Here is a 55,479-nt window from a genome sequence, read left to right as displayed (position 1 = left end):
GAAAGCGCGAAATACTGGTGCAGAACGGCAATGACGAAGACTTTTGATGTTAATATGTCAAAGGTTTGCCACACACGGTCACTAGCTAGGGCCTAAGCTTGGCGTCACGCTTCTCAATTTGAACGAACGGCGCTCGACCTCTTGTGATCGATCGACTTGTTCTGCGGCTGTACGCATCCATATGTAGGCAGACAGGTCCAACGGTTAGGACATTGCATAATGCTGAAACGCTTCGCACAACGCCTGGTCAAGCCTCTGACCCGCACGACGCTGGCAGCCGGACTGGCAGCGGCGCTGTCGCTGGCCGCCTTCACGTCCGCACATGCCCTCACGCAGCAGGAGCAGCAGACGCTCAAGGAACTGAACGGCTACTTCAATTCCGTGAAGACCATGCATGGCGACTTCATCCAGTTCGGCCCGGACGGGAGCCAGTCCGACGGCAAATTCTACATGGCCCGCCCCGGCAAGGTCCGTTTCTATTACAACAAGCCCTCCGTTCTGGACATCGTGGCTGACGGAAAGTCCGTCTCCGTACGCGACCGGAAGCTCAACACCCAGGACATCTGGCCGCTCGGCCAGACACCGCTGCGCTTCCTTCTGTCCGATACGATCAACCTGCAGAAAGACACCAACGTTACCAACGTCCTGGTCGAGGAGGATCTCGTCACGGTCACCATCGAGGACAAGACCAGGTTCAACTCCGGAACGCTGACGCTCATCTTCGACGCGGAGAACTATGCGCTGAAGCAATGGACGGTGACCGACCAGCAGGGCTATGATACATCCGTTGCCGTCTACAACGTCGTGTCCAATGGGCCGACCAATCCGGATCTCTTCGAGATCGACTATCTGGCGAACGCCCGACAGAACAAGCACTGACCGGGAGCATCCTGCATTCGCGGAAACGCGGATAAGATGCTCCGGCACTTTGAGCCGGTACGAGCAGGGTGCGACATGGCCGAAACGAAACAATCCGGTAACCGGTCGGTGGTGTTTCAGCTGCTTGAGCAGCATTGCGCAAGGACCGGTTACCGGCTTCATGTTGGCGATTCCCATGGCCATGCCGGGCTGGTGGAGAGCCCTGACGGCAGGCGCTGGTTCTTCAAGGGAACCCATTTCGACCTGAACACCCTGGGCGCTTCGGAAATAGCCGACGACAAGGCCTATGCAGCACACTTCCTGGAAGAGAGCGGCATTGCCGTTCCCGCGAGCCGGCTTGTCTTCAGCTCCGAACTCGGCAACCGCAACCACCCTCCCGCAAACGTGCTTGATTTTGCCGAGACCGGCGGCTTTCCGCTGTTCGTCAAGCCGAATGTCGGACAGGAGGGTGCGGACGTGATCCGCGTCGGTACCTATCCCGGCCTGACGCAGACGCTGCATATGCTCGCAAAGCGCCATGCGCAGCTGCTTGTCCAAGAGGAGATCAGGGGGCGCGAGCTTCGTGTCATCGTTCTGGACGGGGAGGTCCTTTGTGCCGTCGAACGGCACCCGCCGCATGTCACGGGGGACGGAAAGCTCACCCTCGCGGAGCTGATTGCGGCGCAGGACAGGGTGGACCCCTCCGACGGCCGCATCGAATGTGAACTGGCCCGGCAGACCATGAGCCTGGAAAGCGTTCCGGAACCGGGCACGAGGGTGAGGCTTTTGCCGGTCGCCAATCTCTCGTCCGGCGGATCGGCAAGCATCGTCATTGCCGAAGACCTTGCCCCGGAAACCGCCTCGATCGCCAGCCGGGCGGCTCGAACACTGGGACTGCGCTATGCCGGCGTCGACCTGATCCTGCCGGACATCGCCTCGCCCGGAGTTGATGCGGTCGTCCTCGAAGTCAATGCCGCACCCGGCCTCGGCAATCTCTACCGGCAGGGGCTGGCGGAAGCCGAGCTCGTCAAGGGCATCTATCAAAAGGTCTTTGCCGCGATGTTCGCGGAATAATGCCGCCACGCCACCACGCGCCCGGCGTCAGCCTCTCCGCGGCTTATGCCGACCGCGACAAGGTTGAACCGGCGCTGACGTAAATCGGCATTGTCCTGAATGCTGCTGCGGATCTGGACCTCCTGGTCCGCAAGCTTGGCTCCTGAAGCTTCCGGATCGGCCGCTTGCTCTTGAGTACGCCGCCCATGCTTCGAGACGGGCCTTCAGCCCTCCTCAGCATGAGGAGGTGGGGAGGTTGGCCGGCCCTGAGTTCGCCACCTGCAACAAGAACCTCATCCTGAGGAGCCGCGACAGCGGCGTCTCGAAGGACGGGCCGCTTGCTCTTGAGTATGCCGCCCATGCTTCGAGACGGACCTGACGGTCCTCCTCAGCATGAGGGAGTGGGAGGAGCAATCGCTGAACGAGGAGCCGCTGTGCTGGGAGTCCTTGCAAGCCTGTCTGGAGGCACACCCTCATGCTGAGGAAGCGCGAAGCGCTGTCTCGAAGGATGGGCCACTTGCCCGGAGATTGCAGCCCACCCGATGTGTTTGTGGACCGCCTCCAGAGCGATTGCGCCTGGACGCCCTAGTAATCACCAAGCTTGATATCGCGGGAATATTCGCCGTCGACTTCCTTGGTGACCGCCTGGCCGCAGATCGTGGCGCCGCGCGTGGCGTCATACGTCAGCGACGGCGAGCCTGAAAGCTCCCAACCCTTGTTCAGAGCCTGGGTGACCCGGTGGCAGAACTCACTGTCGTCGATGCCGGTGATGAACCGATAAAGCTTCATTGCTGACTCTCGTTCCAAGGTGATAACGCATCCCGACAAGCTCCTAGACCATGCCGCGCAATTGGGCAATCGGCGATCGTCAGTCGGGCGCGGGCCCGCCCCGAAACTTTTCCCGGCCTTCCTGATGCCTGCGCCAGGGATCGGCTGAACAGGACAAAAAACAGCCATCATTCACGGCTCTTCTAAGCGCCCGCGCAGAAGATCGGGACCACAACCAGAACGGGATGAATTTGGCCTTGGACCATTTGATCACGCAAGCCGGTCCGACCGCACTCATCGCGCTCCGAGGTCCCTTGAGGAGATAGACACACATGTCGAAAGTGCAACCGTTGATCGAAGACAGTTTTGAGCTGCACCGGCGGTATCCCGCCTTGTACTACCCCCAGGACGGATATGTTTTTGTTGTCGCCTTCGGCCGGTCCGGATCGACCCTTACGCAGCACCTTCTGAATTCGATGCCCGGTTATTTCATCCGGGGAGAGAACGCCAACGCCCTGGTCCATTTGTGCAGGTCCGTCAACGCGATTGCCAACGAGGGCAATTTCCTGCAGCGCCAGGAGCCGCGCCGGTCGCAGATCGTGGCCGAAAGGCCCTATTTCGGCAAGATGGTCGGAACGTCCATGGATCCCTGGTTCGGAATGGAGGAAGTCGACGTCGACGAATACGCACTGGCTCTGTTCGACACGTTCGTCTCCCAGGTCCTGCGCCCGAAGGGACGCGCCCGCGTCCTCGGCTTCAAGGAGATCCGCTACCACAACGATCCGAAATTCTTCCCGAAATTCATCGACACGATCCGCAAATACTTCCCCAACAGCCGCTTCATTTTCCAGAACCGGGAGTATGAGAACGTCGTCAAATCGTCGTTCTGGAAGACCATGACGGAAGATGACGTCCGCCGCCGCTGGGAAAATTTCGAGGAAATTACCAGCACCTATGCGCAAGACAAGGATTATTGCTTCCAGCTGCGGTACGAGGACTATCTCGGCGAAACCGAAAAGCTGAGGCCCCTGTACGACTTCCTCAAGGAGCCGTTCGACCCTGAGGCGACCGCCAAGGTCCTGGCGACCAAGCTGAAACACTAGAGCATTTTTTCCACGGGCCGGCGGAAGAACGGCAAGACGATCATTCTTGCCGTTCTTCCGCCGGTTCCATCAGCTTCTCGCTGCGATGGCCTCGGCAATGGCGATCACACGCCTGCCCATCTGCGCATGCAGCCGCTCGACCATCTTGCCTTCGACCTGGATCGCGCCCTTGTCGGCGTTTTCCGGCTGATCGAATGCTTCGTTGATCTTGCGGGCCCAGGCGATTTCCTCCGGGGTGGGGCTGAAGGCGGCGTGGCAGGTGTCGATCTGCTTCGGATGGATCAGCGTCTTGCCGTCCATGCCCATCTCCACTCCTTGCGCGCATTCGGCGGCAAAGCCTTCCTCGTCCTGAAAGGCATTGTAGACCCCGTCCAGGATGTCGACACCGCCCGCGCGGGCCGCGGCCACGCAGGTCATCAGCCACGGCATCATCGCCGCCCTGCCGGGCGTCAGGCGGGCACGGGTTTCCTTTGCCAGGTCATTCGTGCCCATGACGACGCAGGAGAGCCGCACCTGCGGATCCTTGCCGCAGGCCCCGATAGCGCCGGCATTGAGCAATGCCTCTGGCGTTTCCATCATCGCCCAGAGTTTCAGATCGCGGGACGCGCCGAGAACCGCGAGCTTGAGCGCGATACGCTGCAGATCGGCGGGAGAGTTCACCTTCGGCACCAGGATCGCATCCGGCCCCGCTTTCACCGCCGCGGCCAGATCGTCTTCGCCCCAGGGCGTGCCCAGGCCGTTGATCCGGACAACAACCTCGCGCTCTCCGTATCCGCCGCCGGCAACCGCCTCGCAGATCTGGGTGCGGGCAAGCTCCTTGGCATCCGGCACGACGGCATCTTCCAGATCCAGAATCAGGCAATCGACATCCAGCGTCTTCGCCTTCTCCAGCGCCCGGGCGTTGGAGCCGGGCATATAGAGAGCGGATCGACGGGGTCTGATACCAACCGTCATTGATTATGCCCCATCTGACCGAGTTTTCGGACCGTCCGGCGAGCAGCGCTTCGCAGGGCGATGCGGGGCATCGGCCAAGAAGCGCGACGACGTCCAGGCGTTTCGAAAACACGGCCTTCGGTGGACCATATCGGCCCGCCGGACGTCGTTGCATCGCTTGCCCGACCGGACGGTCGCGCTGCGCGACGCGCCTCGCCGACAAACCGATATGGTCCATCAGATGAGTCATAATCAATGACGGTTGGTATGAGATCTGTGGTCATCGGCGGTCCTGTGGCCTGGCGAAACGGAATTCCGGTTAACGTACCGGATCGCGGGCGTGAGTGAAATTGTCCGAAAGGGGAAAGGCGCGGTCATTCCGCCGGGCGCGGCTTGCCGCGCGCGCCAAGGATCATGTCCTTCGCCGCGACGACGGCCCCCAGCGTGATGGCAAGGCAGGCGAGCCCGACGGACAGGGTCAGCGCGCCAAATCCGAAAGCGATCAGCAAAAGCGTCGAAAGCAGCGGCGCGGAATAGGCCGCCGCGCCGAGAACCTGGATGTCGCCCCGCTTCACGCCGATGTCCCAGGTGAAGAACGCGAGCCCGACCGGAAACAGCGCAAGGGCGGCGATCGACGCCCATTCCGACGGCTGGGACGGCAGCACGGTTTCTTCCAGCGCCAGATGGCACAGGCCGGAGAGCAGCGCCGTCATCAGGCAGAAGCCCGCGACGGCCTCAGTCGGAACGGACCCGAGCCGGCGCGAGAGAACCGAATAGCTGGACCAGAACAGGGAGGAGGCGATCGCGGCCCCGTATCCGAGCGCCGATCCGCCCGAGAAGGCGATGCCGTCGCCGCCGGAAATCAGCAGGACAGCTCCGGCCAGTCCGAGCAAGGTTCCGATGATGTGGTGAAGCCGCAGCTTCTCGCCCGGCAGCAGCGCCGAGAACAGCACGATCAGCAACGGCCAGGTGTAGTTGATCAGGTTCGCCTCCACGGGCGGCGCGTTCCGGATGGCGGTGAAATAGAAGAAATGGAAGCCGAACAGCCCGAGCGTCCCGAAAGCCCAGACCCTCAAGGGCTGGCGCAGCAGGGCCAGTTTGCCCGAGACCGCGAGCCAGACGAGCGCCAGGCTGCCGGAAATCCCGAAACAAAGCGCATTCAGCAGAAAGGGCGGAACCTGGCCGGATCCCGCACCGAAAAGCCCGAGCGTTGCCCACATGAGGACAGCGCTCAGTCCGATCATCGTTGCCCTCAGCCGTCCCGCATCCGTCATCATCAGGTCCCGTTGCCCAAAAACCTTCCGCTCATGGCACAAAACCGCGGTCGCTGCATCCAAAAATCCGCATAACCGCTGGGAATGGTCGGCCCTGCCGGCAAAGGGCCTCGGGCAAATTTGATAGAGGTCCTTGATCCCCGCTCGGATTTAGGGACATTGTGTGGCTCACTTCAATGATTTGCCACTTCTGGGGAATTCATGACGAAAACGGAAATCAGGGTCCTGGGGCCGGATGATGCCCACAAGCTTGCGCCGCTCATTGCCGAAAATGCGCAGGCGCTGAAACGCGGCGCGCCGCGCCGTCCCGACGAGTATTACGCCACGCGGATCCTCGGCGACAAGACCGCCGAGGTCATCGGTGCCTTTCAGGACAAAAAGCTGGTCGGTTTTGCGGTCTATTTCGACCTGCCGGAACTGATCACCGGACTGCGCATCGGCCAGATGGACGACATTTACGTGCATCCGGACCATCGCAACCAGGGCATTGGCCGCAAGATGATCGAGTCCCTGGAGGTCGAGGGCAAGAAACGCGGCTGGCTCCACCTGCGCTGGCTCGTCCCGGGCAAGAACACGCCCGCCGTTGCCCTTTACGAAAAGATCGCCGAGCCCGATCATCGCAAGAGCTACCTGATCCCGATCGACCGGATTTCCGGAGACTGACGGGCCCAGCGCACATCCTTGCCGGCAAGTCAGGGGCGGCAATGCAGGGGCAGTCCTGCCCCGCACACTGCTCGGCGTGGGGCAAATGCCCTACGTCCCCGTCTGAAACAGGGGCGGGATCCGGCCGAGGGGCAGGAAGCCGACGCGGACGGATCCGTGATCGATTGTCATGGTCAGCGCGATCGACTGGACGCCGTCCATGTCGGTTGCCGTCGGCTTCAGGCTGTCGACGACGCCTTTCACCAGCGCGAACCTGTTGTCGTCCGGCGGGAAGAACGGCTTCAGCGACTGCAGCAACTGGTCCGCATTGCCGAGCGTAACGTCCAGCGCACCGGAGAGCGTTCCGTCGCCGTGAAGGACAAGATCGCCACTGGCGCCGATGCGGCTTTCGCCGAGCGAGGCTTCAAGCAGAACCAGTTCGACCGGCAATGCACCCTCGTTCATGCGGACCAGGCTTGCGGGATGGGCGCCTGCCAAAAGGGCCGTCCCATCCGTGATCCGCAAGTGACCGCGCAGGCTGACGGCTTCGTGAAGCTCGGGCAGGGATTTCAGCTGCAGGTCATTGATCGAGACGAAGCTGTCCAGCGCCTCCGGCCGGTCCGGCGCCTGCCTCAGGTGCACCTCGGCCTTGTCCGCGGCGAAGCGGCCCGTCGAAACTGCATTCTCAAAGGCCGCTTCCGGACCGCCGATGACCGCATCGAGCTCTCCCAGGCCGCTTTGCGTGAACTTGATGCTGGCCCGGGCCGTCTCCCAGGTGATATCGCCCGCAAGGCCCTGAAAGGGTATCTCCACGGCCGCAGGAGGCTTGGCTTCGAAGATCACGTGCCGGGGATTGTAGATCAGCGCGACCGCATTGAGCCCGCCGAGCGACGCGGCGGCGCCCGCGCGGTCCTGGGAGCGCATGTCCAGGCAGCTGACCTCATAGCGGAACGGATACCCGGCAATCGCCAGATCCCGGCAGGAAAGGTCCACGCCGTTCTGCGCCATCGTGTTCATCTGCCTGTCCAACTGGCCGGCCAGGACGGAGCGCCCGTAAAACCAGGCGCCGGACCAGCCTGCGGCGACGAGAACGATGAGGCCGATCAGCACCATATAGCGGCGTCTTGAGGATTTCGGCGGTGTCGGTGCGTCGTTTGTCACGTTTCAAATACTCTCTTCTGGACAGACTGCCTGTGACTCAGCATTGAATCGACCGGCCCGGATTGCTATCTCCGCACCTGCGAACGAGAAAACAGGTCGATATGAGCGATTTTTGGGTATTTGGCTACGGATCATTGATGTGGAACCCGGGATTTGATCACCTGCGCGCCGAACCGGCCCTGTTGCGGGGCGGTCATCGTGCGCTGTGCGTCTATTCCTGGGTACACCGCGGCACCGAGCAAAGGCCCGGCCTCGTGTTCGGACTGGACAATGGCGGCGCCTGCAGGGGCATGGCCTATCAGGTCCATACGGACACCTGGCCGCAAACGCTGGACTACCTGCGCGCCCGCGAGCAGACCACCATGGTCTATAAGGAGCACTGGCGCAACGTCGTGCTTGAAAGCGGCGACAGGGTGCGGGCGCTGGTCTACATGGTCGATCATCGTCATCCCCAGTATGCCGGTGCGCTGCCGCTGGAAAAGCAGCTCGACATCGTGATCGGCGCGGTCGGAAAGTCCGGCGCCAACCCGGAATATGTCATCAACACCGCGGCCCACCTGGAAGAAATGGGCATCGCCGACAGGGGCATTGCCTGGCTGGCGGACCAACTGAAGGGACTGGCGATCAGTTAGGCTCGGTGGCATAGGGGCAGGTGCCAGGCTGATGCATCTTCAATCGCTCCAGGGTCCGCACCCTGGACGCACGGACCCTGGAACTATCTGAATGCCACAGTCGGTTGACGTCACATCAAGGATTGTGAGGCTTCCTTGACGTTCCTTGTTGCTGCATCTATCTGCGCCGTGACCGAGGAAATCGACTGCATGTTTGTCGTGATCAGTTCGACGCCCTGAGCCGCGAATTGCATGTTGGCGGAGATATCGTTGGTAACGGCGGTCTGCTCTTCAACCGCAGATGCGATTCCCGCCGCAATATCCCCGACATTGTTGATCACAGCCATGATCGCTTCGATAGCCTTTACCGCCTGACCGGTCGTCTCTTGCATCGTGCCAATCTGGTTGGAGATCTCTTCCGTCGCCTTGCTGGTCTGTGATGCCAGGTTCTTCACTTCGGAGGCGACCACGGCAAAACCCTTGCCGGCTTCTCCTGCGCGTGCCGCTTCAATCGTAGCGTTCAAGGCCAGAAGATTGGTCTGATCGGCAATGCCATTGATCAGTTCGATGACCGAACCGATCGTCTTGGCATCTTCGGATAGGCCCGACATGATTTCGCTGGATCGTTCCGCTTCCTGGACCGCGTTCTGGGAAACGTCGAGTGCGGTTTGAACCTGACGGCTGATTTCCTGAATGGACGCCACCAGTTCCTCGGCTGCCGCAGCGACAGTCTGGACGCTTGAAGACGTTTGTTCCGAAGCGGAGGCCGAACTGGTTGCCTGCTCCTTCGCGCTAGAGATCGCCTTTGCAATCTCGGACAGATCCTCGTCAATACGCTGCTGCACGACAATGCGACGCTGGCGTTCCAACACCTGGGCGGTGATATCGCTGGCGAATTTCACGACCTTGTACGGGCGGCCGGCCGAATCGAAGATCGGGTTGTAGGTCGCCTGGATCCAGACCTCCTTGCCCGCCTTGCCGATACGCTTGTACTCATCCGCCTGGAATTTCCCTTCGGCCAGATCGCTCCAGAAGCGCCGATAGTCATCGCCTTTGCGCGCGCTCCCTTCAATGAACATGCTGTGGTGCTTGCCCTGTATCTCGTCGAGTGTATAGCCAAGGGCGTGCAGGAAGTTGTCGTTTGCCACCAGGACCGTACCGTCCATGTTGAATTCGATCACCGCCTGCGATCTGCCAAGAGCGTCCAGCTTGGCGTGATATTCCACGTTCTGAAGCCGTTCAGCGGCATCAGCCCACTCGACAACGGTGCCGATACGCTTGCCACCCTTGCGAATATGATTGGCAACCAGGTCGAAAGACCTCTTGCCGACCCTGATGGTTGCCCGGTGTGTGGACGTTAGACCGTCCAACACACCTCTTTGATTTGCCGGGTTCTTGTGAAAGATGTCGATGGACTTGCCAACAAGCTGATCCGCCCGAAAATCGGGAAACATTTCGCGGATGTCGTCTTCAGCTTCGGCAAGGAGATCGAGAACCGCCTTGTTCATATAGGTGATTTTGTAGTCAGGATCCGCAATCATTACATTTGCGGACAACTGCTCAATGGCCGAAGAGATTAGTCGTTTTACTGAATTCCCAAACATTTCTAACCTACTTGTTCGCAAGTAAATATGCATATTAACTATAAGATCAAGATCTTAATAAAATATAACGCAATGACGCATATGTTATAATCAAGAAACACTAGATTATTTAGTTGAAATTTATTGGTATTCACCCTTAGGTGATTGCGACATGGCAATATTGCCCATATCAAATGGCCATCGCATTGAAACGCTGCCCTTCAAAAAGGCGGCAACAGACTTTTCTGTCGTAACGCGCGGCAGCCGCCACCTGCCTCACCGGCCGTCTGCAAGATGATTTCGAATCACCTCCCGATCGGTTTGGGAAATTCGCTTTGTCGCCAGGCTTCAGGCTACGACACCCCACCAGCGCAGGGTCTGGTCGCAGTGATGCTTGAGCGCCGCGGTTGCGGCAGCCGCATCCCGCTTCTTCAGAGCGTCGATGACGGCCAGATGCTCTTCCATCGCGGAAACGATGCGGTCGTGAAGAAAGGGCCGCGCGTTCTGGATTATGGCGATGCGGATGCGGTTGGAATCATAGGCGGCTGCGAGCTGCGAATTACCGAGGCCTTCGGCAAGGTAGTCGTGCAGCGACAGATCCACCCGGATCGCCTTGGAAGGCAAATGGCCGGCCGAGTCTCCCGTTGCCTCCTCGAGCAGGGTTTCATGCCTTCGCTGCAGGTCGTCCAGCCCTTCCAGGTCACCGCCTGAAATGCGCCGCCGCGTGCCCTCCTGGTCCAGGACCATGCGTGTGTCGAGGCATTCGCGGATGATGTCAGGGCTCGCCTCCAGTACCTGCACGCCGCGTTTCGGCAAGGTCGACAGGAACCCCTGCGCGCTGCCCTGCTTCACCGCTTCGCGGACCGGGGCGATGGGATATTCGAGAAGATCGACAAGTTGCGACATCGACACGAATTGGCCGTTGCGAAGCGTGCCGGTCCGCAATGCGGACACGAGCGCCTGATACGCCTTGTCCGTCAGCAGCTCGCCTTTGATCGCTTCATTCATGGTCTCTCCCCGCATCGGCGGGTGCTCGATCCCTTCCGAACGAACGACCGAAAGCCGTTCGATTGCAAAGTGCCGGAGCACCTCGTCCCGAATTCATTTCGAACCCTGGATGCACCAGGGATTGTCAAGCAAACCGATGAAGTCCTGCTTGAAATTCATGGTAGTTTGTCAACTATAATGTCTCCTAAAATGTCAGATGCAAGTGGAAACTGTCGCGATGCCCAAAAACATCGCGCGGCCGCTTGGGAGGGCGGTCACAAGGAGGAGAACATGGCCAATCTACCTGGAAATTCAGAGCCGCGGGACGGCGGGCTCTACAACGAGGATCTGGCGCCGATTCCGGCAACGGAGCGCAAATGGGGCGCATTCGAGATCTTCAACGTCTGGAACAACGACATCCAGAGCCTCTTCGGCTACACCCTGGCCGCATCTCTCTTCATCACCTACGGCCTCAATGGCTGGGCGGTGTTCGCCGCGATCGTGCTGGCGGGTTTCATCGTCATGGTCCTTGTGAACCTGACCGGTCGTCCTTCGGTCAAGCATGGCGTGCCCTATCCCGTGATCGCGCGGGCATCGATGGGTGTCTACGGCGCGCGCTTTCCGGCGCTGGTCCGCGGCGTGGTCGCGATTTTCTGGTACGGTGTCCAGACCTATTTCGCCTCCACGGCCGTGGCACTGCTGCTCAATACCCTTCTCGGCCTTGAGGGTGGCACCGAATTCCTCGGCATGACGGCCGTCGGCTGGCTCTCCTACCTGATCGTCTGCGTGTTCCAGGTCGCCCTGTTCATGAAGGGCATCGACTGGGTCGGCAAGTTCCTGAACTGGGCCGGACCTTTCGTCTACCTGGTCATGATCGCGCTCTGCCTCGTGATCTGGTGGAAGGCGGGCAACGGCATCTTCGCGGCACTCGGCACCATTTTCGAGGGCAGCGAAGCCACCGATCCGCGCCATCCCGTCGCCGCTTTCGTCGCGGTCGTGGGCACCATGATCGCCTATTTCGCCGCGGTGGTGATCAATTTCGGCGACTTCTCCCGCTTCGTCTCGAACGAAACCGCAATGAGGCGCGGCAACTTCTGGGGCCTGCCGGTGTCGATGGCGTTCTTCTCGTTCATCGCGCTGTTCGTGACCGCCGGCACCGTCGTGCTGTTCGGTGAAAAGCTGGTGAACCCGGCCGATATCGTCGAGCGCGTCGACAATGTTCTGCTGACGCTTATCGCCGCCGTAACATTTTTCGCGGCAACTGTCGGGATCAACCTCGTGGCGAACTTCATTCCGCCCGCTTACGACATCGCCAATCTCAACCCGGAAAAGATCTCGGCGAAGACCGGAGGCATCATCACCGCGGTTATCGCCTTCTTTATCGGCGCGCTGTGGGTGAGCGTTATTTCCAACATCGGAGTTGCAGCCTTCGTCGACACGCTGGGTGCCTTCCTGGCGCCGCTCTACGGCATTCTCGTCGCGGACTATTACCTGGTGCGCAAGCAGGTCATCGATGTCGACGACCTGTTCTCGTCCGACCCGGCCGGCAGCTATTACTACAACAACGGCTGGAACATGAAGGCCATTCTCGCCTTTGCGGCAGCCGCGCTGTTCTCGGTTGCCACGGTATGGGTGCCGGCGCTCGCGGACCTGTCCGGCTATGGCTGGGTAATCGGTGCCGTTCTGGGCGGCGGCCTGCATGTCGGCCTCACCCGCCTTCAGGTGGCCCAGGCCAAGGCTGTCCACTGATCGACAACAAGGGTGCCCTGCGTTCAGCCGAATGCAGGGTGCTCCAAATCCCGCGGTATGGTCTCAGCGGGTTGATGCCGTATCAGCACCTCTGACTGATGCAGCAAACTTGACCGCTCCGAAGACGGAGCGGTCTTTTTTTGTCATCTGATCTCAAAGTGGTAAAGAGCCGGCGGTTTCGCGCCCTTTACGCTGGCCCACGGTCCCTAAGCCGTACGGGCGCCGCGCAGGCCGTCCACCTGTTCGAGCACCGGAGAGGGCCGGGAGGCCTGACGGGCTTCCTCGATCAGCCGGTCGCTGGCCGCCTCGATCTCGGCCACCATGGTCTCGTAGAACTTGTCGGCCGGCAGGCCGGGTTCGATCGGCGGCAGGATCTCGACGATCACGGTGCCCGGATAAACCTTCCAGGAGGCGCGCGGCCAGTAGAGACCGGCATTATGGGCAATCGGCACGACCGGGCACCCCAGGTCCTTGTAGAGATGGGCAATGCCGAACTTGTATTTGGGCTCCGCACCGGCCGGGCGGCGGGTGCCTTCCGGAAAGATCAGGATCTGCCGCCCTTCCGCGATGGCTTCCTTGGCCGCCTGCATCATCGCCTTCAGCGCCTCGGAGCGCCGGCCGCGGTTGATCGGGATCTGCCTGAACTTCGCCGTGTACCAGCCGAAGATCGGGATCCAGCGCAATTCCCGCTTCAAAATGAACGTGGGGCTGGAAAAGAGCGGAATGAGCGCCACGGTCTCCCAGGCCGACTGATGCTTCATCGCCGCAATCAGCCCGCCCTCCGGCAGGTTCTCCCGGCCGCGGATCTCCACCTTGATCCCGGCCAGAACGCGCATCAGCAGCTGAAGCGCCCGCGACCAGGTCGGCACGACCCACCACCCCCATTTGCGCGGCAGCAGCAGGGCCGGTGAAAACACGATCATCAGAACCAGGGTCAGCAGATAGAACAGAATCTGAAAAACGGTAGAGCGCAATAAAAGCATGGCACCTTGAGAACTGGTAGGGGCAGGTGGCTCACGCGGGAGCCTTCCGCTAGCTGGTCGATGTCAACCGCTCAGCCATGCCCTGACCGCAGTCAGCGCACACCCAGCACGGTGATCCGGAGTCTGGCGACGATATACTTCACATATTCGCGCATGAGAAGCCGCATCGTTGTCGGCTCGCGATACCACCTGTCCAGATTCAGGTCTGTGGAGAACACCGGATAGGCGATCAGATCGACATCCGGCAGGGCACCGGACAGTTCTGCTTTCGCCCGTGGCAGGTGATAGGCGCTGGTCACGACCAGAAGCGAGGAAAATCCGTTCTTGCGGACCCAGTGGGCCGTCTCCAGTGCATTGCCGGCCGTGTTGAGCGCAACCCGGTCCAGGTCGACGCTGGCTTCCTCCAGGGGCATGCTTGAGGACGTGACCGCCGCGAGCTGTTGCCGCGTCGTGCCCGGATGAACGCCGGAGATCAGGAGACGGTTGGCCCTGCCTTCCTCCAGCAGACGCACGGCCTCGTTCACGCGGGCCTGGCCGCCGGTCAGAACGACGATGGCATCCGCGTTCGCGGTGTCCGGCACTTCGGCGCTGGCAATGGTGTGTGCGAACCAGGCAAACTGACTCAGGGCGCCGGCCATCAACGCGCCGATTACGGCGACGAACAGGATCCGCAGCCCGAACCTTTTTGCCGGCCGCCGGGTGCCCTGGCACCGGCGTCCTCGGCCGGCAGATTTTCCGGAACGGTGGCGGCAGCGTCTTCCAAAGCGGGGTCTATGACTGTGTCAGCATGCGTCATGGTGCAACCATGATAGTTGATTCGGCCAATTTCGCGGCATTACGCTTGAAAATCAATCCACTTTCGCAAGATGCGCCTTGACCGCGAGGCCGGACGTCAGCGCGGTGAGGATGGCGACAAGGAAAACGATCCCGAAAACACCGAAGTATCCCGGCAGACTGACCGACACCGTCCCGAACAGCGCCGACAGCTGGTCGGAGCCCGCCTGACCAGAGCTCTGCCGGGTGAGCATGTCCAGGATCACGAAGCAGAATATCGCCGTAAGACCTCCAGAAACGCCGCCTTTCAGGCCGAGCATCAGGAAGTGCCGCTGGAACTCCCGGGCAATGAATCCGTCTTCCGCGCCGACCAGGTGAAGCACCGACACGACGTCCTTGTTGCCGGCCATGGCCGATTGCGTTGCAAAGACGACACTGAGCACCATCGACCCCAGCATGAGGATCATGATCACAAATCCGCCGACCACAACGGCACCCGCCATGGCCGAAAGCTGTGAGGTCCAGACCGAATGGTCATCGACGCTTGCACCGGCGACTGACTGGGAAACCTGGGATTTGAGCTGTGCCAGGTTCAGCTGCTCCGGATCGCTGACCGTGATCTGAATGAGCCGCGGCACGGGAAGGCCCTCCAGGTCCAGCCCCTCTCCAAGCCACGGTTCGAGAAGATCCTTGGTTTCCTCGTCGGAAAGGGCACGAACGGATCCGATGCCGGGAAACTCCTGCGTAAGGGCCACCGCCTTGTCGATCTCCCGCAGCATGTCGACGCCTTCCGTCGGGCGGATCTGGATCGTGATTTCGCGGACGAGATCGTTCTGCCAGGCGTCCGCGGCCTCCCAGACCACGGAGACGGCGCCAACGGTCAGGCAGGCCAGGAAGCTCATGATGGCGACGACCAGGGTCAGTGCACGCCCTGCCACGGACTGCGGCGGCACGATCGGTGCGGACGGCCGGAGCTTGGCATCGTCGCCCGGCTCCCGGCTTTTCGGCTTCTTTGCAGCCTTGCGCTTCGGCCGGCCCACCCGCGCGGCGCGCTTCGGCGGCCTCACTCTGACGGCGGGCGCCTGCGTCGCTTTGTCGTCTTCGGACTGTGCCATTCTGCCGCCCAGGGTCAGACCCGTGAATAGGGTTGAAATGGTATGAGCCAATGTGGCCGCCTTCATGGTCCCGCACGACGGCGGCAAAGTCGACCCGGGCGCGCCTCAACGGTAAACCATGCGGTTTGCAGGCAGGCCCGCTCTGCGCGCCTCCCGGACCACTGCATCGCCGCTTTCAGCGCCATTTCAATCACATTCATGCGGTCTGCCCTAATCAAAAATCGAAAGGCGCCCGTCCGCCAGAACCATGCGCCGGGCATCCACCTGTTCCAGGAGCGCGATATCGTGCGTTGCGATGACCACGGATGTGCCGAGTTTGTTCAATTCGATGAAGAGACGCAACAGGCGCCGGGCCAGCGGCGGATCGACGTTGCCGGTCGGCTCATCCGCCAGGAGCATTTCCGGGCGGGTGATGAGGGCACGCGCGATCGCCGCACGCTGCTTTTCACCACCGGACAGAACCGGCGGCAACACGTGCATCCGCTCGCCAAGTCCCACCCACCTGAGCAATTCGATCACGTCGGAGCGGTATTCGGATTCCTCCTTGCCCGCCACGCGCAGCGGCAGGGCGACATTCTCGTAGGTGCTCAAATGGTCCAGAAGGCGGAAGTCCTGAAACACGACGCCGATCTTGCGCCGGAGCCTCGGCAGTTCGTTCTTGGCGATCACGCTCAGGTCGCGGTTGAAGACCTTTATCAATCCACGCGTCGGCTGCAGGGACATGAACAGCAGTCTGATCAGGCTGGTCTTGCCCGCTCCGGAAGGCCCGGTCAGGAACTGAAAGGACTGCGGCTCGATGTGAAAGCTCAGATCCCGCAGGATCTCCGGGCCCATCCCGTATCTCAATCCGACATTTTCGAAGCGGATCACAAGCTTGACTCCTGTTGATGGCGCGAACGCTATAGCCAGGGCGTTAACGGTGCATTAATCATATAAAGGTCCATTAGAAACCTGAAAGCCCGTCATCGGTTTTCCTGGCATTTGTCCAATATTTCATGCCGGATTTCGACCCTGTCGGTTTAGAAAACAGCACCGTTTGAGCATGCCATGGCGAAAGGTCTTCGTGCATGAAGATCAAGTGTCCGGACTGCAGTACGTCCTACGAGATCAAAACTGAAGCGCTCGGCCCGGAAGGGCGCAGCGTCAAATGCGCCAAATGCGGCAGCCGCTGGTTCGTCTCGCCCGAAGACGAGGGCGGCACGCTCGACTTCGCGGCCGTGGAAGGAGATGCGGCCGAAGCCGTTCCGTCAGGCACCGAACCGGACAACGATGAAGCCGAATGGGCGACCGACGCCGTGGTGGACACCGGCGAAATCGAGGATGAACCGGACATCCCGGACGATGAGGACGAACCGGAGGACGCCGCGCCTGCTCCCAAGCGTGCCCGCACCGCCAAGGACGAAGCCAAATTCGCCGCCGACCTGGCTGCGGAGAAAGCGGCCCTGGGAGATCAGAAAGACATCGAGACACTGGCCAAGCGGCCCAAGATCATCGTCAATCCCGACAAGTTCCGCCGCAATCAGATCGGCGCGGTGCTGAACTGGGTGATGAAGCGCAACTTCCGCCGTATCGGCGGCTTTGCCCTGTTCGGTGTCGCCCTGGCCGTTTGTGCGGGCTTCGTCCTGATGCGCGACGATATCGTCAAGCAATCGCCCGACCTCGCCAGCCTCTTTCAGCTGGTCGGGTTTCAAGTTAACTTGCGCGGCTTGGAGTTCCGCAATCTGAGGACCTTTACCGAAGTCGAGGACGGCAAGCGTGTTCTGGTCGTCGAGGGGTCCATCCGAAATCTCCTCGATGAGACGAATGCGGTTCCCGCCGTGCGGCTGGCAATTCGCGGCGCTGATTTGCAAGAAGTTTACGCTTGGACTGTAGAGCCCCGGACAAAGTTGCTGAATGCCCTTGACGAAACCCGGTTCAGAACCATTCTGGCCGACCCGCCGGGGGATGCATCCGACATCCAGGTTCGCTTCGTCGAACGCGGCAAACGCCAGATAGTACTCGAGTGACCATGACTGCAAATATTCACACGCTGTTCGATGAAGATGCCATTGCGATGCGCGTTGCCGCCCTCGCGGAAGAGATTGCCGAAGGCAGGCCCGAGCGCCTGCTCGTCGTCGCTGTTCTGAAGGGCAGCTTCATTTTTGCGGCGGACCTCGTCCGGGCGATGCACCGCGCGGGCCTGGAGCCGGAAATGGAATTCATCCATCTGTCCTCCTACGGCGCCGGGACCGAGGGTTCGGAATCCATCCGCGTTTTGCGCGATGTCGAAAGTGACGTTAACGGCCGGGACATCATTCTGGTGGATGATATCCTGGAATCCGGCCGCACGCTTGCCTTCGCCCGTGAGCGGCTCAAGAGCCGCGGAGCCCGCTCCGTCAGGATCGCCGCCCTGCTCGATAAACCGGAGCGCCGTAAAGCTGCCATATCTGCAGACTATGTCGGGTTTGCCTGTCCTGATAAGTTTGTCGTCGGATATGGTATGGATATGGGCCACGCCTGGAGGCAGCTGCCCTATATTGGCTACGTTGTTGCGCCAGAAGAGGCAGCTGCAGACGACAAGACGGGAGAGTGAGCATGGCTCGCATTCTTCTTACCGAAGACGATGAAGCTGTCCGCAGCTTCGTGAAGCGCGCTCTGGAGCTTGACGGGCATTCCGTTGAGGCTGCGGAGGACGGCGGCGAGGCCGTGGAACTTCTGAGCCGCCAGAAGGGCGGCTACGACCTTCTGCTTTCCGACATCAAGATGCCCGTCATGGACGGAATCGCGCTCGCGCTGCATACGGCGCGCGACTACCCGCGGATGCCTATCCTGCTGATGACCGGCTTTGCCGACCAGCGGGAGCGCGCAAACGGACTGGAATCGCTGGTGCATGACGTCGTCACCAAGCCGTTCTCCCTTGCCGATATCCGCAAGGCCGTGCGCAACGCCATTTCCGGCGACGCGGCTCCGGAGACCCGCCGCTACGCCTGAGGCGTTCCAGGACATGTAGCCGGCCGCCTCTATGCGGCATCGACGCAGCTCGCCATTTTGGCGGGTTCTGTGTGTCAGGAAAGCACATTCCCCATCGTCATCCCGGCTCGCGCTGCGCTTGGCCGGGATGACGATCCGAAAGTTTGTCATCAGCCTGAACCCGCCGTTTGGCCGTTTTTTGTGTTACGAACGCGGGAATAATCACCGAGGCCGCAGCACCAACCGCGACTGAGCCGGCCCCCCGGCCATGCTCGGGCGCGGCCGGCAGGGCTGATTCGCTATCTCAATACCGCTTCAGCAGGCGCTCCAGATAGTCCAGTTCCAGTTTCGGACGGGACGGGTCGGAGAAGCGGCGGCGGAGTTCTTCCAGGATGCGCCTTGCCCGCTGGACGTCGATTTCATCGGGGATGCGCACACGGTTGTTGAAATCCGGGCCTTCGGTGCGCCGCGGGCGCCCGAGCGGGTCCTCGTCCATGGGCGCGCGGCCGCTTGGCGATCCCGGACCTTCCCCTTGTCCCATCATCTGCTCGGTGAGGCCCTGCGCACCGCGTCGCAAGGCGTCCAGCGCATTGCCCTGCTGGCCAAGGGCCTGTTCGCCCTGGCCCTCGCCGAGGGACTCTTGCGCCTGACCCATGGATTCGCCGGCTTCGCCCAGCGAATCGTTCTGCCCCATGCCGTTCTGGCCGAGCTGCTCCATCAGTTGCTGCAGCTGTTGCGCAAGGTCGCCCTGGCCCTGCTGGAGCTGCTTGAGCATCTGCTCAAGCTGTTCCTGGGTCATCTGCTGGCCCTGGCCTTGCTGCCCCTGTTGCTGCTGGTCGCCGCGCTGTTGCTGCTGCTGGTCCTGGTTGAACCGGTGGGTGTCGTCCATGAGCTGCTGTTGCCGCTGGATCATTTCGCCGAGCTTGTTGAGCATCTCCATCATTTCGCTGGACATGCCGTTCGGCGCCATTTGCGGGCGGCCGGCCTGGAGATTTTCCAGCATCTGCTGCATTTGCGCCAGCAACTCGCGGGCCGCATCGCGAGATCCGGTGCGCGCCAGTTCCTCGATCCGGTCCAGCATTTCGCTCAGATCCTGCTGGCTGAGCGTCTGCTGGTTGTTGTCGAAAGGCTGCATCGCCTGCGGATTCTGCCGCATCTGCTCGGCCAGCGCCTGCATATATTCATTGAGGGCTTCACGCAGCTGCTGCGTCAGCTTCTGGATCTCTTCGTCGCTGGCACCATCCTCCAGAGCCTTGCGCAGGGCCTCCTGGGCGTCACGAAGCTTGCGCTCGGCCGCGGAAAGGTCGCCGTCCTCGATCGACAGGGCAAGATCCCAAAGCAGCGGCAGAAGTTCCTTCAGCTCGTCGTCCGAGCGGGCATTGACCAGCTCGCCATAGGCGAAGCGCATGCCGAGATAGTCGCGCGCCTTGAAGTCGAACATTTCCGGCGCCAGCATCAGCGCATCGAATGCGATGATCACCTCCGCATGATTTTGCGCGTCCAGCGCCAGGTTGCGGCGCTGCTCGACAACGGCGCGCGCCAGCGGCTTGCTGAACCGGCGCTGGGGAAGCGTGATCCGGTAGTCGGGCGACAGCCCTTCCTGGCCCGCCTGGTCCCGTGCCAGAAGCATCAGGTTGACTTCTGACCCCGCCCATGGGTGCGAGGTCAGGTCGCGGATCGTTTCCGCCGTCTTGGCGGTTCCGGCACGCGGCGGCAGGGACAGGGGGAACTGCGGTGCCTCGACCAGCGGCCGTGGAGTGCGGTCCTTGTCGTCCGGATCGGGCAGGGGCCTGATGCGGGCTTCCGCGCCCACAACGCCATAGTCGTCGTTCACCAGGTAGGAAAATTTCAGCGCTCCGCTGAGCTGCGCCTCGGGATCATCCGTCAGCCGGATTTCCGGTGCGTTGTCCGGACGCACCGCAAAGGTGTAGCTCATCAGCGCTTCATCGCCGTTCCGCAATTCGACGATGCCGGTGTTTTCAAGCTCGAGGCGGCGTTCGACCGGCAGCAGCTTTTTCAGATCGGCGTCCGCCGTTTCCTCTTTTTCCTGCGGCTCGATCACCAGCGGTTCCGCGTCCTCGGCCCGGGCGAACGTCATGACCAGTTCGCTGGCGCCCTGTGTCCTGACGACGAGCACCGAGCCTTCCGGCACGGAGACCGGGGCTCCGGCGGCCCGGAGCTGGGCGCTCTCGCCGGTCAGATAGATCGGCGGCTCGTCCGTATAGACCGGAGGTGTTACCCAGGCGTCGAGCCGGGTGGGAGCTTCGACGCTCGAGAATGGATTCTGAAAGGCGGAGACCAGCCGGCCGCCATAGTCGCCGGTTGCGGTCGCAAAGCCGATCACCAGCAGGCAGGCGGCCAGGACACGCAGCGCCCAGGGGTCCCGGCGATAGGCCTGCGGGTCCGGCGCCTTGGACCTGATCGCGGCCAGCGCTTCGGCCGTGCGGCGCAGATGCAGAGCCCAGATGGCCCGGCTTTCCGCGTTTCCGGCTCCGACCGAAATCTCATCTTCCAGTGCGGTCAGCGGCCGGTGTGCATAGCCCGACGATTTCTCCACCCGGGCAAGCGCGTCTTCCCGGCTCGGCCACCTGACCTTGACGAGATCCTTGGCCGCCCAGACGGCCGCGGCCGCAAACAGGAGCGCGCCGATCGGCCCGGCCCAGACCGGCAGCATCAGCCACAGGCCCAGCCAGGACACGCCCACGAACAGTCCGATGACGACGAGAACAGGCAGAAGGGCCCGCCACAGACGCTCCACGAAGAGGGCCAGACGGCTGTGCCGGACAAGCCGCTCCAAACGCATCCTGATGAACGTTCCAAGCCCCGGCGACTCGGGGGTCACCGGCCGGTCGAGATCCTGGTCGCTGTCATTTGGGCTCACGAGCACCTCCGGTCCATATGCCGCGGACGCCTCTTCATAGGAAAAACGCAGCCGCAGAACCCCGCCCATATTGCATAAAGGTGAGGCAAAGGAGGCGATCCGGCAACCTGTCGGAACAACTAATTATCGGGCAGGCCGGTCACGAACCCTTGAGCCAGTCCGGAATCCTGTCGAGGCCGAGCAGATCGTCAAAAGTCGGCCTGGGCCGGACGACTGCGAATTGATCAGCATTTACGAGGACTTCCGGCACGAGCAGGCGGGAATTGTAGGTGCCGGACTGAACCGCCCCATAAGCGCCGGCCGAAAATACCGCCAACATATCCCCAGCATTCACCCTGGCCATGTCGCGGTTCTGGGCCAGAAAGTCGCCGGTTTCGCAGACCGGACCGACGATATCGGCCTTGATCTGCTCCTGCTGGCCGCTTTCCGTGACCGGGCGCACCTCGTGATAGGCCTCATAGAGGGTCGGCCGGATGAGATCGTTCATGGCCCCGTCCACGATCACGAAGGTCTTGACGCCACCCTCTTTGACGTAAATGACGCTGGTGACCAGAATACCGGCATTGCCCGCGATCATCCGTCCCGGCTCGAACATGACGGTGCAGCCGAGCTCGCGCACGTGTTTCTTCACCACTTCGGCATAGGCATCCGGGTGCGGAGGCGGATTGTTGTCGGTGACATAGGGAATGCCGAGGCCGCCGCCCAGGTCCACATGGTCGATGCTGTGGCCTTCGGCCCGCAGCGACGAAATCAGCTCGCCCAGGCGGGCAAACGCATTGTCGAACGGCTCCAGTTCGGTGATCTGGGAGCCGATATGCATGTCGATGCCCGTGACCCTGATACCGGGCAGCCCGGCGGCTTCCGCATAGACGTCCCGCGCGCGCTGCCAGGGAATGCCGAACTTGTTTTCCGCCTTGCCGGTGGCGATCTTCGCATGGGTTTTCGCATCGACATCCGGATTGATGCGCATCGACACCCGCGCGGTCCGGCCCATTTCGCCGGCGACCCGCGAGAGCTGCCGCAACTCCGGCTCGGATTCGACGTTGAAGCAGAGGATGTCCTCCTGCAACGCGTAGGCCTGTTCGGCTTCCGTCTTGCCGACGCCGGAGAAGACGATCTTGCTGGCAGGCACGCCCGCGGCACGGGCCCGGCGCAGTTCGCCTTCGGAGACGACGTCCATGCCGGCGCCGAGCCCGGCCAGCGTCTTCAGCACCGCCTGGTTCGAATTCGCCTTCATGGCATAGCAGACCAGCGACGGGATATCGCTGAAGGCCGAGGCAAACACCTGGTAGTGCCGCGTCAGGGTTGCCGTCGAATAGCAGTAGAAAGGCGTCCCGACCGCCCGGGCGATCTCTTTGATCGCCACGTCCTCGGCATGGAGCTCACCGTTTTTGTAGTCGAAATGGTGCAAGGGACGTCCTCGTGCGGCAACCTGTGTGAAATCCGGCGCCAGGCCGGGAATGCTATCGGATCAGGAAGTCCAGAAAGAACTCGCTGTCGCTTTCCGGTTCATCCGTCAGGATCGACTCGACCGGGACCGCTGCCCGTTCCTCTTCCGCGCTTTCCGGGGTCGCCGGTGCCCGCGGAGCATCCAGAGAGCCTTTGCGGCCACACCCGGCCAATGTCAAGCCCAGGCAAAGGCTGAGCACTGCCAGAGTTTTGAACCGGGTTGTCATTGCCATTGCCGCCCTTCTCGAAAGTCTTCACCGGCCCTTCTCCTCGCATGACAGACCGAATTCGGCAAGCGCAGTCGGCCCGTCACGCGAAGATTCGGCATCCCTCAGCGCTTTGCCAGCTCCTTCAGCCAGCGCCGCGCCTGTTTGCGCACGTTGACCGGGGAGGTTCCGCCATAGCTGGTCCGGCTGCGCACGGATTTGTCGACGGAAAGGACCGAGAAGATCTCCTCGGTGATCCTCGGTTCCACGCCCTGCATCTCTTCCAGGTAAACCTTGTGCAGCTCGATGTTCCTTTCGACGGCGATGCCGACGATCCGGCCGGTGACGTGGTGGGCGTCGCGGAAGGGCAGGCCGAGGACCCGCACCAGCCAATCGGCGAGATCGGTCGCCGTGGAATAGCCGGACCCGGCCGCCTTTTTCAGGGACTTGGTCACCGGTTCCAGATCCCGGACCATGCCGGTCATGGCCGCAAGCGCCAGGGAGGCGCTGGCAAGGCCGTCAAAGGCCTGTTCCTTGTCTTCCTGCATGTCCTTGGAATAGGCGAGCGGCAGGCCCTTCATCATCACCAGCAGCGCCTGGAGCGACCCGTAGATGCGTCCGGTCTTGGCGCGCACCAGTTCGGCCGCGTCCGGGTTCTTCTTCTGCGGCATGATCGACGAGCCGGTGGAGAATTTGTCGGACAGTTTCACGAAGCCGAACTGCGCCGAGCACCAGATCACGATCTCCTCCGCCAGGCGGGAAAGATGCATGGCGGCGAGAGACGCGGCGGCAAGCGCCTCGATGACGAAATCCCGGTCGGAGACCGCATCGAGGGAATTGGCGGCCGGCCGGTCGAAACCCAACGCCTCGGCAGTCATCTTCCGGTCGATCGGGAAGGACGTGCCGGCAAGGGCCGCCGCCCCGAGCGGGCATTCGTTCATGCGCTTGCGCGCGTCGCGCACGCGGCCCCGGTCGCGGGCGAACATCTCGACATAGGCCAGCATGTGATGCCCGAAGGTGACGGGCTGCGCGGACTGCAGATGTGTAAAGCCCGGCATGACGTCGCCGGCATGCGTCTCGGCCTTTTCCGCCAGGGCCTGCATGAGCTCGCTCAACTGCTCGTCCAGCGTATCGAGCGTATCGCGCACCCAGAGGCGGAAATCGGTGGCGACCTGGTCGTTTCTGGAGCGCGCGGTGTGCAGGCGCCCTGCGGCCGGGCCGATCAGTTCGGCCAGCCGGGCTTCCACATTCATGTGGATGTCTTCCAGGGCGCGGGAGAACGTGAACTTTCCGCTTTCGATCTCTGACAGGATTGTGTCTAGACCTTGAACGATCTTGTCTGCATCGTCCGCAGTCACGATCTCCCTTGAAGCGAGCATGCGCACATGGGCTTTCGAGCCGTCGATGTCTTGCTTATATAGCTTCCGGTCGTAGTCGATGGAGGCGTTGATCTCCTCCATGATGGCGTCCGGTCCTTCGGCGAACCGGCCTCCCCACATGCGATTGCTCATGTCCTGTCCCTTAAGAGGCGCCTCTTGCGAGGTGTGAACGAATGACGAAGCCAACTGAACCCGCCCGCAGCTCCAGGCGCGGCTTTTACGCCGCCGGGCTCGCAGGCGCAGCGGCCGCTGTAGCGGCTCTATACGTGATCGCCGGTCCCAATGGCAATATTGCCGGTGCCGAAAGCTGTTCGGGTGCCCTTGAAGCAGCTGCGGCCGCAAAGCCTTTGGCAGCCGGCGAGGTTGCCGCCTTTCTTCCCGCAAGCCAACCGCTGGACTTGAAGAACCTCACCTTCAAGGGACCGGACGATCAGCCCGTCACCATGGCGGATTTCAAGGACAAGACGGTTCTCCTCAACCTCTGGGCGACCTGGTGCGCGCCCTGCCGCAAGGAAATGCCGGCCCTCGACCAGCTTCAGGCGGATATGGGCGATGATGATTTTCAGGTGGTGGCCGTCAGCCTGGATCGCGGCGGACCGGAAAAGCCGAAAGCCTTTCTGCAGGAAATCGGCGTCAGTCATCTGACCTATTATCAGGACAGCACGAACGGTCTCTTGCAGGACTTGCGCAAGGTTGCCCGTGCCACGGGCCTGCCGACGACGATCCTGGTCAGCCCGGAAGGCTGCGAGATCGGCACCATGTACGGCCCCGCCGAATGGGCATCCGACGACGCCAAGGCGCTCATTCGCAGCGCAATGGTCAAGCCCGACGCCTAGCTCCGGCGGGACTCCGGCCCGGAACGTCGACCGGAGTTTTTCATGAAAGGGGCGTGGGCGCTGACATCACACGGAGCGGCCCCAGGCGAGCCGGGGCTCATTCGTATCCGGAAGATAGGAATTGGTGCTCGCCAGCGTGCCGATCGGTGGCCGATCCGCCCGCGGCGACGGCCATTTCATCTGTAGGCTAAACCGTGATGTCGACGGCTTCTCCAAGCCCGGGCATCTTGCGGGACTCGCGGCGCGCTTCCTCGGTCGTCTCCTGGGCCTTTTGAAGGCGTTCGGCGACCTGGCGTTCCTGGTCGTTCTGATCACGGACGGCATTGGCCGCAAGTTCGTTACGGACGCTGGCTGCACTATAGGCAGCCGAAGTGCTGTCGGACACACTCGTCATTATCGGTTCTCCTTCGGCGCGGTGCGCAGGCACCTGATTGCGCCATCCTGCCCCAAATGTCTGGATACAAAGGTAAATTCGGGGCGGAGATTCGGATAATGCTTGCCTGGATCCTTAGGAACTCCAGTGGATTTGCCTAAAATCGGAAACACCGTGCGGCAAGTGCATGATTTTGCTGCCCATGCAATTGCGCCGTCCTTTCGCGCTGCTTCACGGGGCTGCGAGCCAAACGGGCGTTGAGGGCGGGAAATACGTCCCCGGCAGACGGGAAAGCCGGCCGGGCTGTTAACAAACGGGGCTGGAAGGTCAGGCAGTCAGGTCGATCTGGGTGCCGAGGCCGGGGGCCGGCGCGCCTTGCACGGACTGAAGATTTTCAGCCCCTTCCTGAAGAAGGGCGACGAGGCCGGCATCTTGCTGGGCGACCATTTTCATCATCTTGGCCTGAAGCGCCTGGCCCGTCTGGGCCTGGGTCATCGCAACATATGCGCCCGCAATTCCAACGCTGTCCATCTCATGCTCCCGGATCAACCTGCGGTCAGGCTGATCGCTTTCGAAAGTGTCCGAGCATCTTATCCGCGTTCATCTGAACGCAGGATGCTCCAGGTTGCACTCACCCTATCCCCCTGCCCTTAAACAAGGGTTAACGCAAGATTACCCTGGCGCGAGAAATCCGTCGGGTTCCGCCTGCGTCAGCGCCTTCCGGCGAACCTTTCCGGACGGGGTGCGGGGGAGCTGGTCGACCACCTGATAGGCCTTCGGGCGCTTGTATTCGGCCAATTGGCCGGCTGCATGGGCGGCAAGACGGTCCACGTCAAATCCGTCCGGATCACGGGGCACCACGAAGGCGGTGATCAGGCTGATGCCGTTTGGCGCCGGAACGGCCGTCACGGCAACCTCGAGCACCTGGCGGTCGGCCGCCAGCACCCGCTCCACCTCCTCCGGCGCGACCCGGTAGCCGAAAGCGTTCATGAGATCGTCGGCCCGGCCTTCATACCAGTAATAGCCATCCTCATCCTGCCGGGCCCGGTCGCCCGTCAGAAACCAGTCGCCGCGAAACGCGGCTTCCGTCTCTTGCGGCCGGTTCCAGTAGCCGAGCATCAGCCCCGGTTCATCCCGATGGATGGCCAGAAGGCCCGGTTCGCCCGGCGCCGCGAAATCCTGCCCATCCGAGCGCTCGCGCAGGATCGCGGCCTTGCGCCCCGCCTGCGGCTTGCCGGGCGATCCCGGCTTAACCGCAACGAGCGGCCCGCTCGACAGATAGGTCGATATCTCGCTCATGCCGAGCGCTTCATAGAGCTCCCGGCCGGTCCGGGTCTTCCAGTCATGATAGAGGTTGGCCGCCAGCGCTTCGCCGGCCGTCAGGCCGTGCCGCAGCGCCGGAAACGAGGCGGGCGAGACCTCGCCGTATTTCAGGATGCGGCGGTAAAGGCTCGGCACGGCGGCAAACAGCGTTGCCCCGGTCGCGGTAATGATCCGCGGCCAGACATCCGGATCGCGCGGCCCGTCATAGACGATGCTGGTGGCGCCGTTGGCCCATGGGTCCATCAGCCCGGCGCCGAGCGTATAGGTCCAGTTGAACGCTCCGGCATGCAGCAGCCGGTCGGCGGCCGATATGCCGTACCAGCCCTGATACATGGGCGCCCGCGCAGCAGCGGCCCTGTGCGCATGAAGGACGCCCTTCGGCGTCCCGCTCGTTCCGGACGTGTAGATCAGAAAGGCCGGATCGTCCCGGCCGGTTTCGGCAAAGGCTCCCGGCACGGACCGCTTCAGCTCGGCGATGGCACCGGGTCCCAGGAACGGGACAACGGACGTCTCCGGCAGCGGCGTCTGGCCGTCATGGACGATCGCGCTTGCGCCGCTGTCGCTCAGGATAGCGGCGGTTTCCAGCGGCGTGAGCAGGGCGGATGTCGGCACGGGAACGAACCCGCCTGCAATCGCACCAAAGAACAGCAGTGGAAAATCGCTGGAATGCCCGATCCTCAGCAGAACCCGGTCGCCGGGCCGAAGACCCGCTGCCCCGAGCCCGGCCGCGACCGACAGAACCGATCGGACCAGATCGCCGAACGTCCAGACCTCAAGGATTTCTCCGCCGGCCCCCACCACTTCCAGCGCCGTCTTGCCCGGATCGGGATCGGCATTGGTGAGGCAGTAGCGGGCAAGATTCATTTTGCTCAGCGCGTCGGGACCGGATGCTCGCCCCGATAGTCATAGAAGCCGCGATGCGTCTTGCGGCCGAGCCAGCCGGCTTCGACATATTTCACGAGCAGCGGGCACGGCCGGTACTTGCTGTCCGCCAGGCCTTCGTAGAGCACCTGCATGATCGACAGGCAGGTGTCCAGGCCGATGAAATCCGCCAGCTGCAGCGGGCCCATCGGATGGTTGGCCCCGAGGCGCATGGCCTTGTCGATGGATTCGACGGATCCGACGCCTTCGTAAAGCGTGTAGATCGCCTCGTTGATCATCGGCAGCAGGATGCGGTTGACCATGAAGGCCGGAAAGTCCTCGGCAACGGCGATCTGTTTGCCCAGTCTGTCGCAGAAGCCCTTCGACGCCTCGAAGGTCTCGTCTTCGGTGGCAATGCCGCGCACCAGCTCGACAAGCTCCATCACCGGAACCGGGTTCATGAAGTGGATGCCGATGAACCGCTCGGGACGATCGGTGGAGGCGGCGAGACGGGTGATGGAGATCGACGAGGTATTCGTGGCCAGGATGGCTTCCGGCTTCAGGATCGGGCAGAGCTGCGAAAAGATCTTGCGCTTCACCTGTTCGTTTTCGACAGCCGATTCGATCACCAGATCCGCATCGCTGAGCATGTCGAGATCCTCTGCCGGCTTGATCCGGTCCAGCGCGGCGGTCCTGACTTCCTCGGTGATCACGGATTTTGAAACCTGGCGCGCCATGTATCCGTTGATCGAAGCGAGTCCCGACTCGATCCGCTCCATGGAAATGTCGCTGATTGCCACGTCAAAGCCGGCGACTGCGCACACATGCGCAATGCCGCTGCCCATCTGACCCGCACCGATTACGCCGACTTTCTTAATCTCGACAGCCATCCTGAATATCCGATCTCTAGAGCATCCTGCGTTCGGAAGAACGCAGACAAGATGCTCTAACACTTTAACATCGATCAGCTTTTGGAGGTTCAACCGCTTCCGGTTGACCGCCCGCCGCTCTGGTACGCGCCCCGATTGAAGGGCTTGCGGCTATTTTTGGCAAGTCTTGCGCCGAACAGCAAGGACCCCGGAGCGAATTCTGTCATTCGCCCCGGGGTCCGTGATCAATTTGCCGCAGATTTATTCGACCGCGGCCTTCAATTCCGGCAGCACATCGAAGAGATCGGCGACGAGACCGTAATCCGCCACCTGGAAGATCGGGGCTTCCTCGTCCTTGTTGATCGCCACGATCACCTTGGAATCCTTCATGCCGGCCAGATGCTGGATCGCGCCGGAAATGCCGCAGGCAATGTAGAGATCCGGGGCGACGACCTTGCCGGTCTGACCCACCTGCCAGTCGTTCGGCGCATAACCGGCATCGACCGCGGCGCGCGAGGCCCCGACGGCTGCGCCGAGCGCGTCGGCGACCGGAATGATGACTTCCCTGAATTTTTCATCCGAGCCGAGCGCACGACCGCCCGAAATGATGATCTTCGCGGAGGTCAACTCCGGACGGTCCGACTTGGAAAGTTCCTCGCCGACGAATTCCGACAGGCCGGGGCCGTCGGTGCCCGCAACGGTTTCGACCGGGGCCGAACCGCCCGCTTCCGCCGCGGCGAAGGTGGAGGTCCGCACGGTGATGACTTTCTTCGGATCGCCCGACTTCACGGTCTGGAGGGCGTTGCCCGCATAGATCGGACGCTCGAAGGTTTCCGCATCGACGACCGCGGTAATGTCGGAAATCTGCATGACGTCGAGCAGGGCGGCCACGCGCGGCAGCGTGTTCTTGCCGTTGGTGGTCGCCGGGGCGACGATCGCGTCGTAACGATCGGCCATGCCGACGATCAGGGCCGCCATCGGCTCGGCCAGATGATGCTCCAGCGCATCGCTCTCGGCAACCAGCACCTTGGCGACGCCGGACAGCTTCGCGGCAGCGTCCGCGGCACCCTGGACGCCCTTGCCGGCCACCAGAACGTGAACGTCGGAGCCGAGCGCGACGGCTGCCGTCAGCGCCTTGGCCGTTGCGTCGTTGAGCGTGCCGCCGGCATGTTCGGCCACAAGAAGTGTTGTCATTGTTTTTCCTCCTGCGACGCCCTTAAAGGACACCGGCCTCGTTCTTGAGTTTGTCAACCAGTTCGCTGACGGAACCAACCTTGATGCCGGCCTTGCGGGTCGCGGGTTCGCTGGTGGATACCACCGTCAGGCGCGGCGAAACGTCGACGCCGAAATCGGCCGGCGTCTTCTCGTCGATCGGCTTCTTCTTCGCCTTCATGATGTTCGGCAGGGACGCGTAGCGCGGCTCGTTCAGGCGCAGGTCCGTCGTCACGATGGCCGGAAGCTTCAGCTTCACGGTCTGCAGGCCGCCATCGACTTCGCGGGTGACGTTCACGGTCTCGTCGCCGAGATCGACCTTGGAGGCAAACGTACCCTGGCTCCAGCCGAGCAGGGCTGCCAGCATCTGTCCGGTCTGGTTGCAGTCGTCGTCGATCGCCTGCTTGCCGAGGATCACCAGGCCAGGCTGCTCTTCTTCAACGATGGCCTTCAGGATCTTGGCGACGGCCAGCGGTTCTGTCGTCTCGTCCGTCTTGACCAGGATGCCCCGGTCGGCGCCCATGGCAAGGCCGGTCCGAAGGGTTTCGCTGGCCTGCTGCGGGCCGACGGAGACCACAACCACTTCCGTGGCCTTGCCGGCTTCCTTCAGCCGCAAGGCCTCTTCGACGGAGATTTCGTCAAACGGGTTCATCGACATCTTGACATTGGCAAGATCGACACCCGAGCCATCCGCCTTCACGCGGACCTTCACGTTGTAGTCAATGACCCGTTTCACGGGCACAAGGATTTTCATTTGGTCTCAACCTCTTGCTGGGCCGGCTTTTTGCCGCACCGCATTATCAGGCCTTTCCGCCACAATTACGCGACGTCACAAATGGCGGAAATGAGCCAACCGTGGCGCATGGCGGGGGACGGTACTGACCTGCACGGCAGCTGTCAATTGCAGTAAAAGGTCTAATTGCCCAATTTGCCGGGCTTGGGAAAAGGCGCGTCGCAATGGTGACAGTTCGGCCCTGCAGCAAACAGGGAAACCCGGCTTGCCGCGGCAAATAAATTGCCTTTCAAGAGGTCAGGTCTTCGGCCTGTGAGCAAGAATCCTGTCGGCGACCGGCTCCGCGGACACCGTTGTCCAGGTACCGTTCTGGGCCCGGCAGGCCGTTCCGCGCACGGACATGTCCATACCGTCGAAGGACGTTTCCCTGAGATATTCGCGGCACCAGTGTCCGCTCTTGCTCCGGTAGGTCTTGATCGGCGTCAGAACCTCGGACCAATCGCCGTTCTGGCCGATCTGGACCGGCTCGCCACTGACTTTCGTCTCAAGCGCTTCCTGCACAGTCTGGGCGAGCAGCATCCGCTCGGCCTCCATATGCGCCGCCAGAGAGGCAACGGCGTTGTCCATGCGGGACTGCATGATGACGCTCGTGAGCATGACAGTGCCGGCGATCAGGACGAGGGCGGCCGCCAACTGAAGCATGGTGCGCGTCCAGGAGCGTTGCGGCTGCCGGATCGTCGGCGCCTGCCGCGTTGCGAATTCCCGGTCGATGACGGCCAGAAACCGGTCCATGCTGTGTTGGGGCACCTCCGCGGGGACGGCTTTCTGCAGCAGTGCATTGTCACGCGGCATCTTGCGCAGAAGCTGCTCGCCCGTGGCCGTTTGCGTGATCTGTGCGCGCAGCGCGGTTCTCTCCAGCGCGGTCGCTTCCCCGTCCAGTATCCTGCCGATCTTCTCGGCAAGCACGACCTGCTCGCGCTTTTCGTCAAAAGTCATGACACACCTCCTGAAAGGTTGCGCAATTTGACCTCCGGTGCAGTGTCCGTTGTCTCCAGCCATTCCCGCAGCTTCAGCCGAGCGCGGGCCAGCCGGCTTGTAACCGTGCCGATGGGAACGTCGAGTTCCTCGGCAACTTCCTTGTAACTGCGGCCTTCCACGGCGATCTTGAGAAGGACTTCGCGGTTGTCCTCATCAAGGTGCTCGATAAAGGCCTGTACCTTCTGCAGCTCCAAACTGTTGGCGACTGCCTTGTCTCCGTCGAAGCTTTCCTCGAAATCCAGCATGGCGACGTCGAACAGCCTTGCCCGGTTCGCGGCATCGCGCTGGGAATTCAGGTAAAAGTTCTGCAATATCCGGAACATCCAGCTGTCGAGCCGGGTCGACGGGTCAAACTGGTCGAGCGAGCGGATAGCGCGCTCGCACGTCGTCTGCACCAGATCGTCTGCCTGTTCCGGGTTGCGGCACAGCCGCAATGCGAAACTTCTGAGCTTCGGGAGCAGACGGATCATCTCCGCTTTCAGGTTCTCGTCCGGCAAAGAGCTCTCCGCACACTGCTCTCACGTGAAACAACACTTCATCAGAGCTTTTGATCCCGCCCTTTTTTGGTTAAGATCGGGAATAAGATAGAACGTTCATGTGTTGTGCTCGCATACAATCGCGAGTCGTACTGTCGTAGCGATGATACAGCAAATCCTTACGGAAACCGAAATCTTAAATGAAACGCACCCGCCAGAACACATTGCAGGCCAGACCGCGCGCGATGATCTCGCGCACTGCCAGGTGCTGCGGCCGCGGTGCTGGCATTCTCGCTTGTCTTCTTCAGCCCCTTGCTCGACATGAAGGATACCATTGCCGCGGACGCGCAAGGCAATGGCAATAACGGCAATAACGGCAACGGAAATCAGGGCGGCGGCGGCGGAAACCAAGGCGGTGGCAATTCAGGCGGCGGCAATTCAGGTGGCGGCGGCAATTCAGGTGGCGGCGGCAATTCAGGCGGCGGCGGCAATTCAGGCGGCGGCGGCAATTCTTCCGGGAACAGTTCTTCCAACGGCAATTCCGGCAACGCGTCGAATAACGGTTCATCGCAAGGTCGCGGCAATGCCGCTTCGTCCGCCGGCGGCCCCGCCTCGCAAACGCCGGCCTCCGCGAACTTCCTGAAGCGGATATTCGGTGGATCGCCCTTCATCGGTGACAGCGAACCTTCCGGAAATCCCTTGACACAGCGCGAAGAACGGGAGGCAATAAGAAGCGGCTGGAAATAAATCCGGGAGGCGGGACCGGCATTGACTTCTTTTGACAGCGGGACCATCGGGCGGGTCTCATTTTTTTTGATTTTTGCGATCGCGCTATCTGCCTGCTCGGCGAACCAGACTCACAACAGCCCGGAATCGAATGCCGTGGCAAGCGATGTGACGTTGCGGTTTTCGGACGAAACCCTCGTTGAGAACAAGATCCAGGCCGCCCTTGAAACCCTGGTTTCAGGCAGGACAGCCCACTGGCAGAATCCGGAAAGCGGTGCCAGCGGATCGGTTACACCTCTGAAAACCTGGAAAACCGACGACGGCGTCTATTGCCGCTCTTACCGGACGCGCATCAGGCTGGCATCCGGCCGGTCCATGGACGAGGAGAGCGTTGCCTGCCGGTCGGAGGCCGTCTGGAAGCAGGCGTGATTCGGTCAGGCCAGTTTCCTGTCGAACAGCGGAACACCCCGCCGGCGCAAGAAAACGACCAGGACGGCACCGGCCACCAGGCCGCCGACATGGGCGATGAAAGCCACCTGGCTGTCCGCCGACACGACCGCGCTGACGAATTGATAAACGACCCAGGTCCCCAGCAGCCAGAACGCCGACAGCCTTAGCGGCAGGCGCCCAAGCGCCAGGACCCAGATCTTGACGCGCGGATGCAGCATCAGATAGGCCGCGACCACGCCGGAGACGGCCCCAGAAGCGCCGATCAGCGGCACTTCGGAATTCACGTCCAGGAACGCATAGGCATAGCCCCCGGCGGCCGCGCAGAGCAGGTAGAAGACCAGGTAGCGGACATGCCCCATGGCATCTTCGACATTGTCGCCGAACACCCACAGGAACAGCATGTTGCCCAGGAGGTGCATGAAGTTGCCGTGAAAGAAGGCGTAGGTGATGAGGGACATCCACTCGGGCAGCACCTGGAGCTGCGGCGCAAGATCGCGGATGTCGAAGAAGACCACCGGGATCAGCCCGTACGAATAGGAGGATGCGCCGACCGCCCGCTCGTCTCCCGCTCCCTGCAAAAGCAGGTAAACCAGGATATTTGCAGCAATAATCGTCAGGTTCACGTACGGACGAGGCACATGAAGCCGTCGATTGTGATCATACAGCGGAATGAACATCCGGCCCCCAGCCTTCAGCAATCAAACAGGATCGCCATTATGACCTAGCGGTTCTGCCCGGGCACCCACAAAACGTCCTGTTCGCCCTTTTCGTTCAGGAAACGTGATGCGACGAAGAAATAGTCGGAAAGCCGGTTGATGTAACGCACCGCGGCCGGATTGATCTTTTCCCTGGCGGCGAGCTCGACAATCAGACGTTCCGCGCGCCGCGACACCGTGCGTGCGAGATGAAGATAGGCCGATGCCGCACTGCCGCCCGGCAGCACGAAGGACCGCAGTGTCGACAGATCGGCATTGAGCCTGTCGATCTCGTTTTCGATGGCCGTCACCTGGGCGTCCGTGACGCGAAGCGGCTCGTAGCCGAGATCCTGATCCGTCTCCGGCGTTGCCAGATCCGCGCCGAGATCGAACAGATCGTTCTGGATGCGGCTCAGCACCTTGTCGATGTCCGGCGCGTCCTTGCCGGTATGAAGCCGGATCAGGCCGACCACCGCATTGGTCTCGTCCACCGTGCCATAGGCCTCGACGCGGACATCGCTTTTCAGGCGGCGCTCGCCCGATCCGAGCGCTGTCGTGCCGTCGTCACCCGTCTTCGTGTAGATTTTGTTCAGGATTACCATTGCGCACCGTCCTCATGGTTTGTCGTCACCGCGTTCCGAAGAAGTAGAGACTGCCCATCACCAGGATGATGACCAGAAACTGCAGGCCCACGCGCCAGCGCATCAGCAACTGCGAGCGGTTGCCCGGCCCGTTGCGGAACATGTTCAGGATCCCGAGCAGGAGCACAAGCGCCACGGCGGCAAGGCCGATCGGAATGAGAATATTGACGAATTCACCCATGTCTTGTCCTTCTCAGGGGGTTGCTGCCAGCATTTTCGGTTAATTCCGTATCACGACCGGGCGCGTTCCGCGTGGGACTTCAACCCCGGCAGGATGCGCTGCCACCCCTTGTCCGATCAACCTGTCCGTTGCCGGGCGGGTTGCACCGGGTGCGGCATCGCCTTCGGGTCTATTCCTCATTATCGGCGGCCCAGATGCAGAACCGGTCCAGCAGGCCGGTCGGCAAGATCCGTTTTGCCACGGCCATGACCCTGGTCGGAACCGTGACATGATAGCGCGCCCTGGGGCGTTTGGCCTCGACCGCATGGATGAGGCGCTTGACCACGGCATCGGGCAACAGCTTGAACGGTCCCGGCTCGCCTGCCTCCATGCGCAGCCGGCGCTTCTTGTAGACGTCGCGGTAAACCGAGGCTTCGAGCCCGTCCTCGCCGATCCACCGGTCGAAATTGGCCAGCGCATTCTCGGTGAACCTTGTCGCGATGGGACCGGGTTCGATGAGTGAAACATGCACCCCGGTCCCCTTCAGTTCCTGCCGGAGCGTATCGGAATAAGCCTCCAGGGCGAATTTCGATGCGGTATAGGCTCCCCGGTACTTCAATGCGACGAAGCCGAGAACGGAGGAACATTGCACGATCCGGCCGGACCCGTTGGCCCGCATGGCCGGGATCAGCTGCCGGGTCAGATCGTGCCAGCCGATGAAATTAGCCTCGAACAGGGCCCGCATGGCCCGGGTCGGGATATCCTCCAGGGCCCCGGGAATCGCATAGGCGCCATTGTTGAAGACCGCATCGAGCCTGCCGTCCGTCAGCTCCAGCACCGCATCGGCGGTCGCCTTGATGCTGTCGGCATCCTCGTAGTCCAGACGGAAAGCCTCAAAGCCCTGGTCGAGAAGCCGGTCGACATCTCCCTGGGCCCTGGCGGCGGAAAACACGCGCCAGTTCCGGCCGCGCAGCATATGGGCGGCGGCGGCGCCGATTCCGGAAGAACAGCCCGTTATCAGAATGGATCTTGGTGCGGGAAAACTCTCGGGATAATCGCTCATTCAAACGGAATCCGGCGTCGAGGGAGGCAGGGATGAACGGTTACCGTCGGCTTTCAGATCGGTTCCCCCGATAGCAGTTTCGGCACGGGCCCAGCAAAGCCGGCCGCTTCCTTGATGAAACGGCTCTTCAGGCCAGGCATCCTGTCCACCAGGCCAAGACCGAAATCCCGGACGGCACGCAGGACATCGCTGTCGTTCGAAAACAGCCGGTTGAGCACGTCGGTCACCACGCCCATCTGGAACGTGTCGAACCGGCGCCAGCGCTGATAGCGTTCCAGAACGTCGAAACTGCCGATGTCCTGCCCGAGACGGCGCGCATCGATCAGCACCTCCGCAAGCGCGGCGACATCCTTGAAACCCAGATTGAGGCCCTGTCCGGCAATCGGATGGATGCCGTGGGCGGCATCGCCGATCAGCGCGAAACGCGGCTTTACGAAGTCCCGGGCAAGCTTCAACCCGAGGGGATAGGCCCGGCGCGGCCCGTCCAGTTCCAGCGCGCCCAGGTGATGGCCGAACCGGCGCTCCAGTTCCAGCTCGAAGGTGAACTCGTCGGCGCGCACCAGCCGCTCGGCGTCACTGGTCTTTTCGGTCCAGACCAGCGAGGAACGGTTGCCGGGCAGTGGCAGGATCGCGAAAGGTCCGGCGGGCAGGAAATGCTCCTCCGCCCGGCCGTTATGCGGGCGCTCATGCTTGACCGTCGCGACGATGCCCGACTGCCCGTAATCCCAGTTCACGGTGCGGATTCCGGCAAGATCCCGCAGCCTGGAACGCACCCCGTCGGCGGCCACCAGCAGCCTCGCCTTGAGAACCGGACCGCCGTCGAGCGACAGTTCGACGTGATCGGCATGGGTGCGGAAGGTTTCGGCGATTCCCGGCGCGAAGAAGGACACGCCCAGCTTTTTTGCCGCCTTGTAAAGCGCAGGCATCATCACGCCGTTGGGCATCATGTGAGCGAACGGCTCGCCCTCGGTCGTCTCGCCGCCAAAGGTCAGGAAGACAGGGCGCACGGCGTCGCGCAGCTTGCTGTCGGTGACGATCATTTCGTTGATCGGCTGGGCCTCGCCGGCGATCTGCTGCCAGATGCCGAGTTGCGTCAGCATCCTGGACGCTGCCGCAGCGATGGCCGAGGCCCGCGGGTCCTTGTAGAGCTGATCCATAGGCTTGGGGTCGACAACGGCGCATCTGAGGCCTTTATCGCCCTGTTTGAGCGCAACGGCCAGCGAAAGCCCCACGTAACCGCCGCCGGCAATCACGACGTCGAACATTTCAGCGGAGCCGTCTTTCTTTGCCATTGTCTCTTTCTCCCAGCCTTTGGTTTCCCTTAAGGCATCTTGACTTTAACGTCAGCTGCCGTCCAAGAGTGCAGGAAAGCGCCGAACCATTCGGTCAGACTATCCGTTTATGTGTCTACCCGTCTATCTAGCAGGGATCGCGCCGATGAACACGGCCATTGATAATCTTCTTGAAATTCTCGACCTGGAGCCGCTGGAACGCAATCTGTTCCGTGGCCGCAGCCCGCAGGTCGGCTGGCAGAGGGTGTTCGGCGGCCAGGTGATCGGCCAGGCGCTGGTCGCCGCCTCGCGCACCGTGGTCGAGGACCGGCATGTCCACTCGCTCCACGGCTATTTCCTGCGGCCCGGTGACCCGGCCGTGCCGATCATCTATGAGGTCGACCGGATCCGGGACGGCGGCAGCTTCACCACGCGGCGCGTCGTCGCAATCCAGCACGGCGAAGCCATATTCTCCATGGCCGCCTCTTTCCAGATCCGCGAGGAGGGGCTGGAGCACCAGTGCGAGATGCCGGACGTGCCGGCCGCCGACGACCTGCCGAGCGAACAGGAGCTGAAGGAAAGGTTCCTGTCCGTGGCGCCGGAAAACGTCCGCCGCTACTGGGAGCGGGAACGGCCGATCGAGATGCGCCCGGTCGACATGACCCATTATTTCAGCAGCAAGCCCCTGCCGCCGCAGCAATATGTCTGGGTGCGCGCGACGGGGCCGCTGCCGGAGGATGAGCGCATGCACCAGTGCGTTCTGGCCTATGCCTCCGACATGACCCTGCTGGACACGTCGCTGTTTCCCCACGGCACCTCGGTGTTCAGCCCGAAGATCCAGGCCGCCAGCCTCGACCACGCCATGTGGTTCCACCGCCCGTTCCGCGCGGATGAGTGGCTGCTCTACGCAACCGACAGCACCTCATCCTCCGGCGCGCGCGGCATGAACCGGGGATCGCTGTTCACGAAGGACGGCCGGCTGATCGCCTCCACCGCGCAGGAAGGCCTGATCCGGGTGCGCAACAAGGATTGAATTTCCTGCAGGTTGTCGTTGGATCGCCGAACGACTTCGCAAAACCTCATCCTGAAGACGTATTTGCGGACAGGCTGCGAGAAGTCGGAACGCGCTCGTTCACGGACTGCGGCCCGCTTTCCACACGCCCTCATGCTGAGGAGAGCCGACGGCTCGTCTCGAAGCATGGGCGGCATATTGCGAGTGCGCCGCCCATCCTGCGAGACAGCGCTGCGCGCTTCCTCAGGATGGGGATTTTAAGCAGCGGACCGGCATCAGCGGACCGGGCCGGTGAAGCCGGAGATCGCCAGCGGATTGTCCGTCATGGCCTTGTGATCCGGCGTGTCGGGCAAAAGCGCGCCTGAAAAGGCCTCGAACATCTTGCGCACGAACCCTTCCGGCAGATCCTTGGTGATGAACACCATGCGCGTGCGCCGGTCGTCGTCCGGCCAGGCTTCCAGGGTGGCCGGCGGATGGAACACGTGCTGTACGCCATGGATGACCACCGGGCGGTCGGGATCCTCGGCCAGCTGCACGATCCCCTTGACCCTGAGCAGCTTCGGCCCGTGGGCCGACCGCAGCAGGTCCAGGAACATTTCCAGCGCGGAGGCCGGCACCGGCCGATCCGTCGACAGGGTGAAGGCCCTGATCGACTCGCTGTGCCTATTCACATCGTGCCCATGCTCGTGGCCGTGCGTATGCGCTTCGCCGTGGTGATGGTGACCATGGTCGTGCCCGGCTCCCTCATAGGCTTCCGCATTCAGCCACGCCGCCACGTCCGGGATCTTGGTGTCGGGATTATAGAGGCCGGCATTGAAGAGCCTCTCCGCAACCGCCTCTCCCGCCTGAACGTCCAGCCGCCTGGCGGCCGGGTTCAGCGCATCCAGCTTCTGTTTCAGTTGCTCGAAGGCTGACCGGTCGGCTTCCGTGGTCAGAAGATCGGTCTTGGTGAAGACCAGCCGGTCCGCAACAGCGGACTGCTTGCGCGCTTCTTCGTGCTCTTCCAGTGTCGAGAGACCGTTCACCGCATCGACGAGAGTGATGACGCTTTCCAGCCGGTAGCGCATGACCAGATAGGGATGCAGCATCACCGTGTGCAGGATGGGTGCGGGATCCGCAAGACCGGTCGTCTCGATCACCACCCGGTCCAGCCGCTCCATGCGGCCATTGTCCAGGCGGCGCAACAGGTTTTCCAGCGTCGTGACCAGGTCGCCCCGGATGGTGCAGCACAGGCAGCCGGACGACAGCTCGACGATACCGTCGCCGGCCTGTTCCACGAACAGGTGATCCAGCCCGATCTCGCCGAATTCGTTGATGATGACGGCGGTGTTCGCCATGGCCGGATCCTTCAAGAGCCGGTTGAGCAGCGTCGTTTTTCCCGATCCGAGAAATCCGGTCAGGACAGACAGGGGAATAGGGGGTTTGGGTCCCTTCCGGCGGCCCGTTGCAGGTGCCGGTGTTTCGGATGCCATGACGCTTGTCTCCAGCTGGTGCCGCGGCCGCACGGCGGAACACTTCCGTAAAGACAGATAGGCAGCGCGGCACGGCGGTGCAATCGGAGGGCACCGCTAGCATTGTTTTCAAGGTCCGGTCAAAAGGATTGTGGGAACGCTCTATCCCGCGTTCAGCACCGTAATTTCTGCGGCGGCCTTTTCGTCCTCGGCACCGGATGCCTCGCCGTCGCTATCCTCGGCGGAGAGCACCATCGGGATCAGATCCTGCGCGATTTCGGCGTCTTCGAGGTCCGGATCGCTATCCAGGTCGTCGTTATCCGCCTCGACGACGGTTCGCACCGCTTCCGCCGCCTTTCGCAGCATGGCGATGACGTCGTCCACCGAAGCTCCGTCTTCCAGCTGATTGGCGGAAAGCTCCGCAAGGCTGGCAAGAGCCCGGATGGTGGCGGTTGATCTCGGTTCCATCATGATGCGATCTCTCGATCCGGTGTGCCGGCGGTCTTGCGCCGGAGATGATCTTGTTGACCTCATCGCGTCTTGCGCGAATGCACGGCCATAGACAGCAGAATGCTTACTGCAGTCTTAAGGAACAGCGTAAATAAAGGGTTAACCCGATTTATGCATTGCTGCCGGATCGACCTGCTTTCATGGGTTTGTCATGAGAGCAGGATGCGTCTCTGCATCGGTAATGCACAATATTCAAGCAGGTTTACTTGCGCGGGCTTGGAGGCGGAACCGGCACGGAGAAATCCATCCCCTGTCGGAAGATCGACCCCGGCGACATCGTGGACAGATCGGCCGCCGCAGCGGGCACCGCTGTTCCCTGCGAACCGGCGCCGACTGCGTCCGTGGCAGCGCTTTCCTGCAGTTTCGCGCGAATTTCAATCTCCGCGAGGCGCAGGGGATTGGCGACCGGCGTGGGCACGGCTCCCGCCGGAATGGCCACCTCGAGCGCGGGCGCGGATCCATTTGCGGCCGGCGAGGCAGTCGGGTTGCCGAGGCTCACTTCCAGCGGCCGGTAGGCAACGCGGCGCGGGCCGAGGGTCCGGTCGAGGATCTTGGCCCAGTCCGGTTTGCCGTTTGAGAGTGTGAAACCGCTCTCATCGATGTCGTCATCGTTCTTGTCGCCTCCGCCGGCGAAGAAAAGAAAACCGCCGCGGCTTTTGTTTTCCATATCGAACCGGGCCATGTAGCCCTTCGCGCCCGGACTGTTGTTGCGCCTGCAATACCCGTTGGCGGGCGGATTGCCGGATGAGCCGGAAAGGCTGGTGATTTTCCGTCCGCCGCCGCCTTTCCGGAAGCCTTCATCGAACAGCTCCCGCGCGAAGGCAGTACGTTCCAGACCCGAGCCGGCGCCCAGAACAACGGCAATCAGCGTCCGGCCGCGCCGGGTCACGGAGGCAGCGACGTTGTAACCGGAATTGCAGATATAGCCGGTCTTCATGCCATTCGCGCCGGGGACCCGAAGCAGGAATTCCCGATTCGCCGACCGCAGGGTCTTCTTGCCCAAGCGAATGCCGGGATGATTGTAATAGGCTTCCGATTCGGGGAAGTCCTGCCGCAGTGCCATTGCCAGGATGGCCATGTCGCGGGCCGTGGTCACCTGACCGTTGTCCGGCAGGCCGTGCGGATTGGTGAAGGATGTATTGGTCATGCCGAGCCGCCGGGCTTCGGCATTCATCATGGCGATGAAACCGGCTTCCGAACCGGCAATCGCCTCGCCAAGCGCCACGGCGACGTCATTGGCCGACTTGACCAGGATGATCTTCAGGGCCGCATCGACGGTAAAGCGCGTTCCGACCTTGAACCCCATCTTGCTCGGCGGTTCGGAGATGGAGTTCTGCGATTGAACCACCGCGGACTTGAACGATGCCCGGCCTTCCCGGATCGCCTTGAAGGTTACATAGGCGGTCATCATCTTGGTCAGCGAAGCCGGATACCATTTGCGGGTGGCGTTTTCCTGCTCGAGCACCGCGCCGGTCCCTGCATCGACAAGAATATAGGCGCCGATATCCGCCCGCGCCGGGCTCGACGCCAGGCACGACAGGAGAACGATGGTGGCCAGGCAGATGGATGTCAGGCGGCCAAATGGGCTTGCGAACACGGAAATCCCTCGCTTGTCATCCCGCACACGACCGCTTCACGCGTGCGATGGAGGCAATGTTAGGCTGTCGTCTCTTAAAAAAACGGATCATGGCGCCGAGAGCAAGCCCCCTCTGCACGGCAGTCCGGCTCAACCTGCAGTTTGACTGATCCACCGGAACGCGAATGTCCCGGTGCCTATCTTTTGCGCAACTGCGGATTTTGTAGGCAAACTATCACAATCCGTCTCCCGGAGGCTCGCACAATCAGCGCCTTTTTGCTCAAATTCCACAGACGAGACACGCAAGACCGCCTTGGCGCGGCTCTTGCTACAATTGCCGGATCATATTCCACCTTGCTCACCGGCCGAGCTTGGAACAAGCTGGAATGCGAGCGAACGATAACGACAAAAACTCCGGAATTCGGGGGGCGGAACAATCATGTATGATGCTGGAACAGCATCACAATCCGACCTGCAGGCCGCGGCAATGCAACGCGTCAACGGCGTTGCACGTGTGCGCTTTGCCCTGTCCCGGGGAGAAACACGCCTTGCCGACCTTTACCAGAGCGGATCCGCGAAAATCCGGCTGCCCAAGGTCTATGATACGCCCCGAACCGCCGTGCTGATCAACACCGCCGGCGGACTGACCGGCGGCGACCGGCTGGCGCTCGATGTCGCCGTCGATGATGGCGCACACGCAATTGTGACCAGCCAGACCGCCGAGCGCGCCTATCGCAGCTCCGGTGGCTCGGCAAAAGTGACAGGGCATTTCACCGTCGGCGCGGATGCGACCCTGGAGTGGCTGCCCCAGGAAACGATTCTCTTCGATGCATCCAGCCTTGCCCGGCGGATAGATGCCGAACTCGGCGCCAATGCCCGGCTGCTGATGCTGGAAAGCATCGTGCTCGGCCGCAAGGCGATGGGCGAAAGGATCGGCACCGTTTTCTTCCGCGACAGCTGGCGCGTCCGCCGCGGCGGCAAGCTCGTCTTTGCCGACGACATCCGCTTCGACGGCGATCCCGCTGACTTCCTGAACGGCAGGGCGACCGGCGGGCAGGCCCTGGCCGTCGCGACGCTGGCGGACTGCGCCCCGGATGCGCAAGACCGTCTGGCACGCGCGCGTTCCTTGCTCGAAAACCTGCCGGCGGAGACGACCCGCGGCGCGGCGAGCAGCTGGAACGGCGTGCTGGTTGCACGTTTCGTCTCCAGCGACAGCCGCGACCTGCGCAACGCCCTGATAAGCTTCTTGACCCGATACCGCTCGGCGGACCTGCCGCGTGTCTGGCACTGTTAGAATATAAAGGACTGCCCCGATGAACCTCACCCCGCGTGAAAAAGACAAACTGCTCATTTCCATGGCCGCGATGGTCGCCCGGCGGCGGCTGGAACGGGGCGTGAAGCTGAACTATCCCGAAGCGATCGCGCTGGTGACCGATTATGTCGTCGAAGGGGCCCGCGACGGTCGGACGGTTGCGGATCTGATGGAGACGGGCGCCAAGGTGCTCACCCGCGACCAGGTGATGGAAGGAGTGGCCGAGATGATCCACGACGTTCAGGTGGAAGCGACCTTTCCGGATGGCACCAAGCTCGTCACCGTCCACGACCCGATCCGCTGATCGGCGGCCCGTTTCTTGAGGAGATTGACATGATTCCCGGAGAAGTTTTCCCGGCAGAAGGCGAGATCGAGCTGAATGCGGGGCTCGAGACGGTAACGCTGGACGTTTCCAATACTGGAGACCGGCCGATCCAGGTCGGCAGCCACTACCATTTTGCCGAGACCAACGGCGGCCTTGCCTTCGACCGGGACAAGGCAAGAGGCATGCGGCTCGACATTCCGGCCGGCACGGCGGTGCGCTTCGAACCGGGGCAGACCCGGTCCGTAACGCTGGTGGCCTACGGCGGCGGCCGGACGGTTTACGGGTTCAATCAGAAAGTCATGGGGACGCTTTGAGCCGAAGAGAGGGCGGAGAGATGCAGACGGCAACGAAGGTTCAAACGCCGAGACGGGCAGGCCGGGCACCCGGCACTTTGGGCAAAATTCCGTTGCCGCTCACTACGGCTGCGCTTCTTCCGGCCGGGCTTTTCCTGATTGCGCTTGCGCTGGCAGCAGGAGGCGCACGCGCGCAGGAAACTGCCGACTGCAGTGACGCCGTCACGCAGGTGGAAATGACCGGTTGCGCCGAACAGGACTGGCAGAATGCCGATGCGGAGCTGAACATCGCCTATAAGGCCGCAATGGCCAAAATGCAGGAAATCGACGGCTATCTCGACGACAACCTGATAGGCGCTGCGGAGACCCTGCGGGAGGCCCAGCGCGCCTGGATCCCTTACCGGGACAAGACCTGCGAGGCCTACGGGTTCCTGGCCCGGGGCGGCAGCCTGGAATCGCAGCTTGTCTATGGCTGCCTTGCCGACCTGACCCGGCAACGCACCGGGGAGCTGAATGATCTCACCGGGGGGCTGGGAAACTGATGCTGAAACCGGTCCACGTCACCGCGATTGCGGCAGGCCTCGTGGCACTCGTGCCGTTGAACGCGCCGGCGCGCGCGCAGGAAAACATCGACTGCGGCTATCCGCTCAACAACAGCGAGCGCACCTATTGTGCCGAAAAGGCCCTGGGCGAAGCCGAGGCGGACATGAAGGCGGCATACGAGCGCCTTTATGAAAAGCTGGTGGAAATGGATGACGAACTGCCCGAACACCTGAAAGGCAGCCCCAACGCCCTGGAAGAAGCACAGGAAGCCTGGAAGGCCTTCAGCGACAAGGACTGCGCTGCCTACAGCTTTCCGTTCCGCGGCGGCACGCGCGGCGAGGAACTCTACCGGAACTGCCTGATCGTTCTCACCATCAAGCGCGCCGAAGACCTTAAGGCCACTGTCGACGACTATGGCAACTGAACGCACGATTTTCTGATCGCGGACTGGAGATAAAATGGCTTTCAAGATGTCCCGCGCCGCCTATGCGGACATGTTCGGACCGACCACCGGCGACAGGGTGCGCCTGGCCGACACCGACCTCATCATCGAAGTGGAAAAGGACTTCACCACCTATGGCGAGGAGGTGAAGTTCGGCGGCGGCAAGGTGATCCGCGACGGCATGGGTCAGTCCCAGGCGCCGCGCTCGGCCGGAGCGGTGGACACGGTGATCACCAACGTGCTGATTGTCGACCACTGGGGCATCGTCAAGGCTGATGTCGGCCTGAGGGACGGCCGCATCGCCGGCATCGGCAAGGCGGGCAATCCGGACGTCCAACCCGGCGTCGACATCATCGTCGGACCCGGAACGGAAGCGATTGCCGGAGAAGGTAAGATCCTGACCGCCGGCGCGCTGGACGTCCATATCCACTTCATCTGCCCGCAGCAGATCGACGACGCGCTGATGTCGGGGGTCACCACCATGCTCGGCGGCGGCACGGGCCCGGCGACCGGCACCAACGCGACGACCTGCACGCCCGGCCCCTGGCACATCACCCGCATGCTGCAATCGGCGGACAGCTTCCCGATGAACCTTGCCTTTGCCGGCAAGGGCAATGCGTCCCTTCCGGTCGCGCTCGAAGAGCAGATCCTGGCGGGAGCCGCCGCGCTGAAGCTGCATGAAGACTGGGGCACCACCCCGGCCGCCATCGACAATTGCCTCTCGGTTGCCGACGAGTACGACGTCCAGGTGATGATCCACACGGACACGCTGAACGAATCCGGCTTTGTCGAGAACACCACGGCCGCCTTCAAGAACCGCACCATCCACGCCTTCCACACGGAGGGGGCGGGCGGCGGCCATGCGCCCGATATCATCAAGGTCTGCGGCGAGACCAACGTGATCCCGTCCTCGACCAATCCGACACGGCCCTACACGGTCAACACCCTGGAAGAGCATCTCGACATGCTCATGGTCTGCCACCACCTGGACAGCTCCATTCCCGAAGACGTCGCCTTTGCCGAAAGCCGCATCCGGAAGGAAACCATCGCGGCGGAGGACATTCTCCACGACATGGGCGCCTTCTCGATCATCGCCTCCGACAGCCAGGCCATGGGCCGGGTCGGCGAGGTGATCATCCGCACATTGCAGACCGCCCACAAGATGAAGGTCCAGCGCGGCCGTCTTTCGGAGGAAAGCGGCGAGAACGACAATTTCCGCGTCAAGCGCTACATGGCCAAGATCACCATCAACCCGGCCATCGCGCACGGCCTGGACGAACATATCGGCTCGGTCGAGGTCGGCAAGCTGGCGGACCTGGTGCTCTGGGATCCGAAGTTCTTCGGAGTGAAACCGGACATGATCCTGAAACTCGGCACGATCGCCGCAGCCCCCATGGGCGACCCGAACGCCTCCATTCCGACCCCGCAGCCGGTCCACTACCGGCCGATGTTCGGCGCCTTCGGCAAGGCCATGACGGCGAGCCGCGTCACCTTCGTCTCGAAGGCGGCTTATGAAGCCGGCGTCAAGGACACGGCGGGCCTCGACAGTGTGGTCCTGCCGGTGAGGAACACCCGGAGCGGCATTTCGAAGAAATCAATGGTCCTCAACGACGCGACGCCGAAGATCGACGTGCATCCGGAAACCTATGAGGTGCGCGCCAACGGGGAGCTGCTCACCTGCGAGCCGGCAGATGTCCTGCCGATGGCCCAGCGCTATTTCCTGTTCTGACCTGCCGGCGGAAGAGGACCTGAGAACCACACGGCAACACCTGCTGAGGCTGCATGATCCGCGTTCAGAAAATCCATCCCGCCGGAAGCTGGTCCGGGAACGCCCGGGGCGAACCGGCCGACCGGATCACGCTGGACCGGGAAGACCGGTACCGCCGCCGGGCGGTGATGACCGGCGCAGGGGGCTGACCTTCCTGCTCGATGAACCGAGCGCCGTGCATCTCCGCCATGGCGACGGGCTGGAGCTGGAGGACGGCCGGTTCGTCGAAGTGCTGGCGGAGCCGGAGGACCTGGTCGAGATCGAAGCGGATGATGCGGGCCATCTGGTCCGGATCGCCTGGCATCTCGGCAACCGGCACCTGCCGACGCAGTTGATGGGCGCGACGTTGAGGATCCGCCGAGACCATGTGATCGAGGACATGGTCGCCCGGCTCGGCGGACGGCTGACGCCGGTCTCCGCGCCCTTTGATCCGGAGGGCGGCGCTTATGGTCACGGGCAGACCCATGGTCATGATCACGCCCATGGACACCATCATGAGCACGGGCACAGCCATTCTCACGGGCACAGCCATGACTGACGCCGTTTGCCTGCCTGCTCTCTACCGGCTTCTGACCTTTGTCTCGCCGGCCTTTCCCATCGGCGCCTTCACCTATAGCCATGGTCTGGAGCAGGTGATCGACGAGGGCGGCGTGGCGTGTGCCGCCGACCTGTCCGCTTGGCTGGAAGACATCCTGCGCTTCGGTGCTGGGCGCGGCGATGCGATCCTGCTCAAGGAGACCTGGCGCGCCGCTCTTGCCGGTAGCCGGGAGACGGTGGAAGAACTGCGCGACCTCGGCCTTGCCCTGCAGCCGTCGAAAGAACGGCACCTGGAATCGAGCGCCCAGGGCACCGCATTTTTCAACGCCGTCGCAAAGAGCTGGACGCCGCCGGGCGAGACCGCGGCAGGAGCCTTGTTCCGCTCCTTCGCGGAAGGCGACCGGGAGCCGTGGCCCTATCCCGTTGCCCTGGGGCTGGTTGCCGCCGCACACGCCATTCCCGAGAAGGCTGCCGTGACCGCTTTCCTGCACGCCTTTACGGCCAACATCATCTCGGTTGCCGTCCGGGCCGTTCCCCTTGGCCAGAGCGACGGCCAGGGCGTGCTCGCCGGTCTCGAGCCGGTCGTCTTCGACGTGGCCGACGAGGCAGTCGCCTCCGGCCTCGACGATCTCGGCACCTCCACCTTTCTCGCAGATATCGCCTCCATGGCACACGAAACCCAGTATTCGAGGCTTTTCCGGTCATGACTTCAAAAAACGGCCCCTTGCGCGTCGGCATCGGCGGTCCGGTCGGCTCCGGCAAGACCACCTTGACCGACCGGCTGTGCAAGGCCATGCGCGACAGCTATTCGCTCGCCGTCATCACCAACGACATCTATACCAGCGAGGATGCCGAAGCGCTGATGCGCTCCCAGGCGCTGCCGAGCGAGCGGATCCGCGGCGTGGAAACCGGCGGCTGCCCGCACACCGCCATTCGCGAAGACGCCTCCATCAACCTGGCCGCCGTCCACGACCTGACCACCTCCATCCCCGGTCTCGACCTGATCCTGATCGAATCCGGCGGGGACAATCTGGCTGCGACATTTTCGCCCGAACTGGCCGATCTGACGCTCTACGTCATCGACGTTGCCGCGGGCGAGGAGATCCCCCGCAAGGGCGGGCCCGGCATCACCCGGTCGGATCTTCTGATCATCAACAAGACCGATCTCGCCCCTCATGTCGGCGCCGATCTGCAGGTGATGGACCGGGATTCCCGGAAGATGCGCAAGGACCGGCCCTTCGTCTTTGCCAACATGCGGGCGGGCGAGGGTGTCGAAACCGTGGTGAAGTTCATCATCGAAAAGGGCGGGCTCTGAACCCGATCGTCCCGGGCCCGTAACTTTGTTTCGAAGGGTGGCAAATACCGGCTCGACATATTACTGATAGGGGATGCTTCGACCGGCCCGCATCAACTGCTGCGGACGTAAATCCTTGCGTTTTTTGAACGCATTAGACCAAGGGCTGGGCGACTAAAGTACCAAATGTTGGTTCTGGACGCTGACAGGGGCCATGAGCATAATGGCCCCGACAAATTAAGGGCCGGCGGTGAGGACGGAAAAAGCCTGCCGCTGAGCCGAATGTGGTTTCTGGGAGGTTCTCACATGTCTGACACTGTTTTTCCCGTTCCCGCGGAAGTGGCCGCCCGCGCGCATATCGTCGACGCCCAATATCAGGAAATGTACCGGCGCTCCGTGGAGGACCCGGACGGCTTCTGGGGTGAGCACGGCAAGCGGATCGACTGGATCAAGCCCTATACCAGGGTGAAGAACACCTCCTTCGATTATCACAACGTTTCCATCAAATGGTTCGAAGACGGCACCTTGAACGTCTCGGCCAACTGCGTCGACCGCCACCTGGAAAAGCGAGGCGACAAGCCGGCTATCATCTGGGAAGGCGACGACCCGAACGAGCACAAGGTTATTACCTATAACGATCTCCACCGGGAGGTGAACAAGTTCGCCAATGTCCTGCACGGTCAGGGCGTCAAGAAGGGCGATCGGGTCACGATCTACATGCCGATGATCCCGGAAGCGGCCTATGCGATGCTGGCCTGCGCCCGGATCGGCGCCATCCATTCCGTGGTCTTCGGCGGGTTTTCGCCTGACAGCCTTGCCCAGCGCATCGAGGACTGCAAGTCCGAGTGTGTGATCACCGCCGACGAGGGCCTGCGCGGCGGACGCAAGGTGCCGCTGAAGAGCAATGTCGACAAGGCCGCGGAAAAGGCTCCGGTCAAGAGCGTCGTCGTCGTCAGGCGCACCGGCGGCGACATCGCCATGCGCGAGGGCCGCGACGTCTGGTATCACGAAGAGGCGGACCGGGTGTCCGACCATTGCCGGCCGGTGGAAATGAATGCCGAAGACCCGCTGTTCATCCTCTACACGTCCGGCTCCACGGGCAAGCCGAAAGGGGTGATGCACACGAGCGGCGGGTATCTCGTCTACGCGTCCATGACGCATGAATATGTCTTCGACTATCATGAGGGCGAGATCTACTGGTGCACGGCGGATGTGGGCTGGGTCACCGGACACAGCTACATCGTCTACGGCCCGCTCGCCAACGGCGCGACGACCCTGATGTTCGAAGGCGTGCCGACCTATCCCGGACCCGGCCGGTTCTGGGAAGTGTGCGACAAGCACGATGTCAACATCTTCTACACTGCACCGACCGCGATCCGCGCGCTTATGGGCGCCGGCGACGAGCACGTCACGCAGACATCCCGCAAATCCCTGCGGCTTCTCGGCTCCGTCGGCGAGCCGATCAACCCGGAAGCCTGGACCTGGTACTACAATGTCGTCGGGGACGGGCGCTGCCCGATCGTCGACACCTGGTGGCAGACGGAAACCGGCGGTATCCTGATTACGCCGCTGCCGGGCGCGACCGACCTGAAACCGGGCTCGGCCACCCGGCCGTTCTTCGGCGTGCAGCCGGCCATCGTCGACTCGGAAGGCAAGTTCCTGGAAGGCGCCAGCGAAGGCAATCTGGTCATAACGGACAGCTGGCCGGGCCAGATGCGCACGGTCTATGGCGACCACGAGCGCTTCATCCAGACCTATTTCGCCACCTACAAGGGCCAGTATTTCACCGGTGACGGCTGCCGCCGCGATGAAGACGGCTACTACTGGATCACGGGCCGCGTGGACGACGTCATCAACGTGTCCGGTCACCGCATGGGCACGGCGGAAGTGGAAAGCGCGCTGGTCGCTCATCCGAAAGTTTCGGAAGCGGCCGTTGTCGGCTATCCGCACGACATCAAGGGGCAGGGCATCTATGCCTATGTAACACTGATGGAGGGCCAGGAGCCGACGGACGAGCTCAAGAAAGAGCTGGTGCGGCACGTTCGCAACGAAATCGGCCCGATCGCCTCTCCGGATCTCATCCAGTTCGCCCCCGGCCTGCCGAAAACCCGCTCCGGCAAGATCATGCGCCGCATCCTGCGCAAGATCGCCGAAGACAGCTTCGACAGCCTCGGCGACACCTCCACGCTGGCGGACCCGACCGTCGTGGACGATCTCATCGACAACCGGCAGAACCGGGCTCGAGCCCGGTAAGGTTCGGCAGGGCATGCAGAAACAGGAAAAGGCCCGCCGATCCGGCGGGCCTTTTCCATTACGGTTCGCAGCTCATTTCGACAGGTGGATCGCCTGGATCTTCTTGGCGATGTTGCCGAAAGCCTGAATAAGTTCCTCTTCTGAATTGGCGTAGTAGTAGCCGTTTTCGCTGGCGCAGTTTTCCATCACCTTGACGGGATTGTACTTGTAAGGCCCGAAGAAGATCGAATAGACCTTGATACCCTCGGCTTTCATTCCGCTGCAGAGTTCCATTGCACGCTGGGACGACTCTCCCCAATAGCCCCAGCTGCTATCAGGGCGCCAATACTCGTTCGTGCCGTTCTTGCAGGTCTCCGTGATGTACCACCTGTCCTGACACTGTTTTTTTGTCAGGCTCTCCTTGTAGTAGTACCGGTTGAAGTCCCCGTCGGTCATGATGATGGCGAACTTCAGGATCTTTTCATCGTCGTAGGAAGCCGGCACGCTGGCCTTCGGCCAGAGATCGGCCCATTTCGGAGATAGGGTGTACCATCCCCAGGCGATGCCGGTCTGCCCCGCGGTGCCTCCGCTCGTCGTCAGCTTGCCGATAGCGGCATCGATCTTGTTCCGCTTGGCCGTCAAGGGTTCCAGCTGCGGTGAGGGAGCGCAGCCCTTCGAACCGCCACCAAAATAGGAGTTTTCGTTCTCGCTGTCGTAGTCATAAGGATCGTCGGTGAACTGGGCAGCACCCAATCTCTCGGTAACGCAGTTCTGCGTACCTTGCGCGCCCTGCGCGACCTTGTTGGCAAATTCCCCCAGATTGACCCCCTCGCTATAGGGGATCATCGAGATCCGCACCTTACTCTCCGCTTCGCTGGTATCCTTCGGGATGAGAATGTTGAGCGCCGACCATGCTGCCTTTTTCAGCGACTCCACGTGGGACGCCATCGATCCCGTGACGTCCAGAACCATCGCAAGTTCGACATCGTAGCGTGAAAAAGTGGCCTGAGCACTTGTGCCGAAGGTAAAGGCCTCTGGACCCATGGCTTCCTTCCCGAAGCCGCCAATATCGAGGAAGTAGTTCTCCAGTGACGCTGACGAGGACACGGAGACCTGGCCGTTTTCGGGATCGACGGTGTGCGTGAGATTCTTCAGGGCCTCGTCCAGGAACTCGGCATTCCCCAGATTGGCCTTCATGGAATCCGAGAGAGCCTCTTTTATCTCTTTATCCGTCATCAGAGAAGACGACAGTTCCGCGGCCAGTGAAAGAGCCGCGGCATCGAGCGCGTAGGAGAGCTTTTCCCGCGCGCTCACTGCGCGCGAAATGTCGACCGCCAGACCGCCCATCACGACGAGCAGCACCACCGTCAGCCCGAACAGCGGTAGGATCGATGCGCTTTTGTCCTGAACGAGATCTCGGAAAAGAGATCGCAACCGGTTAAACTGACTCTTGTTCATGGTGCCCTCTTGATGCTCAAGAGTACTACCTTAGAAAGGTGGTCAAATCCTTAAATCGACCTTCGGTAGGAAGTTAAAAACCAGTTAATACTACCAAGAAATTGAGCCTTCTACCGGAAGACCTAATACAGCGCGACAAGTTTTTATCTTCTACTTTTACGTGCAGCAACGCGTTCTGGAAAGCGTCGGATTGCCTGCTATTTGGAAAGATAGATCGACTGGATCTTCTTGGCGATGTTGCCAAAAGCAGTGATCAGTTCCTCAGGTGAATCGGCTTCGTAGTAGTAGCCGCTGCCGCTGGAACAGTTGCTCATCAGGTCGGCGCCGAATGCGGATCCGCCGGTATCGAAATATACGGCATAGACCTTGATGCCGCTCTCCTTCATGGCGTCACACAGTGCCCGGGCACGTACTGCCGGGGGATCGTCGTAGTCGGAGTTGTTGTGATACCGTTCGACCCAATGTTCGCTTGTCGAGCACTTGCCCTTCCGATCGCATACTTTTGATCGGCTGTATTCGGCGTTGAAATCGCCGTCGGTCATAACCAGCGCGAACTTGAGAGCATCATCGTTCGCGTATGGTTCGGGATCGCTTTCCACCGGCCACAAGGGAGCCCAGTTCGGCGACAGCGTGTACCAGCCCCAGGCAATCCCTGTCTGGCCGCCTGTACCGCCGCCATCGGTGAGATCCGAAATCTCGTCGACCAGGGTTTCTCTATTTGACGTCAGCGGGACGATTTCGCTGTCCGGGCACTTGTCGGTGCCGCTGTAGACATACTCGCGGCCGCCATCGATACGGATGTGGTACTCCGGCCGTCCGTGGAAGAAATCGGATTCCTCGCCAAGATAATTATAGACCGCATCGGTGAATTTCTCTGCTCCCTCGCGTTCGTTCACGCAATTTGCCGATGTTGCTTCGCCGTCCGTCACGTCGTCGGCGTAACTTCCCAGGTTCACGCCCTGGGAATAGGGAACCAGCGAAATCCTGACCTTGCTGTCCGCTTCGGAGGCTCCTTCCGGAATAAGGATATTCACGACGGACTTGGCCGCGGATCTCAATGTATCCATGTCATATTGCATCGAGCCGGTGACATCGAGAACCATGGCCATCTCGACGTTGAATCTCGAGAAGGACACCTGTGAGCTGGTTCCGAATGTGAACGTCTCCGGACCAAGGCTGTCCTTCATGTATCCGCCCAGGTCGATGAAATAATTGTCGAGCGCGGCAGAGGAAGTGACTGTGACGGTACCGTTGTCGCTGTCGACGTCGAAGCTGAGATTGGCGATTGCGTCATCCAGGAATTCTTCGCCGGTAAGATTGGCCTTGAAGGAATCCGAAAGCGCCTGCTTGATCTGCGCGTCCGACATGAAGGAAGTGGAGAGATCAGCCGCGACGGTAAGTGCCGCGGCATCCAGCGCATAGGCGAGTTTTTCGCGCGCGCTGACGGTGCGCGTTACGTCCACTGCCGCACCGGCAGCCACGATGAGCAGGATGACCAGGATCCCGAACAGCGGAAGGACCGATGCAGTGCGGTCGGTCCTGAACTTGCTGGCGAGGGATTGGAAGACGGGAGTACGGAACTTGCTCATGGCAGCCTCTTAACGCTGCGTGAGTACTACCTGAGAAAAGTGCCTAAACCCTTAAATCGACCTTAAGTATCCGGTTAAAATCCCGTTAACATATTCCGGTCCCGAAACCCATGGGCAAGACCGTCCCCGATACGTGCGGCAGCATGGGCCGGGGCTTTTGAAAGCCGGGCCTCATGGCTCCAGTTCGGTGTCCCAATAGAGGAAATCGAGCCAGCTGTCGTGCAGGTAGTTCGGCGGGAACCCGCGGCCGTTGTTGTGGAGATCCTGAATGGTCGGCTGGAAGGGCATGTGCATCGGCCACATGTTCAGCTGCGCGCAGGACTTGTTGGATTTACGCAAGTTGCAAGGGGAGCAGGCGGTGATCACGTTTTCCCAGGTGGTCAGGCCGCCCTTGGAGCGTGGAACCAGGTGATCGAAGGTCAGCTCGTCCTTGGAGCCGCAATACTGGCACTGGAATTTGTCGCGAAGAAAAACGTTAAAGCGTGTGAAGGCGGGATAACGGCTGGGTTTGACGAAGGTCTTGAGGGAGACAACACTGGGCAATCGGAATTCGAAGCTCGGACTTCGAACCGCCGCGTCATATTCGGCGACAATGTTCACCCGATCCAGAAAGACCGCCTTGACGGTGTCCTGCCAGGACCACAAAGACAAGGGATAGTAACTCAAAGGCCGGTAATCCGCATTGAGCACCAACGCCGGATGGCCCCCCGGCGATACCGCTATCGTCACCTTCCGCTCCTCACACCCAGTGCATCTCCGCGTTCAGATGATCGCAATCAAGATGCTCCAACATCTTAAAGCCGATCCGCGTCTCTGCCTTCATGCGTTCTTACATGAAACACGCTGATCCGGTCGGATCGCCCGCTACCCGGTCATTCGGACGGCGGAACATGTCCATTTGTGATGGGAGTATTGTAGTGCCGAGGTGACAGTCTTGTGAAGCCCGGCGCGTTCTTTTCTGGCGCCAGTTGTTAATATGGTTTTTCCGGGAAGGGGTTTTCCCTAAATCTATGAATCGTTTGCGCAAAATCCGGGTCACCTGCGGAATGCCCCGCGTTTTGCCTTGGAAACGAGAAAGGGCGCCCTGGGGCGCCCTTGTCAATTCTGCGTTCCGCAACGAATCATTTCACCGTCCACTCGCGGATGTCGACGAAATGACCGGCTATTGCCGCTGCCGCGGCCATGGCCGGCGAAACCAGGTGCGTACGGCCCTTGTGACCCTGCCGGCCCTCGAAGTTCCGGTTGGAGGTCGAAGCGCAGCGCTCGCCCGGCTTCAGCTTGTCGGCATTCATGGCAAGGCACATGGAGCAGCCCGGCTCGCGCCATTCGAAACCGGCCTCCTTGAAGATGACGTCCAGGCCTTCTTCTTCCGCCTGTTCTTTCACCAGGCCGGAGCCCGGAACCACCATGGCGCTGACGCCGGGGGCGACCCTGCCGTTGCCGATCACGGCCGCCGCGGCACGCAGGTCTTCGATGCGCCCGTTGGTGCACGACCCGATAAAGGCCCGGTCGATCCTGATATCGGTGATTTTGGTGCCCGGCTTGAGACCCATGTATTCCAGCGCACGCTTCTTGGACTGGCGGCGGTTTTCATCCTCGATTTCGTCCGGGTCCGGCACGACGCCCTCAACCGCGACGACGTCTTCCGGGGACGAGCCCCAGGACACGATCGGCGGAAGGTTTGCCCCGTCAAGCTCGATCACCTTATCGAAATGGGCCTCCGGATCGGAATGCAGGGTCTGCCAGTAGGCCATCGCCATGTCCCAGGCTTCGCCCTTCGGTGCCTTCGGGCGGCCCTTGATATAGGCGAATGTGGTTTCGTCCGGCGCGATCAGGCCGGCGCGGGCGCCCGCCTCGATGGACATGTTGCACACCGTCATCCGGCCCTCCATGGAGAGCGCGCGGATTGCCTCGCCGGCATATTCGATCACATAGCCGGTCCCGCCGGCAGT

60 protein-coding genes (2 of these 60 cut by a window edge) are annotated in these 55,479 nt (G+C 61.8%); 25 read left to right on the top strand and 35 right to left on the bottom strand.

Annotated features, from left to right (window positions below):
* From ON753_RS21415 to ON753_RS21400, 4 genes are all read left to right on the top strand, one after another.
* A protein-coding gene (locus ON753_RS21415) for a DNA translocase FtsK (RefSeq protein ID WP_265965283.1) crosses the window boundary here: on the top strand, positions 1-47 show its end. It extends 2,686 nt beyond the left edge of the window; the window shows 47 of its 2,733 coding nt (coding positions 2,687-2,733); the start codon falls outside the window, past its left edge; the stop codon is at positions 45-47.
* 172 nt (positions 48-219) lie between these two features.
* Positions 220-879 (top strand): outer-membrane lipoprotein carrier protein LolA, encoded by a 660-nt coding sequence (locus ON753_RS21410; RefSeq protein ID WP_265965281.1) that lies wholly within the window; start codon positions 220-222, stop codon positions 877-879.
* 75 nt (positions 880-954) lie between these two features.
* Entirely contained in the window at positions 955-1,932 is a 978-nt protein-coding gene (locus tag ON753_RS21405) for an ATP-dependent carboxylate-amine ligase (RefSeq protein ID WP_265965279.1), read from the top strand.
* A 235-nt stretch (positions 1,933-2,167) separates the two neighbouring features.
* Positions 2,168-2,290 carry a hypothetical protein gene (locus tag ON753_RS21400; protein WP_265965277.1) on the top strand — a complete coding sequence of 41 codons (123 nt, stop codon included), beginning with the start codon at positions 2,168-2,170 and terminating at the stop codon, positions 2,288-2,290.
* A 206-nt stretch (positions 2,291-2,496) separates the two neighbouring features.
* On the opposite strand, the gene ON753_RS21395 is transcribed toward ON753_RS21400, so the two are convergent.
* Positions 2,497-2,700: a DUF1737 domain-containing protein gene (locus ON753_RS21395; RefSeq protein WP_265965275.1), complete on the bottom strand. Its 204-nt coding sequence runs from the start codon at positions 2,698-2,700 to the stop codon at positions 2,497-2,499.
* Positions 2,701-3,011: 311 nt separating this feature from the next.
* On the opposite strand from ON753_RS21395, the gene ON753_RS21390 reads away from it, so the two are divergent.
* Entirely contained in the window at positions 3,012-3,782 is a 771-nt protein-coding gene (locus ON753_RS21390) for a sulfotransferase (protein ID WP_265965272.1), read from the top strand.
* Positions 3,783-3,851: 69 nt separating this feature from the next.
* Here the strand turns inward: ON753_RS21390 and ON753_RS21385 are convergent, their stop codons facing one another.
* Together ON753_RS21385 and yddG are read right to left on the bottom strand one after the other, a co-directional pair.
* Positions 3,852-4,736, bottom strand: a complete 885-nt coding sequence (locus ON753_RS21385; protein ID WP_265965271.1) for an HpcH/HpaI aldolase/citrate lyase family protein — start codon at positions 4,734-4,736, stop codon at positions 3,852-3,854.
* A gap of 353 nt (positions 4,737-5,089) precedes the next feature.
* On the bottom strand, positions 5,090-5,989 hold the full coding sequence (yddG, locus tag ON753_RS21380) for an aromatic amino acid exporter YddG (protein WP_265965269.1): 900 nt from the start codon (positions 5,987-5,989) through the stop codon (positions 5,090-5,092).
* Between the two features lie 201 nt (positions 5,990-6,190).
* Here yddG and ON753_RS21375 point away from each other — a divergent pair, with 201 nt between their 5' ends.
* A complete protein-coding gene (locus ON753_RS21375; RefSeq protein WP_265965266.1) occupies positions 6,191-6,652 on the top strand; it encodes a GNAT family N-acetyltransferase in 462 nt (153 codons plus the stop codon).
* Positions 6,653-6,742: 90 nt separating this feature from the next.
* Here ON753_RS21375 and ON753_RS21370 read toward each other — a convergent pair whose 3' ends face one another.
* A complete protein-coding gene (locus ON753_RS21370) occupies positions 6,743-7,792 on the bottom strand; it encodes a DUF2125 domain-containing protein (protein WP_265965264.1) in 1,050 nt (349 codons plus the stop codon).
* A gap of 101 nt (positions 7,793-7,893) precedes the next feature.
* Here ON753_RS21370 and ON753_RS21365 point away from each other — a divergent pair, with 101 nt between their 5' ends.
* A complete protein-coding gene (locus ON753_RS21365) occupies positions 7,894-8,424 on the top strand; it encodes a gamma-glutamylcyclotransferase (RefSeq protein ID WP_265965262.1) in 531 nt (176 codons plus the stop codon).
* A gap of 110 nt (positions 8,425-8,534) precedes the next feature.
* Here the strand turns inward: ON753_RS21365 and ON753_RS21360 are convergent, their stop codons facing one another.
* Together ON753_RS21360 and ON753_RS21355 are read right to left on the bottom strand one after the other, a co-directional pair.
* Positions 8,535-10,040: a PAS domain-containing methyl-accepting chemotaxis protein gene (locus ON753_RS21360; protein WP_265965260.1), complete on the bottom strand. Its 1,506-nt coding sequence runs from the start codon at positions 10,038-10,040 to the stop codon at positions 8,535-8,537.
* A gap of 294 nt (positions 10,041-10,334) precedes the next feature.
* Complete coding sequence (locus tag ON753_RS21355) at positions 10,335-10,994, bottom strand: GntR family transcriptional regulator (protein WP_265965259.1); 660 nt, start codon at positions 10,992-10,994, stop codon at positions 10,335-10,337.
* A gap of 270 nt (positions 10,995-11,264) precedes the next feature.
* Here ON753_RS21355 and ON753_RS21350 point away from each other — a divergent pair, with 270 nt between their 5' ends.
* The gene (locus tag ON753_RS21350; RefSeq protein WP_265965257.1) at positions 11,265-12,722 is read left to right on the top strand and encodes an NCS1 family nucleobase:cation symporter-1; all 1,458 of its coding nucleotides are present in this window, start codon (positions 11,265-11,267) and stop codon (positions 12,720-12,722) included.
* A 206-nt stretch (positions 12,723-12,928) separates the two neighbouring features.
* Here ON753_RS21350 and ON753_RS21345 read toward each other — a convergent pair whose 3' ends face one another.
* The 4 genes from ON753_RS21345 to ftsE form a co-directional block, all read right to left on the bottom strand.
* Complete coding sequence (locus ON753_RS21345; RefSeq protein WP_265965254.1) at positions 12,929-13,705, bottom strand: lysophospholipid acyltransferase family protein; 777 nt, start codon at positions 13,703-13,705, stop codon at positions 12,929-12,931.
* Positions 13,706-13,797: 92 nt separating this feature from the next.
* Positions 13,798-14,343: a YdcF family protein gene (locus ON753_RS21340; RefSeq protein WP_265965253.1), complete on the bottom strand. Its 546-nt coding sequence runs from the start codon at positions 14,341-14,343 to the stop codon at positions 13,798-13,800.
* Between the two features lie 210 nt (positions 14,344-14,553).
* Positions 14,554-15,594: a cell division protein FtsX gene (locus ON753_RS21335; RefSeq protein ID WP_265965251.1), complete on the bottom strand. Its 1,041-nt coding sequence runs from the start codon at positions 15,592-15,594 to the stop codon at positions 14,554-14,556.
* A 210-nt stretch (positions 15,595-15,804) separates the two neighbouring features.
* Positions 15,805-16,464, bottom strand: coding sequence for a cell division ATP-binding protein FtsE (gene ftsE, locus ON753_RS21330; protein ID WP_265965249.1), 660 nt, complete (start codon positions 16,462-16,464; stop codon positions 15,805-15,807).
* A gap of 197 nt (positions 16,465-16,661) precedes the next feature.
* Here ftsE and ON753_RS21325 point away from each other — a divergent pair, with 197 nt between their 5' ends.
* Genes ON753_RS21325 through ON753_RS21315 form a run of 3 tightly spaced genes read left to right on the top strand, consistent with a single transcriptional unit; the run spans position 16,662 to position 18,564 of the window.
* Positions 16,662-17,600, top strand: coding sequence for an MJ0042-type zinc finger domain-containing protein (locus ON753_RS21325; protein WP_265965248.1), 939 nt, complete (start codon positions 16,662-16,664; stop codon positions 17,598-17,600).
* 2 nt (positions 17,601-17,602) lie between these two features.
* Complete coding sequence (hpt, locus tag ON753_RS21320; protein ID WP_265965246.1) at positions 17,603-18,166, top strand: hypoxanthine phosphoribosyltransferase; 564 nt, start codon at positions 17,603-17,605, stop codon at positions 18,164-18,166.
* Positions 18,167-18,168: 2 nt separating this feature from the next.
* The gene (locus ON753_RS21315) at positions 18,169-18,564 is read left to right on the top strand and encodes a response regulator (RefSeq protein ID WP_265965245.1); all 396 of its coding nucleotides are present in this window, start codon (positions 18,169-18,171) and stop codon (positions 18,562-18,564) included.
* 283 nt (positions 18,565-18,847) lie between these two features.
* Here ON753_RS21315 and ON753_RS21310 read toward each other — a convergent pair whose 3' ends face one another.
* The 4 genes from ON753_RS21310 to argH form a co-directional block, all read right to left on the bottom strand.
* Entirely contained in the window at positions 18,848-21,424 is a 2,577-nt protein-coding gene (locus ON753_RS21310) for a TIGR02302 family protein (protein WP_265965242.1), read from the bottom strand.
* A gap of 139 nt (positions 21,425-21,563) precedes the next feature.
* Positions 21,564-22,835, bottom strand: a complete 1,272-nt coding sequence (gene lysA / locus ON753_RS21305; RefSeq protein ID WP_265965240.1) for a diaminopimelate decarboxylase — start codon at positions 22,833-22,835, stop codon at positions 21,564-21,566.
* Positions 22,836-22,887: 52 nt separating this feature from the next.
* Positions 22,888-23,106: an LPS translocon maturation chaperone LptM gene (lptM, locus tag ON753_RS21300; protein ID WP_265965238.1), complete on the bottom strand. Its 219-nt coding sequence runs from the start codon at positions 23,104-23,106 to the stop codon at positions 22,888-22,890.
* A 98-nt stretch (positions 23,107-23,204) separates the two neighbouring features.
* The gene (argH, locus tag ON753_RS21295) at positions 23,205-24,590 is read right to left on the bottom strand and encodes an argininosuccinate lyase (protein WP_265965235.1); all 1,386 of its coding nucleotides are present in this window, start codon (positions 24,588-24,590) and stop codon (positions 23,205-23,207) included.
* Between the two features lie 41 nt (positions 24,591-24,631).
* On the opposite strand from argH, the gene tlpA reads away from it, so the two are divergent.
* A complete protein-coding gene (tlpA, locus tag ON753_RS21290; RefSeq protein WP_265965233.1) occupies positions 24,632-25,294 on the top strand; it encodes a thiol:disulfide interchange protein TlpA in 663 nt (220 codons plus the stop codon).
* 187 nt (positions 25,295-25,481) lie between these two features.
* On the opposite strand, the gene ON753_RS21285 is transcribed toward tlpA, so the two are convergent.
* The 9 genes from ON753_RS21285 to ON753_RS21245 form a co-directional block, all read right to left on the bottom strand.
* Complete coding sequence (locus ON753_RS21285) at positions 25,482-25,688, bottom strand: hypothetical protein (RefSeq protein WP_265965231.1); 207 nt, start codon at positions 25,686-25,688, stop codon at positions 25,482-25,484.
* Between the two features lie 306 nt (positions 25,689-25,994).
* A complete protein-coding gene (locus ON753_RS21280; protein WP_265965229.1) occupies positions 25,995-26,198 on the bottom strand; it encodes a hypothetical protein in 204 nt (67 codons plus the stop codon).
* 141 nt (positions 26,199-26,339) lie between these two features.
* A complete protein-coding gene (locus ON753_RS21275) occupies positions 26,340-27,854 on the bottom strand; it encodes an acyl-CoA synthetase (protein WP_265965227.1) in 1,515 nt (504 codons plus the stop codon).
* Positions 27,855-27,859: 5 nt separating this feature from the next.
* Positions 27,860-28,741, bottom strand: coding sequence for a 3-hydroxybutyryl-CoA dehydrogenase (locus ON753_RS21270; RefSeq protein WP_265965225.1), 882 nt, complete (start codon positions 28,739-28,741; stop codon positions 27,860-27,862).
* Between the two features lie 240 nt (positions 28,742-28,981).
* A complete protein-coding gene (locus ON753_RS21265; protein ID WP_265965223.1) occupies positions 28,982-29,914 on the bottom strand; it encodes an electron transfer flavoprotein subunit alpha/FixB family protein in 933 nt (310 codons plus the stop codon).
* A 22-nt stretch (positions 29,915-29,936) separates the two neighbouring features.
* Complete coding sequence (locus tag ON753_RS21260) at positions 29,937-30,686, bottom strand: electron transfer flavoprotein subunit beta/FixA family protein (RefSeq protein ID WP_265965221.1); 750 nt, start codon at positions 30,684-30,686, stop codon at positions 29,937-29,939.
* A gap of 276 nt (positions 30,687-30,962) precedes the next feature.
* Positions 30,963-31,661: a hypothetical protein gene (locus ON753_RS21255; RefSeq protein ID WP_265965219.1), complete on the bottom strand. Its 699-nt coding sequence runs from the start codon at positions 31,659-31,661 to the stop codon at positions 30,963-30,965.
* The gene (locus ON753_RS21250) at positions 31,658-32,200 is read right to left on the bottom strand and encodes an RNA polymerase sigma factor (RefSeq protein ID WP_265965217.1); all 543 of its coding nucleotides are present in this window, start codon (positions 32,198-32,200) and stop codon (positions 31,658-31,660) included. The genes ON753_RS21255 and ON753_RS21250 overlap by 4 nt, the downstream gene beginning before the upstream one ends.
* A gap of 365 nt (positions 32,201-32,565) precedes the next feature.
* Complete coding sequence (locus ON753_RS21245; protein WP_265965216.1) at positions 32,566-32,973, bottom strand: hypothetical protein; 408 nt, start codon at positions 32,971-32,973, stop codon at positions 32,566-32,568.
* 88 nt (positions 32,974-33,061) lie between these two features.
* Between ON753_RS21245 and ON753_RS21240 the strand changes: the two genes are divergently transcribed.
* Complete coding sequence (locus tag ON753_RS21240; protein WP_265965214.1) at positions 33,062-33,334, top strand: RT0821/Lpp0805 family surface protein; 273 nt, start codon at positions 33,062-33,064, stop codon at positions 33,332-33,334.
* A gap of 5 nt (positions 33,335-33,339) precedes the next feature.
* Here ON753_RS21240 and ON753_RS21235 read toward each other — a convergent pair whose 3' ends face one another.
* From ON753_RS21235 to ON753_RS21215, 5 genes are all read right to left on the bottom strand, one after another.
* Positions 33,340-34,032: a rhomboid family intramembrane serine protease gene (locus tag ON753_RS21235; protein ID WP_265965212.1), complete on the bottom strand. Its 693-nt coding sequence runs from the start codon at positions 34,030-34,032 to the stop codon at positions 33,340-33,342.
* A gap of 44 nt (positions 34,033-34,076) precedes the next feature.
* Entirely contained in the window at positions 34,077-34,652 is a 576-nt protein-coding gene (locus tag ON753_RS21230) for a cob(I)yrinic acid a,c-diamide adenosyltransferase (protein WP_265965211.1), read from the bottom strand.
* 25 nt (positions 34,653-34,677) lie between these two features.
* The gene (locus tag ON753_RS21225) at positions 34,678-34,872 is read right to left on the bottom strand and encodes a twin transmembrane helix small protein (RefSeq protein ID WP_265965208.1); all 195 of its coding nucleotides are present in this window, start codon (positions 34,870-34,872) and stop codon (positions 34,678-34,680) included.
* 169 nt (positions 34,873-35,041) lie between these two features.
* Positions 35,042-35,914, bottom strand: a complete 873-nt coding sequence (locus ON753_RS21220) for an SDR family NAD(P)-dependent oxidoreductase (RefSeq protein ID WP_265965206.1) — start codon at positions 35,912-35,914, stop codon at positions 35,042-35,044.
* A gap of 53 nt (positions 35,915-35,967) precedes the next feature.
* Positions 35,968-37,206 (bottom strand): ubiquinone biosynthesis hydroxylase, encoded by a 1,239-nt coding sequence (locus tag ON753_RS21215; RefSeq protein WP_265965204.1) that lies wholly within the window; start codon positions 37,204-37,206, stop codon positions 35,968-35,970.
* Positions 37,207-37,351: 145 nt separating this feature from the next.
* Here ON753_RS21215 and tesB point away from each other — a divergent pair, with 145 nt between their 5' ends.
* A complete protein-coding gene (gene tesB, locus ON753_RS21210) occupies positions 37,352-38,218 on the top strand; it encodes an acyl-CoA thioesterase II (protein ID WP_265965203.1) in 867 nt (288 codons plus the stop codon).
* A gap of 254 nt (positions 38,219-38,472) precedes the next feature.
* Here the strand turns inward: tesB and ON753_RS21205 are convergent, their stop codons facing one another.
* From ON753_RS21205 to ON753_RS21195, 3 genes are all read right to left on the bottom strand, one after another.
* The gene (locus ON753_RS21205; protein ID WP_265965200.1) at positions 38,473-39,669 is read right to left on the bottom strand and encodes a CobW family GTP-binding protein; all 1,197 of its coding nucleotides are present in this window, start codon (positions 39,667-39,669) and stop codon (positions 38,473-38,475) included.
* Positions 39,670-39,810: 141 nt separating this feature from the next.
* On the bottom strand, positions 39,811-40,119 hold the full coding sequence (locus tag ON753_RS21200) for a hypothetical protein (protein ID WP_265965198.1): 309 nt from the start codon (positions 40,117-40,119) through the stop codon (positions 39,811-39,813).
* Between the two features lie 241 nt (positions 40,120-40,360).
* A complete protein-coding gene (locus tag ON753_RS21195) occupies positions 40,361-41,755 on the bottom strand; it encodes a D-alanyl-D-alanine carboxypeptidase family protein (protein WP_265965196.1) in 1,395 nt (464 codons plus the stop codon).
* A gap of 466 nt (positions 41,756-42,221) precedes the next feature.
* Between ON753_RS21195 and ON753_RS21190 the strand changes: the two genes are divergently transcribed.
* The 11 genes from ON753_RS21190 to acs all read left to right on the top strand — a co-directional run bounded on the left by ON753_RS21190 (position 42,222) and on the right by acs (position 50,501).
* Positions 42,222-43,028, top strand: coding sequence for an urease accessory protein UreD (locus ON753_RS21190; RefSeq protein ID WP_265965194.1), 807 nt, complete (start codon positions 42,222-42,224; stop codon positions 43,026-43,028).
* A 19-nt stretch (positions 43,029-43,047) separates the two neighbouring features.
* Positions 43,048-43,350, top strand: a complete 303-nt coding sequence (locus ON753_RS21185; protein ID WP_265965192.1) for an urease subunit gamma — start codon at positions 43,048-43,050, stop codon at positions 43,348-43,350.
* Between the two features lie 29 nt (positions 43,351-43,379).
* Complete coding sequence (locus ON753_RS21180; protein ID WP_265965190.1) at positions 43,380-43,685, top strand: urease subunit beta; 306 nt, start codon at positions 43,380-43,382, stop codon at positions 43,683-43,685.
* Between the two features lie 92 nt (positions 43,686-43,777).
* On the top strand, positions 43,778-44,206 hold the full coding sequence (locus ON753_RS21175; RefSeq protein WP_265965188.1) for a lysozyme inhibitor LprI family protein: 429 nt from the start codon (positions 43,778-43,780) through the stop codon (positions 44,204-44,206).
* Positions 44,206-44,631, top strand: a complete 426-nt coding sequence (locus tag ON753_RS21170) for a lysozyme inhibitor LprI family protein (RefSeq protein WP_265965187.1) — start codon at positions 44,206-44,208, stop codon at positions 44,629-44,631. The genes ON753_RS21175 and ON753_RS21170 overlap by 1 nt, the downstream gene beginning before the upstream one ends.
* A 34-nt stretch (positions 44,632-44,665) precedes the next feature.
* Positions 44,666-46,378: an urease subunit alpha gene (gene ureC, locus ON753_RS21165; protein ID WP_265965186.1), complete on the top strand. Its 1,713-nt coding sequence runs from the start codon at positions 44,666-44,668 to the stop codon at positions 46,376-46,378.
* Between the two features lie 53 nt (positions 46,379-46,431).
* Complete coding sequence (locus ON753_RS26860; protein ID WP_418068004.1) at positions 46,432-46,566, top strand: UreE family protein; 135 nt, start codon at positions 46,432-46,434, stop codon at positions 46,564-46,566.
* A gap of 26 nt (positions 46,567-46,592) precedes the next feature.
* Positions 46,593-46,955, top strand: coding sequence for an urease accessory protein UreE (locus ON753_RS21160; protein ID WP_418068003.1), 363 nt, complete (start codon positions 46,593-46,595; stop codon positions 46,953-46,955).
* Complete coding sequence (locus ON753_RS21155; RefSeq protein WP_265965184.1) at positions 46,948-47,661, top strand: urease accessory protein UreF; 714 nt, start codon at positions 46,948-46,950, stop codon at positions 47,659-47,661. The genes ON753_RS21160 and ON753_RS21155 overlap by 8 nt, the downstream gene beginning before the upstream one ends.
* The gene (ureG, locus tag ON753_RS21150; RefSeq protein WP_265965182.1) at positions 47,658-48,269 is read left to right on the top strand and encodes an urease accessory protein UreG; all 612 of its coding nucleotides are present in this window, start codon (positions 47,658-47,660) and stop codon (positions 48,267-48,269) included. The genes ON753_RS21155 and ureG overlap by 4 nt, the downstream gene beginning before the upstream one ends.
* A gap of 285 nt (positions 48,270-48,554) precedes the next feature.
* Positions 48,555-50,501, top strand: coding sequence for an acetate--CoA ligase (gene acs / locus ON753_RS21145; protein ID WP_265965180.1), 1,947 nt, complete (start codon positions 48,555-48,557; stop codon positions 50,499-50,501).
* A gap of 72 nt (positions 50,502-50,573) precedes the next feature.
* On the opposite strand, the gene ON753_RS21140 is transcribed toward acs, so the two are convergent.
* From ON753_RS21140 to leuC, 4 genes are all read right to left on the bottom strand, one after another.
* Entirely contained in the window at positions 50,574-51,938 is a 1,365-nt protein-coding gene (locus ON753_RS21140) for a Tad domain-containing protein (protein WP_265965178.1), read from the bottom strand.
* Between the two features lie 197 nt (positions 51,939-52,135).
* Positions 52,136-53,527 carry a pilus assembly protein TadG-related protein gene (locus ON753_RS21135; protein WP_265965176.1) on the bottom strand — a complete coding sequence of 464 codons (1,392 nt, stop codon included), beginning with the start codon at positions 53,525-53,527 and terminating at the stop codon, positions 52,136-52,138.
* Between the two features lie 171 nt (positions 53,528-53,698).
* Positions 53,699-54,256: an HNH endonuclease gene (locus ON753_RS21130; protein WP_265965174.1), complete on the bottom strand. Its 558-nt coding sequence runs from the start codon at positions 54,254-54,256 to the stop codon at positions 53,699-53,701.
* A 392-nt stretch (positions 54,257-54,648) separates the two neighbouring features.
* A protein-coding gene (gene leuC, locus ON753_RS21125) for a 3-isopropylmalate dehydratase large subunit (protein WP_265965172.1) crosses the window boundary here: on the bottom strand, positions 54,649-55,479 show its 3' portion. The gene runs 582 nt beyond the window's last position; only the last 831 of its 1,413 coding nucleotides appear in the window; the start codon falls outside the window, past its right edge — the gene reads right to left on this strand; the stop codon is at positions 54,649-54,651.

Origin of the sequence: Roseibium salinum (genome assembly GCF_026240905.1) — a bacterium.
In the GTDB taxonomy this organism is placed as follows: Bacteria; Pseudomonadota; Alphaproteobacteria; order Rhizobiales; family Stappiaceae; genus Roseibium; species Roseibium salinum.
This window is presented reverse-complemented; position numbering and strand designations above follow the sequence as displayed.

Excerpts from the sequence above, each read along its gene's own strand:
- ureG (WP_265965182.1), top strand. The coding sequence starts at position 47,658 with ATGACTTCAAAAAACGGCCCCTTGCGCGTCGGCATCGGCGGTCCGGTC.
- ON753_RS21180 (WP_265965190.1), top strand. The coding sequence starts at position 43,380 with ATGATTCCCGGAGAAGTTTTCCCGGCAGAAGGCGAGATCGAGCTGAAT.
- ON753_RS21360 (WP_265965260.1), bottom strand. The coding sequence starts at position 10,040 with ATGCATATTTACTTGCGAACAAGTAGGTTAGAAATGTTTGGGAATTCA.
- ON753_RS21355 (WP_265965259.1), bottom strand. The coding sequence starts at position 10,994 with ATGAATGAAGCGATCAAAGGCGAGCTGCTGACGGACAAGGCGTATCAG.
- ON753_RS21315 (WP_265965245.1), top strand. The coding sequence starts at position 18,169 with ATGGCTCGCATTCTTCTTACCGAAGACGATGAAGCTGTCCGCAGCTTC.
- ON753_RS21365 (WP_265965262.1), top strand. The coding sequence starts at position 7,894 with ATGAGCGATTTTTGGGTATTTGGCTACGGATCATTGATGTGGAACCCG.
- ON753_RS21140 (WP_265965178.1), bottom strand. The coding sequence starts at position 51,938 with ATGAACAAGAGTCAGTTTAACCGGTTGCGATCTCTTTTCCGAGATCTC.
- ureC (WP_265965186.1), top strand. The coding sequence starts at position 44,666 with ATGGCTTTCAAGATGTCCCGCGCCGCCTATGCGGACATGTTCGGACCG.
- ON753_RS21285 (WP_265965231.1), bottom strand. The coding sequence starts at position 25,688 with ATGACGAGTGTGTCCGACAGCACTTCGGCTGCCTATAGTGCAGCCAGC.
- ON753_RS21325 (WP_265965248.1), top strand. The coding sequence starts at position 16,662 with ATGAAGATCAAGTGTCCGGACTGCAGTACGTCCTACGAGATCAAAACT.
- ON753_RS21220 (WP_265965206.1), bottom strand. The coding sequence starts at position 35,914 with ATGAGCGATTATCCCGAGAGTTTTCCCGCACCAAGATCCATTCTGATA.
- ON753_RS21205 (WP_265965200.1), bottom strand. The coding sequence starts at position 39,669 with ATGGCATCCGAAACACCGGCACCTGCAACGGGCCGCCGGAAGGGACCC.
- ON753_RS21410 (WP_265965281.1), top strand. The coding sequence starts at position 220 with ATGCTGAAACGCTTCGCACAACGCCTGGTCAAGCCTCTGACCCGCACG.
- ON753_RS21245 (WP_265965216.1), bottom strand. The coding sequence starts at position 32,973 with ATGGTCCCGCTGTCAAAAGAAGTCAATGCCGGTCCCGCCTCCCGGATT.
- ON753_RS21185 (WP_265965192.1), top strand. The coding sequence starts at position 43,048 with ATGAACCTCACCCCGCGTGAAAAAGACAAACTGCTCATTTCCATGGCC.
- ON753_RS21170 (WP_265965187.1), top strand. The coding sequence starts at position 44,206 with ATGCTGAAACCGGTCCACGTCACCGCGATTGCGGCAGGCCTCGTGGCA.
- yddG (WP_265965269.1), bottom strand. The coding sequence starts at position 5,989 with ATGACGGATGCGGGACGGCTGAGGGCAACGATGATCGGACTGAGCGCT.
- lptM (WP_265965238.1), bottom strand. The coding sequence starts at position 23,106 with ATGGCAATGACAACCCGGTTCAAAACTCTGGCAGTGCTCAGCCTTTGC.
- ON753_RS21235 (WP_265965212.1), bottom strand. The coding sequence starts at position 34,032 with ATGTTCATTCCGCTGTATGATCACAATCGACGGCTTCATGTGCCTCGT.
- ON753_RS21275 (WP_265965227.1), bottom strand. The coding sequence starts at position 27,854 with ATGAATCTTGCCCGCTACTGCCTCACCAATGCCGATCCCGATCCGGGC.
- ON753_RS21340 (WP_265965253.1), bottom strand. The coding sequence starts at position 14,343 with ATGGCCGGCGCCCTGAGTCAGTTTGCCTGGTTCGCACACACCATTGCC.
- ON753_RS21155 (WP_265965184.1), top strand. The coding sequence starts at position 46,948 with ATGACTGACGCCGTTTGCCTGCCTGCTCTCTACCGGCTTCTGACCTTT.
- ON753_RS21225 (WP_265965208.1), bottom strand. The coding sequence starts at position 34,872 with ATGGGTGAATTCGTCAATATTCTCATTCCGATCGGCCTTGCCGCCGTG.
- ON753_RS21270 (WP_265965225.1), bottom strand. The coding sequence starts at position 28,741 with ATGGCTGTCGAGATTAAGAAAGTCGGCGTAATCGGTGCGGGTCAGATG.
- acs (WP_265965180.1), top strand. The coding sequence starts at position 48,555 with ATGTCTGACACTGTTTTTCCCGTTCCCGCGGAAGTGGCCGCCCGCGCG.
- ON753_RS21390 (WP_265965272.1), top strand. The coding sequence starts at position 3,012 with ATGTCGAAAGTGCAACCGTTGATCGAAGACAGTTTTGAGCTGCACCGG.
- ON753_RS21135 (WP_265965176.1), bottom strand. The coding sequence starts at position 53,527 with ATGAGCAAGTTCCGTACTCCCGTCTTCCAATCCCTCGCCAGCAAGTTC.
- ON753_RS21345 (WP_265965254.1), bottom strand. The coding sequence starts at position 13,705 with ATGCTTTTATTGCGCTCTACCGTTTTTCAGATTCTGTTCTATCTGCTG.
- tlpA (WP_265965233.1), top strand. The coding sequence starts at position 24,632 with ATGACGAAGCCAACTGAACCCGCCCGCAGCTCCAGGCGCGGCTTTTAC.
- ON753_RS21405 (WP_265965279.1), top strand. The coding sequence starts at position 955 with ATGGCCGAAACGAAACAATCCGGTAACCGGTCGGTGGTGTTTCAGCTG.
- ON753_RS21375 (WP_265965266.1), top strand. The coding sequence starts at position 6,191 with ATGACGAAAACGGAAATCAGGGTCCTGGGGCCGGATGATGCCCACAAG.
- ON753_RS21280 (WP_265965229.1), bottom strand. The coding sequence starts at position 26,198 with ATGGACAGCGTTGGAATTGCGGGCGCATATGTTGCGATGACCCAGGCC.
- tesB (WP_265965203.1), top strand. The coding sequence starts at position 37,352 with ATGAACACGGCCATTGATAATCTTCTTGAAATTCTCGACCTGGAGCCG.
- ON753_RS21230 (WP_265965211.1), bottom strand. The coding sequence starts at position 34,652 with ATGGTAATCCTGAACAAAATCTACACGAAGACGGGTGACGACGGCACG.
- ON753_RS21260 (WP_265965221.1), bottom strand. The coding sequence starts at position 30,686 with ATGAAAATCCTTGTGCCCGTGAAACGGGTCATTGACTACAACGTGAAG.
- ON753_RS21395 (WP_265965275.1), bottom strand. The coding sequence starts at position 2,700 with ATGAAGCTTTATCGGTTCATCACCGGCATCGACGACAGTGAGTTCTGC.
- ON753_RS21385 (WP_265965271.1), bottom strand. The coding sequence starts at position 4,736 with ATGACGGTTGGTATCAGACCCCGTCGATCCGCTCTCTATATGCCCGGC.
- ON753_RS21350 (WP_265965257.1), top strand. The coding sequence starts at position 11,265 with ATGGCCAATCTACCTGGAAATTCAGAGCCGCGGGACGGCGGGCTCTAC.
- ON753_RS26860 (WP_418068004.1), top strand. The coding sequence starts at position 46,432 with ATGATCCGCGTTCAGAAAATCCATCCCGCCGGAAGCTGGTCCGGGAAC.
- ON753_RS21255 (WP_265965219.1), bottom strand. The coding sequence starts at position 31,661 with ATGACTTTTGACGAAAAGCGCGAGCAGGTCGTGCTTGCCGAGAAGATC.
- argH (WP_265965235.1), bottom strand. The coding sequence starts at position 24,590 with ATGAGCAATCGCATGTGGGGAGGCCGGTTCGCCGAAGGACCGGACGCC.
- ON753_RS21265 (WP_265965223.1), bottom strand. The coding sequence starts at position 29,914 with ATGACAACACTTCTTGTGGCCGAACATGCCGGCGGCACGCTCAACGAC.
- hpt (WP_265965246.1), top strand. The coding sequence starts at position 17,603 with ATGACTGCAAATATTCACACGCTGTTCGATGAAGATGCCATTGCGATG.
- ON753_RS21215 (WP_265965204.1), bottom strand. The coding sequence starts at position 37,206 with ATGGCAAAGAAAGACGGCTCCGCTGAAATGTTCGACGTCGTGATTGCC.
- ON753_RS21190 (WP_265965194.1), top strand. The coding sequence starts at position 42,222 with ATGCAACGCGTCAACGGCGTTGCACGTGTGCGCTTTGCCCTGTCCCGG.
- ON753_RS21200 (WP_265965198.1), bottom strand. The coding sequence starts at position 40,119 with ATGATGGAACCGAGATCAACCGCCACCATCCGGGCTCTTGCCAGCCTT.
- ON753_RS21335 (WP_265965251.1), bottom strand. The coding sequence starts at position 15,594 with ATGGCACAGTCCGAAGACGACAAAGCGACGCAGGCGCCCGCCGTCAGA.